The organism is Candidatus Binatia bacterium (assembly GCA_023150935.1).
Lineage (GTDB): Bacteria > Desulfobacterota > Binatia > HRBIN30 > HRBIN30 > JAKLJW01.
This window is the reverse complement of sequence record JAKLJW010000008.1, coordinates 57672-115342: the sequence shown is the minus strand read 5'-3', so window position 1 is coordinate 115342 and position 57671 is coordinate 57672. Positions and strand designations below refer to the sequence as shown.

The following is a 57671-nucleotide window of genomic DNA, read 5'->3' as shown; positions in this document are numbered from 1 at the left end:
GTACGAAGTCGGGCAGGGTGCTGCCTTGCGCCCTGGCGACCGCGTAGCCGTCGAGCCGCTGGTGGTGTGCCGGGAGTGCGTCTACTGCCGCACCGGCGATTATCAGCTCTGCCGCCATTTTCAGATCCTCGGTGCCATGGTCGACGGCGGGTTTGCCGAGTTCGTGCGCGTACCGGCATATGCCGCCTTTCCGCTGCCCGCCGGAGTCGATTGCGAGGTCGGGGCGTTGACCGAACCGCTGGCGGTTACCGTGCACGCTGTGCGTCTGGCGCCGGTCCGCTTCGGGCACCGCGTCCTGATTCTCGGGGGCGGCACCATCGGGCTGCTCGCCGTGGCCGCCGCGCGGGCGGCGGGGGCGGCCGAGGTGTGGGCGACCGTGCGTCATTCGCACCAGGCCGGTGCCGCCGTGGCGATGGGTGCCAGCCGGGTGTTTACCGATCCGGCCGACGCCACCGCACTGGCGGCTGCGACCACCGAGCACCCCGTCGACGTGGTCATCGAGACGGTCGGCGGCGCCGCCGACACCATCAACGAAGCCGTGCAGCACGTGCGACCGGGCGGTACCGTGGCGGTGCTCGGGGTGTTCTCGACTATGCCGTCGCTGAACGCGTTGTTCCTCCTCATGAAGGAGGTGCGCATCGTCGGCTCGCTCACTTACGGGCGTCCGGACCCGCGTGCCGACTTCGAAATTGCCCTGCACCTGCTCGGTGCCGAGCCCGAGCGTTACCGGAAACTGATCACGCATCGCGTGCCGCTGAGGGACATCGCCCGCGGCTTCGCCCTCGCCGGCGACAAACGCGCCGGGTCGATCAAGGTCTCGGTAACGCCGGATTGACCGGGCCGGAATTGTTTTCACCGTCAGCTTCGGGAATAAGAACACCCGGCCCGCGTCGTCAGAGTTGCGGCGGGCCCCGGCCCGGCCGGAAAGACAAGTTAGCGGAGGGCAACACATGAGCGTCAAGGACATCTACGAGATCGGGGAACGCCCGCCGGTCGGCCAGATACCGAAACAGATGTATGCCCAGGTCGTGCGGCCGGAGCGTTTCGGAGAGCCCGCAAGGTCGATCCAGGTCGAGAAGATCGACGTTCCGAGCATCAAGCCGGACGAGGCGTTGGTCTTCGTGATGGCGGCAGGCGTGAACTTCAACAACGTATGGGCGGCGCTCGGTACGCCCGTGAACGTCATCGCGGCCCGCAACAAGTCGGGCTACGACCCGACGCCGTTCCACATCGGCGGCAGCGACGCATCGGGGATTGTCTACGCGGTCGGCAAGGACGTGAAGAACATCAAGGTCGGCGACCATGTTGTCGTCCATTGTGGGACCTGGGACGCCGACTGCCCGGCGGTGAAGAACGGCACCGATCCGATGTTCGACCCCTCCTATAAGATCTGGGCGTACGAGACGAGTTGGGGTAGTTTCGCGCAGTTCGCCAGGGTACAGGCGCATCAGTGCATGCCGAAGGCCAGGCACCTTACGTGGGAGGAGGCCGCTGCGCCCACGCTGGTCGGGGCCACGGCCTACCGCATGCTGATGGCGTGGCCGCCCCACACGGTGCAGCCGAACGACGTGGTCCTCATCTGGGGCGCCTCGGGCGGCCTCGGCTGCATGGCAACGCAGATCGTTAAGGCCCAGGGAGGCATCCCCGTCGGGGTGGTGGGCGACGACCGCAAGATCGACTTCTGCATGAAGCTGGGGGCCAAGGGCGTCATCAACCGCAAGAAGTTCGACCACTGGGGTATGATGCCGCACTGGAAGGACACCGAGGCTTACAACAAGTGGACCGCCGGATGTCGCGCCTTCGGAAAGGCCATCTGGGACATTCTGGGCGAGAAACGCAGTCCGCGCATCGTCTTTGAACACCCCGGCGAAGACACGGTTCCGACGTCGATCTTCGTCTGCGACACCGGCGGGATGGTGGTTATCTGCGCCGGCACCTCCGGTTACAACGCGGTGGTCGACCTGCGTTATCTCTGGATGCGCCAGAAGCGCTTTCAGGGATCGCACTTCGCCAACGACGATCAGGCCTATGCGTTCAATGACCTGGTGCTGGCGGGCAAGATCGATCCGTGCCTCGCTGAAACGGTTCCCTTCGACAAGATACCGCAGTGCCACCAGCGCATGTACGAGAACAAAGCGCCGGAGGGGAAGATGGTCTGTCTCGTCGGTGCCCCGCGGACCGGCCTGAAGGACTTGGAGTAGGAATCGTAGTTCGCGCTCCCACAGGAGCGCCCCTTTTGCTATGTCTCGCGGCCATGCCGGTAACACCTGCGGGACTGCGATGGAACGAGGAAGTCGACATCGGCGTCGTGGGCGCGGGGGCCTGCGGGCTGGCCGCCGCCCATGCCGCCTCCGGCAACAGGCTGCGGGTGACGGTCTGGGAGCGCGCCAGGGAGCCCGGCGGCACCACGGCACTCGGCGGCGGCTGTCTGGCGGCGGCGGGCTCCCGCCTCCAGCGTGAGGCCGGGATTACGGATAGTGCCGACGACTTCTACGCCGACATCATGGCGCGCAACGGCCGGCGCAGCGACCCGGCGTTGACGCGACGGCTGTGCGAGCTGTCTGGAGAGCTGGTGGACTGGCTGACGGACGGCGTCGGACTCGATCTGACCTTGCTCCGGCTGGCGGGCGATCCGGGACATCGGCGCCCGCGCTTGCACGCGCCCGGCGACCGCAACGGGCAGGCGATGGTGGAGGCGATGGCGGGGCAGGCCATCCGTCGCGGGGCCAGGCTGCGGCTCGTGACCCCGGTGCTGCACCTCTGGACCGACGTCGACGGCGGCGTTCTCGGCGTCCAGATCAAGTCGCCGAAGCGCAGCGCGACGAACGTCCGCTGCCACAAACTCTTGCTGGCCACCGACGGGTTCGGGGCCAACTCGACGCTGGTTGCGCAACACGTTGCCGAGGCCGCCTCGTTAACGTACGCGGGGGCCGCCACGAGCACGGGCGATGCCGTCCTCTGGGGTGGCGACGCCGGCGCGGCGCAGCGTGACATGGGTGCTTACTACGCGCATCCGTACGCCACGGTCGGAGCCAACCTACCGGTGCCGTGGGATGTGTTCGGCGCCGGCGCAATCCTGGTGAATCAGCTCGGCGAGCGCTTCATGAACGAGATGTCGGCCCCGGCCTCGGCGGTACCGGCGATCTGCTCCCAGCCGGGTCGAATCGCGTACGTGATCTTTGGGTCCGCCACTCTCAAGGAAGCCTGCGGTGCCGACGCTTACTTCGCCCATCGCATCGCTCCGCGGGCGGTGCGGCGCGCCGAGGACGCGGCCGGGCTTGCCGCGCAGTTCCAAATCGGCGCCGAGGCTCTGGTGAAAACGGTTGCCGCATACAACGACGCCTGCCGGGCGGGTAACGACTCGTTCGGGCGGACGCAATTAGGTTCCGGGCTCGAACCGCCGCTGCACGGTATCCGCGTGAGCCCCGCCCTGTTCGCGACGCAGGGGGGGCTGGTCGTCGACACCGACGCGCGCGTACTCAGACCCGACGGCACGCCGGTGCCCAACCTCTACGCCGGCGGCAGCGCAGGCGGCGGGTTGGCGGGACCCGGCGGGGACGGATACCTGCTCGGCACCGGTCTGTTGTGTGCCTTCGGACTGGGTCGGCTTGCCGGGATGCACGCCGCCACAGCCGTTTGTGCGGACCGTGCCGCGGCGACCGCGGTGACGCCTTCCGACGTGCCGGACGCGTAGCGGTTTGCCGAAGCTGTCAGGAAGGCACGGAGCGCGCAGCCCGCGCCCGGGCGTAGAAGAGGCTGGGCAGTGTCCTCGATCGGGTTCCTTTGCGCCGCGATCCGGCGGTGTCGCGAACGATCCGATGCGAGGCGAGAGGCGGTTGTCGCTTTGCCTTGCAAGGTCGTGAAGTGATCCCGATGCGGTACAAGGCGTTGCGCCCACTGCTCTTTCGGCTCGACCCGGAACGCGCCCACCGCGGCGCTCTGGCCGCGGTGGGGCTGCTCGAGGCATTGTTTTCAACCCTTCGCTGGGCGCCCCGGCCATGGTCGCATCCGCTGCTGGCGCAGCGGTTGTGGGGGGTCGACTTTGCCAACCCGGTGGGTCTGGCGGCAGGTTTCGACAAAAACGCGGCGGCACCGCACGTCTGGCCGTTGTTCGGGTTCGGGTTCGCCGAATTGGGGACGGTGACCGCGCTGGCGCAGTCGGGCAATCCTCCGCCGCGGCTCTTCCGTTTGACTGCCGACGCCGCCCTGATCAATCGGCTGGGGTTCAACAGTGCGGGGGCGGCGGCAGTGTCCGCTCGGCTTGCGACGCTGACGGCAAGGCTTGCGCCGGTGGTTCCGCTGGGCATCAATCTGGGCAAGTCGCGCGTGACTCCGCTGGAGGCGGCGGCCGGCGACTACGTCGAGGGCGTGCGACAGCTCGCCGGATTCGCCAGCTATCTGGCGCTCAACGTCAGCTCTCCGAATACGCCGGGTCTCCGCGATCTGCAGGAGGAGGCGAGGCTCCGGCCTTTGCTGGAGGCCGTGCAGGCAGCGAATGCGGCGGCGGTAAGGCCGCCGCGACCGGTACTTCTCAAAGTCGCCCCCGATCTTTCCGACGATGCTCTCGGCGCGATCGTCGCACTGGCGCGGTCAGCCGGAGTGGCCGGATTCGTCGCGACGAACACCACGGTGGCGCGTCCCGGGTTGCGGACCCGGATCGACGAGGCGGGAGGGTTGAGCGGGGAGCCGTTGCGCGACCGGGCCACGGCCGTCGTGCGTGTGCTGCGCCGGCACGCGGGGCCCGACCTGCCGATCGTCGGCGTTGGCGGCGTCGCCTCGGGTGCCGACGCTTATGCGAAGATCCGCGCCGGCGCATCGCTGGTGCAGGTTTATACGGGCATGATCTACGAGGGACCGTGGCTGGCCCGCCGCATCGCCGTCGATCTCGCGGCGTTGCTCGAGCGAGACGGTTTGCGACTGCCGGAGGCGGTGGGGCGGGACGCCTGAGCGGCCGTCGCTGAGTACTCGTATGGGTGAAGCGTCTCTCCTGCGCAACCTGGTCGTGCTGTTGGCGGCCGGACTGCCGATCGTCGCGCTGTTTCACCGACTGCGGTTTCCGTCGATCGTGGGCTTCCTGCTGGCGGGCGTGGTCATCGGTCCGAACGGGGTCGGGATCATCCAGCACAGTGACGATGTCACCAGTTTGGCAGAGATGGGCGTGGCGTTGTTGTTGTTTGTTGCCGGGCTCGAGTTGTCGTTCGACGAGCTGGTCCGTATGCGGCGCGTCCTGGTATGGTCGGGGGTGCTGCAAGTCGTCGTGACGACGGCGTTGGCTGCGGGCATCGGCATTCTCGCCGGGGCACGGCCCGCGGTGGCGGTCTTCGGGGGCTTCGTTGTCACGCACTCCAGCACCGCCATTATCATGAAGGTCCTCGGAGAGCGCGGCGAACTGAACGCCCCGCACGGGAGGTTGGTTTCCGGCATTGCGTTGATTCAGGATCTTGCGCTCGTGCCGATGGTCTTGATCACCCGGGTGCTGGCGGATCCGGAGGCCGGTTCGTTCGCGACGGTGGCCTTTGTGCTGGCCAAGGCAACGGTTGCGGTGGCGGCGACGATCCTGCTTGCAGTGGTCATCGTGCCGTGGGTGTTTCGGCAGGTCGTGGCGCTGCAGAGCCGGGAGTTGTTCGCGGGCACGGTGGTGCTGTGCGCCCTTGGCACCGCATGGGTGGCGGACGCACTGGGGTTGTCGGTCGCACTTGGTGCGCTTGCCGCCGGACTGGTGCTGTCGGAGTCGGAGTACAGTCATCAGGCGTTGGCGGAGATCCTGCCGTTTCGCGACGCCCTGAACAGCGTCTTCTTCATTTCGGTCGGTATGCTCGTGCAGATGGCGACGTTGCGCGAGCACTGGCCCGCGTTACTCGGCGCGGCAACCGGCATCGTCGTGTTCAAAGCGATCGTGGCCTTCGCCGTCGCGCTGCCTTTTGCGCGCTCGGTGCGGGTCGCGGTTGCTGCAGCGCTGACTCTCGCCGAGGTCGGCGAGGTCGCTTTCGTCCTGTTGCAATTCGCTCGTCCGATGGACCTCGTGTCGCCGACCGAGTACGAGATGCTGGTAACGGTCGTGGCGCTCACGATGGTGGCGGCCCCGTTCCTTATCGGCGGCGCGCCGGCGGTGGCGAACGCTCTGGGCGCGCTGCTGCGCGCCCCGGCGTTCGGAAAGCCGGTGCCGGAGAGTCGGCGTGGGCACGTGGTTATCGTCGGCTACGGACTCAACGGCGAGAACCTCGCGCGGGTGCTGCGGGAGACGGGCATCCGTTTTGCGGTCCTCGAGCTTAATCCGGACCGGGTCCAGGCGGCGCGGCGGGGAGGGGGCAGCGTCGTATTCGGGGATGCGTCGCGTTTGGAGGTGCTGCACCAGGCGGGTGTCGAGCACGCCAGTGTCGTCGTTGTGGCGGTGTCCGATCCGGCTGCGACGCGCCGCATCGTGGCGCTGAGTCGCCAATCGAATCCGGGTGCGCCGATTATCGTACGCACGCGCTATCAGAACGAGATCGACGAGCTGCGGCGCCTCGGCGCCACCGAGGTCATTCCGGAGGAGTTCGAGACCTCGGTCGAGATCTTTGCCCATGTCCTGCGCTGCTTGCACGTCCCGCGCAATGTCATTGCGCTGCAGGTCGATCTCATTCGACGCGAGGGATACCGCATGCTGCGCGGCCTGCAATTGCCGCGGCAAACCCTGGATCAGCTCCACGAGATCCTCGCTGCGACGACGACGGAGACTTTTCTGGTCACGGCCGGCTCTCCGGGGATCGGGCAGACCATTGGCGGGCTGGGTTTGCGCCACGCCACCGGCGTAACGATCATTGCAGTCGTTCGTGACGGTACGCCGATCGCCAATCCGCCGGCGGAGTTGGAAGTGCGGCAGGGCGACATTGTGGTCATGTTGGGGAATCACGAACAGATCGACCGGGCTATCTCGTGTCTGAGCCCGCGGGAGCAAGGACCGGATTCGGCATGACCGGGGTGCTCTTTACCCTGGCTATTGTAGCGGCAGTGGCAGTGTTGGGGTGGCGGCGCCTGCGGGTGTGGCGTGCCGAGCGGCAGCGTCCGGGCGCGTCGCTCGAGCGGGCGCTGGTGGTCGGCGGCTTCGACGAAATCGATGGCGCGATTGCGGCGCAGCGCTGCCGATGCGGCGGCCATTACTCGATGACCGGGGAGACGTCGCGTGCGATCGGGTTGCGGAGGTTCCGGATCAGCCGCCTCGTGTGTAAAGAATGCGATCGCGAGATCCTGATGTACTTCGATGTCACGCTCGTTTTCCACTGACAGGGCGTCAGGCCCGGGGGCTCGATTGTGCTCGACAGCGCCACCTCGACCTGCTAACAGGCTGACAGGTTCCCTCGTTGCCCCGTATACTCTTTCTCGCCGCGGCAGATGGTCATCGCGTCATGACGCTCGCGACAGCGGGAGCAGCGTCGCAGCGATGGTCACCACGGGTCCAGGCACCCCCCGGCGTTCTGGGTGCCCCTGAAGAATGGGGGGGAGTCGCCCCCGGGAAGTACAGCGGACTCGACCGCAGTGGCCGTCCGTCACAAGGAGAAGGGTTAGACAATGGGTAAGAGATTGTACGTCGGGAACCTCGCGTTCGAGGTCACCACCAAGGACCTCGAGGAGCTGTTCGCCCAGGCCGGCGCTGTCGAGTCTGCAGCCGTGATCATGGACCGTAGCACGGGCCAGTCGCGGGGGTTCGGCTTCGTCGAAATGTCGACGGCCGGCGAGGCGCAGCGCGCCGTTCAGGAGTTCGACGGCAAGGAGCTTAAGGGTCGGGCGATGCGCGTCAACGAGGCTCGCGAGCAGACCGGCCGCGGCGGCGGCGGTGGCGGCGGCGGCGGTGGCGGTTACGGTGGCGGTGGCGGCGAGCGCGGCCGAGGCGGTTGGAACCGTCGCTGAGTAAAGCAATCGGTGCCCGGGGTCCCCGGTGGGCGGGGCCCCGGGCCATGAATCGCACACGCCCATGACGGCGCGCGTTGTCGACGTGACCGCCTTGCCCGGTCTGGCCGGGGAAGAGCTAGGTGCGTCTGGCTGGCATAGTGTCTCGCAGGACGAGATCGATCGGTTCGCCGACGCCACGCACGATCGGCAGTGGATCCACGTCGACCCCGAGCGGGCGGCGCGCGAATCCCCGTTCAGGTGCACGATCGCGCACGGCTACTACACGCTATCGCTGGCCCCGTACCTGATTCCGCAGATTCTTTCCGTCACGGGAACCCGTCTGGTGGTGAACTACGGGCTCAACAGTGTCCGGTTCACCAGCCCGGTGCGTGTCGGCCGGCGGCTCAGGCTGCGTGCCACCATGCAGGCGGTGGTGCCGATAAAGGGCGGGATGGAGGCGACGCTGGCTTTGGCGTTCGAGGTCGAGGGCGAGTTACGACCCGCTTGCCTGGCCGAGGCCGTATACCGCTACTACGTTTGACGGGGGAGGCGCGTGCGCTCCACCGAGACAATCGTGCTGGAGTACGGATCGCTAATGAGCGGTTATGGGCTCCAGAGCCGCGGCCCGCTGCGCGCCGCATCGGCCGGCAGGGTCGCGTTTTCCAATGGTGAACGCGGCCTGGGCAGGCTCGCGAACGCCGGCGATCACTTTGCGATGGTGCTCGATCGAGTACGCGACGACGTTCCGCTCGGCGCCCGCTTGCTGGCTGCGGACGCTGCGCCCACCGGCGAAGCGGAAGGTCTGGCGATCGGGGTGGCGCCGATGGCGCTGGCCCGCTTCGCCGACCATGCCGGCTACAGCGGAGGGGCGTTGCAGCGATTGCGCGAAGAAGCGACCGCCGAGGGTATGGCACTGGCCGACTACCTTTGGGCCGCGTTCGAGCGCGCCGGCCTGGATGTGAGGGACTTTCGCACCGGGCTCTATCGCCGGATCGGGTACACCTCCCCGCACGCCGTGCCGCACCCCATACGTCTGTCGGACGGACGTTGTGTCCTGACGTTCCTGGCACCGGGATTCGAGGGGACCGGCAGCGACCGCATTGTCGCCGTGCGCGTCCGGAGCGGGCAAACCGGCCTGTTGAGCCCGACCGACGCCTGGCGGCGGCAGCCGAGCCGGGCCCAGCTTGCCTACCTGGTTTCATGTCTCCTCGGCGGCGTCCACGGTATCGCCGTGCGCGACCTTCTGGCCTCGTTGGCGGACGATCCCGGGCTCGCCGGCGCGGTGCGGGGCGCCATTGTGACCGAGCAGCGTCAGGAGCTTGCACGTTTTCTGGCGGCGACCAACCTGCCCGCGTCCACGTACTTCTCGGCCTTCGGCCCGGCGTCCCACGCCCTCGACCGGAGCGGGCTGGATGGATTTCTGCGGGGTTGCATGGGCTCTGCCGACCAGTAAGAGGGAGAGATCGATTCCCGGCAGCCCACGGGCTGCCAATCCCAGGGGACCACGATGGGACCACGATGAGTGAGCAGACCTTTCGCGTTTACGTGAAGAAGGACTACCTGAAGTTCAACGCCGCCCATTTCATCGCGTACAAGGGCTTCCGCGAGGCGCTGCACGGGCACAACTACCGCGTCTCGGTGGAGGTCGAGGGCGTTCTGGGCCAACAGGGTTATGTGTTGGACTTCGGCGTCGTCAAGAAGGTTGCGAAGCGCGTGTGTATGCGACTGGACGAGCGGACGATAGTTCCGGCGTTGTCGGACTGCTTGACGATTCGCACCGAGGGGCGGCAGGTGGTGCTCAATTACGAGGACGACGAGTTCCGCATTCCCTTGAGCGACGCGATTTTGCTGCCGATAGTTCACAGTTCGGCGGAAGAGCTTGCGCGCTACCTGGTGGGGGAGGTTCGTGCCGAGCTTGCGGCGGAAGGCGCGCAGGGTATTACGGTCATGGAAGTCGGAGTCGAAGAGACGCCCGGTCAGACCGCCTTTTGCCGGGCTGTTCCATGAGAGGCGCGCCCCGCCGGCAGCGCCGATACTGGCTTGCCGTCGTCGTGGTCGCCGGCGCACTGGCCGGATGCGAGGCGCCGCTGCCCGAGCCCGAGTCGGCGGGGGCGCGGCTCTACGCCGACCGCTGCCGCGGGTGCCACCGCCTCTACGCGCCCGGTAGTATGACGGCGGAGATGTGGCGGGTGCAGGTGGAGCGCATGCACGGCGACATGGTGCGCCGCGGTGTCGAGCCGCTGTCGCCGGCCGAGACGACGCTGCTGCTCGATTACCTGCGCCGGCACAGCCAATGATCGGGGCGGAGATGCGAAGGGAGAGCGCCATGTTGCGAGTGGACATGGAGGTTGGGTCTCCGACGGAGGTCCGGGCCGACCTCCTAGCGTTGGCCGTCGGACCCGACGAGACGGCGTCGCTTGCCGAGATCGATCGGCGGCTGCGCGGCCGTCTCGGAGCCGCGCTGCGCGCGCGGCGTTTTGGCGGCAAGGAGGGCGAGGCGGTCGTCTGTGAAGCGGCCGACGAGCTGGAAGTTCGCTACGTGCTTGTTGTCGGCTGTGGCGGCGCTAGCGAGCCATCGGTCTGGTACAAGTTCGCGCAAGCGGCGCTCACGCGGGCTCCCGAGCTTGGTGCGACGCGAATCGCCGTCTCTGTACCGGCCGCGCGCCGGCGCGCCGAGGTCGTCGAGGCGATTGCCGAGGGATTCATCCTAGGGGCCTACACGTTCGATCATCTGAAGAGCGCACCCGCGTCGACGGCCGGGGTCCGGCAGGTTGCCGTTCTAGTGCCCGCGCGCGAGCCGGAACTGGAAACCGCGGTCGCGGCAGCGCGCGCCGGCGCGCGCGCAACTTCGTATGCGCGCGACCTGGTGAATCTTCCCGCCGCGATCGCGACGCCGACCTACCTCGCCAGAGAGGCCCGCCGCATCGCCCGCGACCAGCGCCTGCGGGTTCGCGTGTTAACCGGACCGGGTCTCCGCCGGGCACGCATGGGGGCCATTCTCGGCGTCTCTCAGGGCAGCGACCAGCCGCCCTGCTTCATCGAGCTCGTGTATACGCCCCGCCGGCGCCGGCCGGGTGGGCCGTGCGTGGCTCTCGCCGGCAAGGGCATCACCTTCGACAGCGGCGGTCTGTCGCTCAAACCCGCCGAGTCCATGCAGGTACAGAAGCGCGACATGGCAGGTGCCGCCGCGGTCCTCGGTGCCATGAGCGTGGTGCGTACCCTCGGAGTTGCCGTGGAAGTGCGCGGCTACGTGGCCGCCGCCGAGAACATGCCGGGGAGCGGCGCCCTCAAGCCGGGCGACGTTGTGCGCGCTGCCAACGGCAAGAGCATCGAGGTGCTCAACACCGACGCGGAAGGTCGACTCGTGCTTGCCGATGCACTGTCTTATGCCAGCGCGCGCAAGCCGGACGTGCTCATCGATCTGGCCACGCTCACCGCCGCCGTGCGCACCGCTCTCGGGAGTCGGTGCGCGGCGATCATGGCCACCGACGCCGATCTTGCCCGCGATCTCATCGCCGCCGGCCGTGCCTGCGGGGAGAACCTCTGGGAGCTGCCCTTGATTGCCGACTACCGCGGCGAGCTTGACAGTCTGGTAGCCGACCTCAAGAACATTGGCGATGGTGCCGGTGCGGGTACGATCATCGGCGGGCTCTTTCTGCGCGAGTTCGTCACCGCGCCGGCCTGGGCGCACATCGATTTCTCGAGCACGGTCGTTACGGACAAGCCGTTGCCCGCGCATCCGCGCGGCGCGACCGGTTTCGGCGTGCGTACGCTGTTACGGTACTTGCGCCGGCTGTGACGCGCGGACGGCGGGGGACCGCTCGAGAGGTTGGGCTTGCGTCTGCCGGCGGGTGGCTGGCCGGAGCTGAAACGGCCTCGCAGGACCGAATCGGGCGGCGATCGACCTGGGCCTGTCGATCGCCCGCGTTTGCCGACCTGTACGCGTCCCGGCCGATCGATCGGCGAGCCGTCGCTTGCGTTTACCGCGGCAAGTGGCGAGGCTGGTTGCATGACGGTCGAGTTCGTTCCGGCGGCGCACGTGCGTGCGGTTACATCCGCGATCGCCGCGGCCCGCCAGCGTGCGCTCGACGACTGCGGCGTGCCGCCGCGAGTTCCGGAGGCGGCGTACTGGGAGGAAACCTTCGAGGCCAACGCCGCGGCCGTTCTCGCTGCGATCCCCGACGTCGAGTTGCCGTTCGACCGGTGCGTTCGGTATCGGTTCTTCGGGCAGCGCGGTCGCGATCTGCTGGTGCGCCCGTTCGTTGCGCGCACGACGACGGACGTCAACCGCATTCGCCAGGTGCTCGACTGGCATCCGCCGCCCGACGCGCTCGCCTCGGGCGGCGCCGGAGGTCCGACGCAGGACGTGGAACTCCTGTACCGGCACTTCTCCTTTCCCGACACCGCCGTCGGGGCGTTCGACTACTGGCTCGCCATGCAGGAGCTGTGGGCCAGTGTCCGCTGGGTGCACTCGTACGTTGTCGCTTCCGCCGAGGAGTGGAGTCGGATCGTTACCCGCGAGGGCTGGGAGGTGCTCCACACCGTGCAGGCTTTCGAACCCGCAGTGGTGCGTGCCGACGGCAGCTTCCGGCTGGCGGTGCTGGTTGAAAGTCCGCTGCAGCGATTTCAGATAGCGCTCAATCAGATCGAGATCGGTCCCGAGCATGCCTTGTGCTACGGCGAACCGGTGCTGGTGGCTTCCGGGCCGCGCGGTTACGTCGTCTGACTGTCCCGGCGTGGCGCTTGTCGTGGCCGCGAGCCTCCCATAGACTCGCTTCATGGGATCGACTTTCGGGCGGTTGTTCCGCTTGACTACCTTCGGTGAGTCCCACGGCGGTGCCGTCGGGGTAGTCGTGGACGGCTGTCCGCCGCGGTTGCCGGTGACTGCCGAGGAGATCCAGTACGACCTCGACCGGCGCCGTCCGGGGCAGAGTCGGATCACCACGCCGCGCAGCGAGCCCGATCGGGCGGAGGTCCTATCTGGTCTGTACGAGGGGATGACGCTCGGAACGCCGATTGCGATCCTGGTGCGGAACACCGACGCGCGTCCGAGTGCGTACGCGGATTTCAAGGACGTCTACCGTCCTTCGCACGCGGATTACACGTACGAGGCGAAGTACGGCATCCGCGATTGGCGGGGCGGCGGGCGGGCATCCGCGCGCGAGACGGTCGGCCGGGTGGCGGCCGGCGCCGTCGCGCGTAAGCTGCTGCGGGTGGCCGCGCAGGTGGAGGTACTGGCCTATGTCACGCGGGTCCACGGGGTCGAGGCGCAAATCGATCCGGCAAGTGTGACGGCGGCCGCGGTGGAAGCGAACCTCGTCCGCTGCCCGGACGCGGCGTCGGCGTCGGCGATGATCGAGCGCATCGAAGCGGCGCGTCGTGCCGGCGACTCCCTCGGCGGTATTGTCGAGTGCGTGTGCCGCGGCGTTCCGGCCGGGCTCGGCGAGCCCGTGTTCGACCGGCTGGAGGCCGATCTTGCCAAAGCGATGCTGTCGTTGCCGGCGACGAAGGGGTTCGAGATCGGCAGCGGCTTTGCGGGTACGGCCATGACCGGGCGCGAGCACAACGATCCGTTTGCCGCCGATGCCGACGGGAAGATTCGCACCACAAGCAACCGCTCCGGAGGTGTGCAGGGGGGTATCAGCAACGGCGAGGACGTCGTCTTTCGAGTTGCGTTCAAGCCGACGGCGACGATTTCGCAGGCGCAGCAGACGGTGGATCGAAGCGGGCAGGCGGTCGCGCTCGAAGCGCGCGGCCGACACGACCCTTGCGTGCTGCCGCGGGCGGTTCCGGTCGTCGAAGCGATGGCCTGCCTGGTCCTCGCCGACCATTACCTGCGCCAGCGCGCGCAGTGCGGGGGGTAGACGCCGGGGCGACGCTTACCGCGGTGCGGTGCAGCGTTGCGGCGGCGGTGTGTGCACTCCGAGGTCCGGAGTGCCGGTATCGCAGTCGTTGGTTGCGGTCACGGTGCGGTCGGCGAGGAACTCGCCGAGGGTTACGTCTTCTCCTTCGAGGACGTCGCGGAGCCGGTCGACCGTTCGGATGTCGACGAACACGCCGCCACCTGTATCGATCTTAGGCATGATGCCCGCGCCAAGTGCGGGGCTGGTGAGTTGCAGGGCGAAGTTGTTCTGCAAGGAATTGACGAATTGCGCGTCGACGTGGATGTCCTGATTGCGGCGGATAGAAGTCGGATTGTAGACGTCGGGAAGCACCAGGTTGAAGCCGCCGGTGTAAGTGGTGTCGCGGCCAAAGATCTTGAGGCTCGCGTCGCCGCCGTTGGCCTGAATAATGTTGTTGCGGATGTAAGTGCCGTTCGATGCCTGGTCCGAATTGCCGACCCTTATGCCATGGCTTTCATTCAGGGCAATGGTGTTGTTCACGAGCAGGTTGCCGTTAGAGCCCAGCGTCAGGGCTATTCCCACGCCTTCGATGCGGGCGGATGTCCGGTTGCGGTACACAAGGTTGTTGAAGACCAGGGAGTTGGCCGTCCCCTGCAATCGAATACCCGAACCGGAGGTGCCGGATACGGTGCAGTTCTGCACGATGAAATCGAGTCCGCCCTTGACGACCACGCCGCCGTCGGTTGCGTTGATCACAGTGAACCCGTCGATGGTAGGGCGCAGGGTCTTACCCCCCTGGCGCAGCGGCCCGGTATTGGACAGGCTGAAGCCCGGGCCGGCGCCGCCCGCGTCGACGGTTACGGGGCCAGCGTCTCCCGTGATCTGCCCCCGTACGTCGGCCACGAAGGCAATGCCGTCGGGGACCTCGCCTGGTCGGTCGGTGGTGATGTTACCGGGATAGGTGCCGGCGCCGACCACGATGGTGTAGCCTTTACGCGCCAGTTGGGCCGCGCGATTGATGGTGCGCAGCGCCGTGGCGGGGTCGGCGCCCGTGTTGGCGTCATCCCCCGACTGTCGCACGTACAGCGGATTGGGCGGCGGCGGTTCCGCCGGAGATCCGCTGCTGCCGCCGCACGCGAAAAGCGCGCTTGCCATTACGCCGGCAAGAACCGCAATCGGCCAATGCCTCTGGGATTTCACCATCCTTATCCGTTATCAATGCGATCTCCATTTCTCCAGCGGAAAAAGCGGATCCGGATCGGCGTGGAGGACGGCGTCTCGTTGAACCCGGTGTGTACCGGCTGCGCGGAAGTGGCTAGGATGCCGCTGTGCTTGCCGAGAAGCCTTCCGAACTGCACCCGATCGTGCAGGATGAATTGACCGTACTCGACGCGGTCGTACAGGTACTCAATGAAGCGCCGGCCCCGTCGGGGCCGTCCGAAGCGACGATCCGTGCCGAACTGGCGCGTTTGCAGGAAATGCTGCGCGAGGGGGAAAAGGCGGAGGACCAGCCGGCGTTGCTGGAACAATACCACCGTCAGCTTTCCCTGCTCGAGCACCTCCGCAACACACGCAACGTCGCGCAGGTCGACCCGCAGTCGCCTTACTTTGCCCACCTGCGTTTGCGCGAGGGGGCGACCGAGCGCGACGTACTGCTCGGCAAGGCGACGCGGGTGCAGCGCGGTGTCCGCATCGTCGACTGGCGCAACGCGCCCATCTCGAAAGTCTTCTACCGCTATCGGCAAGGGGAAGAGTACGAGGAGGAGATCGGCGGCCGCTCGATGGCCGGCGAGGTGGTCGCGCGGCGCACGGTGACGATACGGGACCGGAAGCTCCGCCGGGTCGACGCTCCCGAGGGGACCTTCTGCGCCGATGCGCAGGCTCCCGGGGGCTGGCATCGAGTCGATGCGCAGGCGCCGCAGCTTGCCGGCGGGGAAGGCGCGGCTCTGCGTGCTTATGGCCTGGGTGCCGGCGACCATCGCCGCCTCGGCACCGACATCGAGGGCACCCGGCGCCGTGCCGACAAACACCTCCCCGACATTGCCGGCCTCATCGATCCGACCCAGTTCGAGCTGATCACGCGCCCGTCGGCGGGTTTCGTGGTCATCCGCGGTACGGCCGGATCGGGCAAAACTACCGTCGCTCTGCACCGCATCGCGTACCTCGCCTATGGGGACCCCGGCATCGATTCCGCGCAGACTCTGGTCGTCGTCTTCTCCGCCGCGCTGCGCGACTACGTCGGACACGTATTGCCTGCCCTCGGCATCGAGACCGTACAGGTGCGGACCTATCGTGACTGGGCTGCCGAGCACGCCCGGCGCCTGTTTCCGAAGCTGCCGCGTTCGACCCGCGAGGACGCCCCGGCGATCGTGCAGCGCCTCAAGCTGCATCCCGCGCTGCTGGTGGCCCTGCGGCGCCAGGTCGATAGAGTGGCCGGGGAACGCGGCGCGCCGCAGGCGGTCGACGACTGGGCGAGCTCACTTTGCCAGCTCGACTTTCTCGAATCGGTCTTCGCGGAGGTTGCCCCCGGAGCGTTCACCGCGGACGAACTTCGCCGCGCGGTGAGTTGGAATCGCGATCGCCACGCCGAGCTGACGGCATGGTTGGACGGCGACAACAGCGTCAGCCCGGAGCTCGATCCCGAAGACGACCCGTTGCTCCTGCGGGCGTGGCAACTGCGGGTCGGCCCGCTGCCGATTCGTCCCAACCGGCCCCTGCGGTACCGCCATGTGGCGATCGACGAGGTTCAGGATTTCTCCCCGGTCGAGGTGCAGGTGCTGCTCGATTGCCTCGACGAGCGGCGCAGCATCACGCTCGCCGGCGATACGCAGCAGCACGTGGTGGCGGCCAGTGGCTTCACGTCGTGGAGCGACTTCTTCCGTCACCTCGGCCTCGACGGCACCGAAGTCAGCACCCTCGACATCAGCTATCGTTGCTCGCGGCAGATAGCCCATTTTGCGGCCGGCGTTCTCGGGCCGCTACGTGAAGACCCGACGCCGCCGCGAACCACGCGCGACGGCCCGCCGGTGGAGCTCTTCCGATTCACCGATCACGGTGCGTGCGTGGCTTTCGTCGCCGACGCTCTCAAGGAACTACTGGCCAAGGAACCGCTGGCCTCCGTCGCGGTTCTCACGGCCTCGCGCGAGCTGAGCAATCTCTACTATCGGGGACTGGCGACCGGTGAAGTTCCGCGGCTTCGACAGGTAGTCTACCAGGACTTCACCTTTGCGCCGGGTGTCGAGGTCACCGAGATCGAGCAGGTAAAGGGGCTCGAGTTCGACTACGTGATCGTCGTCGAGGCGAGCACGACGAGCTTCCCCGGTTCGCCGCCGGCACGGCGCCTGCTGCACGTTGCCGCGACCCGTGCGGTGCATCAGCTCTGGCTGACCAGCGTCGGCACGCCGGCGGTCATGGTGCGCGAGCAACTCGACCTGCGGGGCAGCGGCTGAACGCGCAGCGCCGGCGTGCGCGACCGGTGGACCGGCTCCGACCGGTCAGCTATCCTCGATATGGTGGAAAACGTCGTTGCCGTCATCCTTGGAGGTGGCAGGGGGACTCGGCTCTACCCGTTGACGCAAGAGCGGAGCAAGCCGGCCGTTCCGGTCGCGGGCAAGTACCGACTGGTCGACATTCCGATCAGCAACTGCATCAACTCCGGCCTGCGTAACATCTTTGTTCTGTCGCAGTTCCAGTCGGCGTCTCTGAATCGGCACGTCTCGCGCACCTACCGCTTCGACCCGTTCTCGACCGGCTTCGTGGAGATCCTCGCCGCCGAGCAGACGGAAACCAGCATGGACTGGTACCAGGGCACGGCGGACGCGGTCCGCAAGCACCTGCACCGGTTCCTGCGCAAGGCTGTCGACGGTGTCCTCGTGCTTTCCGGCGACCAGCTCTACGTGATGGATTTCCGCAAGATTATCGAGGCGCACAGTGCGAGCCGTGCCGACATCACGATCGCCGCCACTCCGGTCGGGGAACACGATGCCAGCGAGTTCGGCATCTTCCTGATCGACGGTTTCGGCACCGTATCGGATTTCGTCGAGAAGCCCCGCGACCGTTCGATGCTGGCGCGTCTCGCGCTGAGCGATCAGACCCTCGCCGCCCGCGGCATTCCCGGCGAGCGCCGGTTCCTCGCGTCGATGGGCATTTACGTGTTCCGACCCGAGGTGCTCGTCAAGACGCTCGAAGAGCCGAACCAGCTCGACTTCGGCAAGGAAGTCATTCCTCGCGCCATACACTCCCATCGGGTCCACGCCTACTTCTTTTCGGATTACTGGGAGGACATCGGCAACATCCGCTCGTTCTTTCACGCCAACCTCGCGATGGCGTCCTCGCATCCGCCGATCGACCTCAACAACGAGAAGGCACCGATCTACACCCGGCCACGGTTCTTGCCGCCGACGCGCGTGAAACACGTTCGCATGACCGAGAGTCTGATCAGCGACGGCTGCCGAATCGAAGATGCCGAACTCGACCACTGCATGATCGGTATCCGCAGCAACGTGTATCCCGGCGTGCAGATGTCCCACGTCATCATGATGGGTGCCGACTTCTTCGAGGACGGCGACGTCGCCGGTCGCGGCGAGACGATCCCGCTCGGCGTCGGCGCGGGCAGCCGCATCGAAAGGGCAATCATCGACAAGAACGCCCGCATCGGCGAGCACGTCGTGATCTGCAACCGCCAGCGGATCGACCACCTCGACGGCCCCGGGTACTTCATTCGCGATGGCATCGTGTTCGTGCCGAAAAACGCCGTCATCCCCTCCGGGACGGTCATCTGACGGGCATGACAGGGGTCTTGGTACCAGCCCGAACCGTCCGCTCAAATGCGACAGATCTACAGAGGCAGAGTCGTTGATCTTCGGCTCGAAGACGTCACGCTGCCGAACGACGCGAGAATCACCCTCGAGATCGTGCGTCATCCGGGCGCCGCGGCGGTCGTGGCCCTCGACGCGGCCGGGCACGTTACCCTCCTGCATCAGTTCCGTCACGCCGCCGGCGGCTTCATCTGGGAAATTCCGGCCGGCAAGCTCGACGACGGCGAACCGCCGCTCGACTGTGCCGCACGGGAGCTGCGCGAAGAGGCCGGGCTCGTCGCGGCGGATCTGGTGCTCCTGGGCAGCATCGTCACGGCACCGGGATTCTGCGACGAGCGTATCCACCTTTTTCTGGCCCGGGACTTGAGCCCCGCCGAACAAGAACTCGAGGCGGACGAGGTGCTTTCGGTGAGCGCGGTGCCTTTTGCCGTGGCGCTGAAGATGATTCGCAGCGGCGACATCGTCGACGCCAAGACCATTGCCGGCCTTCATCACGCTGCCGCCTACCTCGGCCACCAACTCTGACCACTGGACCACTGACCACTCCCGACCCTTGTCCGTGGGCCGCGTTCGGTGTTCAGTGCTCGCATGCAAACCGACCGCTACGACCGGTTCGTTGCCGCGCTCCGGCGCCACGCGGATCTCGCCGCCGCCCTGCAACTGCTCGAGTGGGATCAGGAGACCTTCATGCCCGCCGGCGTTGCCGAAGAAAGGGCGCGGCAGATCGGTACGGTTGCCGCGCTCCTCCACGAGCAGCAAACGGACCGTGCCTTCCTCGACCTGGTCGACGAACTGGCGGCGCGCCTGCCCGAGTTCGACGCGGCCGCCGCCGTCGACGTGCGCGAGACCAAGTGGCGAAGCGACCGCAACCGGGCTGTGGACGCGGCGCTGGTGCGCGAACGCTCGACCCTGCGCGCCGCCGCACGCAACGTCTGGGTGGGCGCCCGCAGCGACGACGACTTCGCCCGCCTCGCCCCTTACCTCGAACGCATCTTCGCGGTGGAGCGGCGCGTCGCCGCCGCGATCGACCCTCACCGCGACCCTTACGACGTCCTCATCGAGGAGTACGAACCGGGCATGTCGACCCCGGTGCTGGATCGCCTGTTCGCGGAGCTGCGCGACGGGTTGGTGCCTCTGGTCGCGCGCCTGCAATCCCGACGGGCGCCGCGGCCGGTAGCCGCCGGCGCGTTGCGGGGACACTTCGCCGTCGACCGACAGCGTGCCTGCAATCGTCGCATCGCCGCCGCGATCGGTTTCGACTTCACGCGCGGACGCCTCGACGAGGCTGCCCATCCGTTCTCGATCGGCATCGGGGGAGATGTCCGTTTGACGACTCGTTACGACCCGAGCGACTTGCGCTATGCGCTCTTCTCGACGTTGCACGAGGCCGGCCACGGGCTTTACGAGCAGGGACTCGATCAGGCCGCGTGGGGCACGCCGCGAGGCACCGCCTGCTCCCTCGGTATCCACGAATCGCAGTCGCGTTTGTGGGAGAACCAGGTTGGGCGCTCGGTGGGGTTCTGGCATTGCTGCCTGCCCATCCTGCGCGAGGCGTTCCCGGAACTCGACGACACGCCGCTCGATGCGGCGGTGCTGGCGGCCAACGAAGCGCGGCCGTCGTTGATCCGAACCGAGTCGGACGAAATCACCTACAACCTGCACATCGTCTTGCGCTTCGAGCTCGAACGCGCCCTGCTGGCCGGCGACCTCGCGGTTGCCGACCTTTCGGCGGCATGGCGGGAGCGCATGTCGCGTTATCTCGGAGTCGCTCCGGCCACGGATCGCGAGGGGGTGCTGCAGGACGTCCACTGGGCCTGCGGGGCGATCGGATACTTCCCGACCTACACGCTGGGGAACGTCTATGCGGCGCAATTGTGGAACGCGGCGGCGGCGGCGCTGGGACCGCTCGACGCGCTCATTGCCGCCGGCGACTTCGCCACGCTTCTCGGGTGGCTGCGCACCCACGTGCACCGATGCGGGCAAACCCATCGCGCTCCCGCCCTGATCGAGGTGGCGACCGGGCAGCCCTCGACCTGCCGCCCGTTACTGGAGCACCTTGCGGGTAAGGTGGCGTTTCTGGAGGCGGCATGAGAGAGACGTTGCCGCCTCTTGCGGGCGGGTGCCGAGGCCCCGGGGGAACGCGCGAACCGCTGCGGTTACGGAGTGCCCGCCAGGGCAGCCGACCATGCCGAACAGTCCCGGCTCTCCACCTCGCGTTCGCCGCGTCGAATCTGGTAGAGCCGGCACTCGTTGAGTTCCAGACAGCTCAGCTTGTTCCAGTACACGAGGCCCGTGTCGAGGCCGATCTTATAGGGCAGATCGACGAGCACCTCGCGTTGCGGGGTGTGTCCGAAAACGATCGTGTAGGGAAACGGATGCGGGTGGAAAAGGAAGGCCTCGCGGACCCACAGCAGCTCTTCCTCGCTCTGGCTCTCCAGCGGGCGCCGCGGGTCGACTCCCGCATGCGTGCAGAGGAAGCGTCCGTGCCGGTACTGCAAGGCGAGGGACTGCAGGAAATCGAGGTGATCCGGCGGTACGGCGGTCCGGGCGCGAGCGGGCGACGGACGACTGACGCCGTAACTGCGCAACGTCGCATCGCCGCCGTTCTGGATGAACACGTCCCCATGATGGCCGCGACCGCCAAGATATCCGAGGAACATGTCCTCGTGGTTGCCCTTGAGGAAAACGCAGCGGATTCCCTCGGTGCGCAGTCGCAGTAAGCGGTCGATCACGCCCCGCGAATCGGGTCCGCGGTCGACGTAATCGCCGAGGAAGACGAGGGAGTCGCTGGAGCCGAGGTCGAGTCCATCTAGCATGCGGTTGACCTCGTCGAGGCAGCCGTGGATGTCGCCGACTACGAATGTGCGGCCGCCGCTCATCCGTCGGTCTTGCCTCCTCCTCCGCCGCGCAGCAGTTTCCGCAGGCTGGCCTCGTCTCCGATCAACTCGAGGGCTGCCGAGTAGGGGTCCACTTCGCCGCGTCTCACCCGCTGCAGCAGCGGATGAAAGGTGCCGTCGTCGAGGCCGGTTTCCACGCGCCGGCCGATCTCGTCGCGCACGACCGCCAGGAACTCCTCTTGCCGGGCGGCGGCGCTCGGTCCGGTGGCCTGGCTGCGGTGGCGGAAGTCGCGGTGCCGGAACACGGTGTCGACCAGCTCGGGCACGCCGCGCCCGCTGGTGGCTTCGGTCAGCAGCACCGGTACGGTCCACGCGCTCGCTCCGCGCAACTGCAGCATCGTTTCCAGCTCCGTCTTGATGCGCAGCGATCCCTCCCGGTCGGCCTTGTTGACGACGAACACGTCGGCGACTTCGAGGAGTCCGGCTTTCATGGTTTGGATAGTGTCGCCTGCTTCCGGCACGAGGACCACCACCGTCGTATCGGCCACGCGCATGACGTCCAGTTCCGTCTGTCCCACCCCGACGGTTTCGATGAGGATGCAGTCCTTCCCGAAGGCATCGAGCAACTGTGCGACGTTGCGCGTTGCACGGGCGAGGCCACCGTGTGCGCCGCGCGTACTCAAGCTACGGATAAACACCGCGGCGTCGACGAAATGGCTCTGCATGCGGATGCGGTCGCCGAGCACGGCGCCGCCCGAGAACGGGCTCGACGGATCGACGGCGACGATGCCGACGCTCAGTCCGCGCTGGCGGAGAATTCCGATCGTGCGGTCGACCAGGGTGGACTTCCCGGCGCCGGGCGGCCCGGTGATGCCGATGGTGTAGGCGCGCCCGACGCGGTGTTGCACCATGCGCAGGATGTTGACGCTGTCGGCGTGGCGGTTCTCTACCAGGGTCATCAACTTGGCGAGCGCGTACCGATCGCCATTCAACATGCGCTGGACGAGTTTTTCGGCGAGCATGACGACTGCCGGGTGACGCGGAGGCTATAACCGACGCCTTCCGACGGCGCAACCGAGCGGCAATTGCCGCGTGGCTGCCCGCGTGCTAGCGGCGTGTACGTGGACGTCTTGCGCCAGCCTCTGGTGCCGATCGGGCTTGTCCTGATGGTTCTCGGCGCCGGCAACTGGTACGCCGGCTGGGAGAAGATCGCAGAGCACGAGCGGCTGCTGGCGGCCAGCCGGCGCGTCGTGCACCGCGCGACGTTCGACGATTTTCCGAATCTGACGGAGCGGACGAACGCCAGCCTGCTGCGCAGCTTTCATGGCGGCAGCGACAGGGCGGAGCTCGCCGGGGTAAAGCTGGATTTCTACCGGGTCGTGTACACGGGCGGCCGCCTGCTGTTCCTGCTGGGGGCCCTCGGAGCGGGTGCCGGCGCGATCCGCGCGGTCCGCCGCGGCCGGCAGTCAGGCATTATCGAGATTCTGCGCAACGAATGACGAGCGACCGGGCCCCCGGCCTCCGAGCGGCCTCCGGCTTGGATTCGGCTGTGAGAGGTACGATCACTCCACGCGGGTCTGAGGCTCGACTATTCGCACGCTGGCGGGTGCGCCGCGAGTTGCGCCGACGGCCTCGAAGTGGAGCACGAGGGCATCTCCGGCCGGGCGGGGTGTGCCGCTGGCGAAGGCGATGCGCAGGCGACCCGGGACGCCGCTGTTGGTGGCGAGCGCGGTGGGCGTGCCGCCGCGCGGACGGTGTGCGTCGCGGAAGCGGAGGGTGGCCGGGTCGTACTCGACGGTGAGGTCGAGGGCGCGGAAAGAATCGGTGCCGTTAACGTTCACGGGGACGCGTACTTGTCGGCCCCGGCGCTGTGGGCGGCCGAGTTCGACGGCGCCGGTGGATCTCACTCGTGCCGCCGCCATGACTGCCGCGCCGCCGCCCGTCGGTTGCCAGTTGCCGGTGACGTCGCCGTAAGTGAGAGCCTCGAAATTCTGGCCGTCGGCGGAGGCGGTGAGCGGGGTGAATTCGATGCACCCTACGGTGCAGCCTGCCGGTGCCGGCGCCGTGCAATTCTGATTGGGGGCGCCTTCCGGTTGCGGAATGAAAACCCACTCCGACCCGCAGCGGTCGGCGACGGGGAACTCGAGCAGCGTGCCGACGACGTGCACGAGAATCAGGCTGGCGTCGTAGGCCGAGACCGTACCGTTGCCGGAAACGTCGGCCGCCAGCGCCTGTGCGGTCGACAGGGAGTTCGAGCCGACCACGTTCTGCAGGACCAGGGCCGCGTCGAGGGCACTGACGGCCCCGCCCACGTCGCCGATCTTGCTCGGTTCCATACGCCAGTCGGCCGACGAGATGCCATCGAACACATAGCCGCCGCCGGTGTCGGTGTTCGTCCACGCGGGGGTCGGCCCGACCAGCAGGACGGTGGTTCCCGTTACCGGTTGCCCGCTGTGATGGTAGTGCACCTGACCCGCAAGACTGAAGAGAGCGCCGAGCGTAGGTGTCGGTTCCGGCGTGGCGGTGTCTGTCGGCCGTGACGTGGGCGACGACGTGGTTGTCGCGGTGGCGACGGGGGTATTCGTTGGGTTGGCGGTTGGAGTGACGGTCGGGGTTCGGGTCGGCGTCGATGTCGACGATGGGGTGAAGGTGGCGGTATGAGTCGGCGTACCGGTCAGCGACGCGCTGGGTGTCGGGGTGCGGGTGGGGGTGAAGGTATTGGTGCGGGTTGGCGTGGGGGTCCATGAGGGAGTGAGGGTTGTGGTGCGGGTCGGGGTCGAGGTTCGGGTATAGGTCGAGGTAGGGGTGTAGGTGGCGGTGCGGGTTGGTGTGGGGGTCCATGAGGCGGTGAAGGTGGGGGTCCGGGTCGGGGTGAAGGTCGAAGTGCCGGTATGGGTTCTGGTCGGGGTCGGGATGACAGTGGGTGTGAAGGCAACGGTTGGGGTATGCGTGAACGTTCTGGTCGGAGTGCGGGTGGGGGTAGCCGGGATCGGCGTGGCGGTGGGCGTCGGCGTATATGTGCGGGTCGGGGTGTTAGATGCTCCGACTGTTGGCGTCGGTGCGGCGCCCCCGCCGAGGCTGACTACGCGGATGCTCGCGGATTCCTTTTGCGAGATATACAGGTGGCCACCGCTGTCCACGACAACCCCGGCGGGGGCGTACAGAGTGGCCTCGGTGGCCGGTCCGCCGTCGCCGAGGAACCCACCGGTGCCGTTCCCGGCAATCGTTGTGATGATGTTCGTGACCGCGTCGACCTTGCGGACGCGGAGGTTGCCCTCGTCACCGATGTAGATGTTTCCGGCCAGGTCGAGACTGACAGACGAGGGCCATCGCAGCCAGGCACTGGTTGCAGGACCGCCGTCGCCGGCGAAACCCTCGTAGAGGCCAGCCACGGTCACGATGGTGCCGTTGGTTTTTACGGCCCGAATGCGGGAGTTGCCGCGGTCGGCTATGTACAGGGTCCCGTCACCCCCGACTGTGACGTCTGTTGGGGACGCGAGTAGTGCGGAGGTCGCCAGCCCGCCGTCACCGCCGAGCCCGTAGGTACCGTTTCCGGCGACGGTTGTAATAATGCGGCTCGGCGCGATCTTTCGGATTCGGTTGTTTCCGGTGTCGGCCACGTACACCGAACCTGCGCTGTCGACGGCAATACCGCGGAGGTACTTGAAGCTGGCTTGCAGCGCGTCGCCACCATCGCCGCCGTACGCGTAGTTGCCGTTCCCGGCGAAGGTTGAAATAACGCCGTCGGTGCCGATGCGACGGATCCGGGAGTTGTTGCTGTCTCCGATCCAGACAACGCCGTTGGTGTCGACGGCAACGTCCGTGGGTTTCCAGAGTGACGCGCTCACGGCGGGGCCGCCGTCACCGGAGAACGTACCGGCACCGCTACCGGCCACGGTGCTGATGTACCCAGTAGCGCCGTCGATCCGGCGTACCTGGTTGTTGCGGTCGTCGGCGATGTACACATCTCCGGTGCCTTTGATCGCGAGTCCGGCGGGATCGATGATGGCGTCGACGGCAGGCTTGCCGTCACCGTTATGGGTCAGTCCGACCACGGAGGTAATGCGGGCCGCCGTGTCGACCATGCGTACGCGGTTGTCATACGACCAAGCCGCGCTGGTGGTCGTCCTGCTGCCTACATAGAACCGCCCGGCTTTATCTGCGGCGAGGCTTCCCGGGGAGAAGAGACTGGCCGACAGCGCGGGCCCGCCATCGCCAGCAGTCGCGTTCGTGCCGTTGCCGGCGACGGTGGTGATGATCCCAGTGTCGGTGTCCACCTTGCGCACTCGGTAGTTGCCGGCGTCGAGGATAAGGAGGTCGCCCGCGGCATCGACCGCAACGCGAAAAGGCTGGTTCAGGCGTGCGCGCGTGGCCGCACCCCCGTCGCCGCCGAATCCCATGAATCCATCACCCGCGACAGTGGTGATGACGCCGGACTCCACCTTGCGCACCACCGCGTTGTAGAAATCGGCGATGTACAGTTCGCCCCGAAGTCCCACCGCGACGTCGGACGGACTCGACATGGCAGCCTGGGTGGCGGGTCCGCCGTCGCCCGAGTAGCCGTTGCTACCGTTGCCGGCGACGGTTGTAATGATACCTGCCGCATCGACTCGCCGAATCCGTCGATTGCTAAAGTCGGCGATGTACAGGTTGCCGTTACGATCCAAGGCCAGACCGTATGGATTGGTAATGGCGGCCTGGGTGGCGGGTCCGCCATCGCCTGAAAAGCCGTAGGTGCCGTTTCCAACGACGGTTGCAATGATGCCGTTACGGATGCGGCGGACGCGGCGGCTGCTGATCTCGGCTTCGTAAATCGTCCCGTCGGTATCGCATGTGACGTCGACGGGATCCGCCAGGGTAGCATCTATTGACGATCCGCCGTCCCCGCCGAAGCTGGCGACGCCGTTGCCGGCGATCGTGCTAATGGCGCCCGTGACGCCATCGACGAGTCGGATGCGGCGTCCCTTGAAGTCTGCAATGAGGAGGTTAGTCGAGCCGCCGCCACTGGCGCACACTTCTACGCCATATGGATCGATGACTGCCTGCGTGGCCGGTCCACCGTCGCCGTTTCGTCCGCCGGCGAACAAACCGATGAGGCCGACGCCCGGGAAGGCGGCCAATGCCGGGACACCGAACGCGAGGGCCCCTGACAGGGCGGCGGCAAGCGTTCGAAACCGCTGACGATTACCGTTCAATTGCGCTGTGGGGGATTGTCGCACGCGACTGCCTCTGTCCGCCTCCTCTTCGCCGTCACACCACCACCCACCACCCGAGGGTTCCTGCGGCGGATTTGGTTCAGTAATCGTGCCAGTGCCGGGAACCTCGCTCAGGCTAGCGTGTTTTTCGGGGTTATTCCAACCGCAGATTCAATTAGGCCGCACGGTAGTGGCGGATTAGTGACAAGTGTCGGTTTTCCGAGCGTTCCGCGCCGGCGTTAACCCTGGGCGGCCCGGGTATTCCCGTCCCGCCCACTGGCTAGTGGATTCAAGCACGAGGCAGCGGGCGGGACGCCTGCGTTCCCAGGGAGGCGTATCAAGGCTCCGTCTGCGACTCCGAGGCCTTGGTCCTGTCAAGAGACGGGTGCTGCGTTGAGGGTTGGGTGGTTTACGTGTACACGAAAATGTACGCTGGCCGGCTAGACTACACGAAGGCTAGAAAGAAGTTGCTGAGATGCCGGGAGAATTACGAAAGGGCCTGGTCCGCACTTCAATCCAGGTTTACCGGCACGACGTGTGACCAGCCGCGGTACGTCGATAATGGCAATGGCACGATCACGGACAACCTGACCGGCTTGGCGTGGGAGAAGAAGAGCGATGACGGCGGGATCCAAGACAAGGATGCCGGGCACTCATGGAGCACGGGCGCACCGTACAACGGCGACGGAACGGCATTTGCGACGTTCCTGACCTTTGGACTGAACAGCGCCGGGTTTGCGGGCGCGAACGACTGGCGACTGCCTACTCTTTCGGAGTTGCAAACAATCCTGTTACCGGAACCGTACCCGTGCGCCACGAGTCCGTGCGTTCCGGCGGTCTTCGACACCGATTGCGCTCCGGGTTGTACGGTGACGACCTGTAGTTGCACGCAATCTGGACCTTCCGCCTTGTACTGGTCGGCGACCGGCAGCGGTGGCGATGCGAGCGCGGCAAGGTACGTATCCTTTTACGACGGCGATGTGGGTTTCGGTCCGAAGGCTGGCGGCTTCCACGTTCGGGCCGTGCGCGGTGGCTGGTGATCCGTGCCGCCTTCGCTTCGATCGCGTGTCGTGGTCCGGGCACCCCGTCGCGTGTGGCTGCTGCGGAGGTGGCGACTCGGCGGGAATCGCGCGGGGCGGCGCAAGGTAGTGCGCTGGCGTCGTGTCCTGCGCCTTCGCGCCCATCGCGACAGTGTTCCGGCGGCCGGCTGGGCCTGCCCTGGCGACTGCCGTCTGGATACGGGCCTGCCCGGGCCGGGCTCCGGGCGTTTTGGCCCGTACTTGTTGGCCGTTCGCCCGTGACTTTGGCTTGACAACCCCGAAGAAGCGGAGTACACACCGCCAAGGTTTATCGGGCCGTATGTGCCTCGGATGAGGAGGTTCGTCAATCCCGAGCCGTGGCTGCCATGGGGGCAAAGGTGCGTGGAACGACAGTTGTGTGTTGGCGGGGTGGCAACCGAATCAGCGCGATGAGGAGGAGAATCGTATGAGTCGACATGGTGGTTTCCGCGGGGCCGCAGGACACGTGACGCGCGTTGTGAGTGGCTGTTTGGCGATTTTGGCCGGTGCGCTACTAGCGTCCTCGGCGAATGCTGCCCCGACGGGAGTCGGGGGGGCGGACATTCCGAGCTTTCCCGGAGGCAACGTCGTGCAGGTGGGGCAGTCTGGTGTTCCCGGTCGTATGACGATCATCAACCTCTCGGACGGCATTCAGGCGACGGGCGACGTGCAATTGAGCAACATCAAGTACACGCCTTCCTGTGCTACGACGACGCCGACTGGCATCTGCCCGTTTGCGGATGTCGATAAAGGCGTGTTTACAGTTAGCGCGACCGCCTCGGGAACCACCGGTGCGTGCGCGGGCGTGACCTTTACTGTGAGCCAGTCTGACGCCACCACCGGTGAGCTGGTGTTCACACCGCCGGCTCCGATCATACTGAGTCAGCCGGGGGGCGCGAATGACCGCTGCGTCATCGATTTCACCTTCGGCGTAAACAAGCTGCCAAAGGCCAGCTCGTTGCCGGCCGGGCAGACGCGTGTGCTTTCTCGCGTGGACATGCTGCACATCAACACCCAGGTGCAGGGTGGGGCACAGGGTTCAGACCTGCTGACGGTGTTGGAGCCGCCGACCCCGACCCCGACCGTAACGCCAACGCATACCAGCACACCGACGGCGACTGATACTCCGACGACCACGCCGACGCCCACGTCGACGCCGACGCGTACGGCTACGGTGAGCCCGACACCCACGTCGCCACCGGTGCCGGTCGTCCCGTCACCGACGTCGCCTGCCGGCCTTCTGATGGTGACCGGACTGGCCGTGGCCATCTTCTGGATGTTGCGACGAGCTGCACAGGGAGCCAGGGGCGCCTGAGGGCGACTCTCAAGGGTTTATTGGGAGAATCGGTTGATTGAGGGGGAGCCAGGCGGCTCCCCCTCGTTCTCGTCTCCTTGACGCAGATGGGGATGACTCGGAGCAAGCGGCAGTACGAAGCGGCTAAGGGGGGACGGTCTCTAATGGGGATGCGAGGAGGAGAGCGAATGAATCGAGCGAAAGGGACGTCTGCATCGGCGACTCGTCACCCTGAGGCCCGGCGCGAGCGGGTGGCTTGGGTGAGGCTTCGAGTTGGGTTGGCGGCTGCGGTCGTTATTTGTGGCGTTGTTCCCGTAGCGCTGGCCGAACCGACGGGGGTCGGGGGCGCTGACGTGCCGAGCGGACAAACCGCGGTCGTTGTCGGCAATGTCAATGTGCCGCGCCGCGTGACGATCACAAACCTTTCCGATGGCCTGCAGTCGACCGGTAACGTCCGACTGAGTAACATTAAGTACACCCCGTCGTGTGCGACTACGACACCGGGTGGCGTTTGCCCCGCCCCGGATATTGATCTCAACGTGTTTTCAGTGAACGCCGTGGGCGTCGGTAGCGTGGGCTGCGCCGGGGTAAACTTTGCTATCTCTGTTTCAGACGCTGTTACCGGTGAGGTCGTCTTAACGCCACCAGCGCCTATAGACTTGGGTCCCCCGGGTAGCGCCAATGCATCCTGCATTATCGACTTCACGGTCGATGTCCTCAAGATGCCGAAAGTGAGCGCGCTGCCAGCCGGACAGACGCGGACGCTGGCCCGCGTGGACATGCTCCATATCGACACAGATGTCCAGGGGGGTGCGCAGGGCTCGGACATCATGACCGTGCAGGAGCCGACCCCGACACCGACCAACACCCCGACGCTGACCCCAACTGAAACCCCGACCAGTACGCCGACGGATACACCGACGAATACGCCAACGGCGACCGCTACCAGCACCCCGACCAACACCCCGACCGCGACGCCGACGAACACCCCGACCAACACGCCGACCCAGACACCGACGAACACACCGACCAACACGCCGACGATAACGCCGACGCAAACGCCGACGAATACGCCGACGGTAACCGCTACGCAGACGCCGACGAATACCCCGACGAATACGCCGACAATTACGCCGACGAACACGCCAACCGTCACGCCCTCGCCGACGTCGCCGCCGATCCCGGTGGTGCCGTCGCCTACTTCACCCGCAGGCCTGGTGATGGTCTCCGGCCTCGTTCTCGCCATCCTCTGGATGCTGCGGCGAGGCGTATCGGCGCCGAGGGCGTAACCGCGAGACACCGAAACGACGCAAAGAGGGAGCCATGGCTCCCTCTTTGCGTTTACCCGATGACGGGTGACGTTAGGGTTTCACGAAATAGAGGGACGAGGGCGATGGCCCGGCGAGTGCTAGGTATAGCGGGCGCGAACCGGTCGGCGTATCCCTGCGAGCTTTGCCTTGACTTTGGGCGCTAGCGTGGCAGAACGACCGTGCGCAGACATTATCCGGGAGGAACGATGGTGAAATCAGCCCGAATCCACGGCAGGTGTTGGCTGGCGGTCGTTGTGACGGCCGTGGTTACCACTCTGGTCGCCGGCGCTGCCCAGGCGGCTAATACCGTTAGCGTCGGCAGCGGGAGCATTACCGGCTGCGGGACGACCGGGATAGCCGTTACGGTAGACGACGCCACCGGCGCGCTGGCTCTTCAGTTCGATGTGAATTTCGACAAGAACGTCGTTACCGCATCCAGCGCAACCGTCGGCGCCTTCGTGTCCGACTGCACGTTTACACCCAACATCAACAACACCATCGGAAAGGTGTCCATAGCCATTGCGTGCACCGTGGCGCGCAGCGGTGGCGGGACGCTTGCCAACATCACGTTCCAGGGCGTGAGCAACAGCGTATCGTCGACGCTCAGCCTTTCGGGATGCGAGATCGACGAGGTCGCCTGCACCGGCACCAACAACGGCTCGATCAGCGTCAGCGATTGTCCCACGCCAACGCCAACGGAGGCTCCCACCGATACACCCACCGCCGTACCCACCGATACACCCACGGAGACACCGACGGCTCTGCCGACGCTTACGCCGACCGATACTCCGCTGCCGACCGAGACTCCGACTGACACGCCAACTCCTGCACCAAGCAATACGCCCACCGACACACCGACGCGGACGCCGACGTCGCCGCCGACCGACACGCCGACACAGACACCGACCGTGCCGCCAACCAACAGTCCGACGATTACCCCGACCGCTCCACCGACGAATACCCCGACGATCACGGCGACCCCGACGGATACCCCACCGCCGTCCAACACCCCGACCCAGACCGCGACGCGGACGCCCAGCAGTAGCCCGACGCTTACGCCGACGCGTACCCAGACCCCGACGCCGACCGCGGTCCCGCCATCCATTACCGGCGGCGCGACTGCCGGCTCGACGGCAGTTACCGGGCGCGCGATTCCGAATGCTACCCCAGGCAACAACTGCATCACGATCTACGATTGCGGTAACGATGCCGTGTGCTCCACCTCGGATACACCCATCGGTACCGGGAGCGTCGACGCACTCGGCAACTTCCTGGTGAACGTCGCGCCGCCGCTGCAGACGGGGCAACGTATCTTCCCGTTCGACACCTGCAATCAGCTCGCTGGCCTGCCGATCACCGTAGGTGCCGTGACGCCGGTCCCGACGCTGTCGCTGTCTATGGTCGGTGTGCTCGCCGGTCTGCTCGGCGCCATGGCCTTCAGGAGGATGCGCCGGTAAGAACGCCTCCGTATTTCGCCCGAACTGCGGTTAACGGTACGGGCGGCGTCCATCAGGGCGCCGCCCGTCGTTTATGGGCGCCCGAAGGTAAGGCGCAGCGCGGCCATAAGCTCGCGCAGGGTCGCCGCAGGAAGTACGGCGTCGCAAGCCGTTTCGTAGGCTCGCATGACGCTGTCGCCTGTGTTCCAGCGCGCCGGCGCTTCCGGATTCAACCAGACGATTCGACGCACCAGATAACGCATCCGCGCCAGCAGGTCTGCGCGCGGCGGCCGGCGGTTGTTGCGCGCATCGCCGAGCACCACGAGCACCGTGCTGCGGGTGAACAGGCGTGCATAGCCGGCCCAGAGATCGTCGAGAACACGCCCGAAGTCGGATCGCGCGTAGAGGTCGAGGGGCTCGTGCGGGACCAGGTGGCCGTCCACCTGCGAGACCTCGACGGGAGTGTCGACGTAAGCGAAGACGTGTACCCGACGAAAGAAACTGCCCGCCGGAATCAACAGAGAAACGAAGAACCGACTCGCGGTAATCACAGAGTAGGAGTGGTCGCAAAGGGCGATAAGATCCGGCCGTCCCGGGCGACGAAAACGGAAAGCCGGATCGATCATCGCACCCCCCGTCGCGATCGATTGCCGGATGGTCCGGCGCAGATCGAGCCGCCCCCTCGGGGCCATGCGCAGTCGACGACGCAGGTGGGCGCGAAAGCGGCGCGCAAGCTCCTCGACCAGAGCATCGCACTCTTCGACCTCGATCGGGTCCATCTCCGCGAACGGGCGGTTCTGTGCGGCTTTAGCCCGAGCCAGACGGTGGGCCGCGTCCGCGTCGGCAGACTTGCGCTCATCCCGTTGGCGACGTTCCGATGTCGCGGTCGGCTTTCCGACGATTCGGGGCGCCGGCTTCATTCCCGGTAGGGGAGTGCCGGTGCCGGTTTCATCGGACCGAGCCGTGCCCAGTCCTTCGCCGGTCTGAGTCCCGTACTCGGTCCGCTTCCCGGGCCGTCGTGGGACCGCAAAGAAACGGTCGAAGGTATCGTCGAACTGATGGCGTTCGGCGTGATCCTTCACCAGAGTAGCGGCGAGAGCCTCCCGGAGCGTGGCCCTGTCGATCCCGACTTGAGCTGCGGCGGCTACTGCGTCGAGAGTCTCGGCGACCGATGGCGCCACCCCCGCAGCGCGCAACGCGTCGATGAACTGCAGCAACCTGGTTCGCACCGGGATGCCTATGGCTTGTTTGCCGCCGAGAGTAGCGTGCCCAGTTTGCCCTCGGCGCGGCGCAAATCATCTTCATGCTTGAGCACAAGGTTGAGCGTCTGGCGAACCGCTGCGCTGTCGAGCTCCCGAATACCCAGCGCCCGCAAGGCGCGCGCCCAGTCGAGCGTTTCGGCAATGCTCGGGGCCTTGCGCAGGTCCAGCTTGCGCAAGGCGTTGACGAAGCGGGCGACCTGTTCCCGCAGCTTTGCGTCCAGTTCGGGAACCTTGAGGGCGACGATCCGGCCTTCGATCTCCGCGCCGGGGAACTCGAGGTAAAGGTACAGGCAGCGGCGCTTGAGCGCCTCGGATAGTTCGCGGGCCCGGTTCGAGGTGAGCACGACGGCCGGCCGCACTCGGGCGGCGATCGTACCGAGCTCCGGGATGCTCACCTGAAAATCGCCGAGAATCTCGAGGAGAAACGCCTCGAATTCCTCGTCGGCCTTGTCAATCTCGTCGATCAGCAGCACCACCTTGCGCGCTGCCGTCAGCGCCTTCAGCAGGGGGCGTTCGAGGAGATACTCATGGGAGAAGATGTGCTGCGTGACTTCGGTCCAGTGCAGGTGCTGGGCACGATCGGCCTGAATGCGAAGTAGCTGCTTCTGGTAGTTCCATTCGTAGAGGGCCCTGGCTTCGTCGAGACCTTCGTAGCACTGCAAGCGCACCAGGTCGGTATCGAGAGTGGTGGCGAGGACCTTGGCGATCTCTGTCTTGCCCGCCCCCGCGGGTCCCTCTATCAACAGGGGCTTTTCGAGAACCAGGGCCAGATAGAGGACGGTCTCGACGCGCGCAGTGGTCAGGTAGCGAGCGCGTTCCAGGCCCGCGCGAACCGCCTCCGGGGTGATCGACGCGGCGCTCATCGTGTGCCACGCCCCCCGGGTGTCTTCCGGGCGGCGTGGATGCAATGAGTCGACGGGATGGGAAACAGAATCAGGCCTGGGCGCGTGCGGCCGGTTGCGCCACCGCGGCTTCGGGATGCAGGCTGACGCCCGCTTCGGCCAGCACGCGGCGCAGGTGCTGAACGCTGATGTTTCGCACGATGCCTTTGCGCACCAGCGACGCGCGCAGGGTCCGCAACGACCACCGCGACACGTTGGCACCAACCTCGCTCGGCGGGGTCTGTGCGTGTTCGACGATGGCCACACGCACATCCGGTGTGAACACTACCGGACGCGCCGGACGGCGCACGGTCTGCAAGCCCAGGATACCGTGGCGCTCGAAGCGCTGCAGCCAGCGCCGCACGCAACTGCGTCCGATGTCCAGGGCTGCCGCTACTTCCGCCTCGCTGAGTCCACGCGAACGTGCGAGCACGACCCGCGCCCGGCGGCCAACTTCCGGCCGCCCCGCATTGGCCAACTGCTCCAGTCCGCGCCGCACTTCCTCGGTCAACGGCCCAACCGGATTGCCGCCCCGCCGCCAGTATTCCGGGGGCAACGGCAAGCCGATCAGCAAGTGCCGCAGACCCTCCACGCTGATGTCCTTGACGATGCCCCGTCGGGTGACGTGGCGTCGCAGCCGCCGGAGCGACCAGCGGTTAAACGACTCGCCGACGTCGTCTGGCGACGCCATCGCAAGGCGGGCTACAGCATCGCGAATCGTCTCGTTGAAGCGGCGCTTGCGGACGCGGCCCCGCGAGGCGTGAACCAACCCCTGCATCCCGTTGCGCTCGAAGCGCGATAACCACCGTCGCACCGTCGCACGGTCCACGTCGAGAACGCGCGCTATCTCCGTTAGCGAGCGCCCCTCGTGCCGTGCCAGAACGATACGCGCGTGCCGCGCCAGGCTTGGTGAGCCTTCACTCGCGACCCAGTGCAACTCCGCCAGCACGGCCTCAGGCAGGCTCCCGGACTCCTCGGCCGCTTCTTCGACGGAGGGGCCGCTCTTGCCCACGGCCTGAACCTCGGAAGGTGCCGACATGAATCCTGCCGGGCCTAGCGAGTCCTCATTGGACGACCGACGCGAGTTTACAACCAGTGCCATGACCTTCCCCTGCCTGGCGCGCGAATCGGTTCCGATCCGGCGGTGTCAGCCCGACTTACCCCAGGCTCGAACACTGCGGTTCTCGACCGACACTCACGCCTCGTCCCAGAATAGCTCCACGTACTGCTCGGGCGATAACCCGCCATACGCGTGCGATTCGTCCCGGCTCAGTTCGTCTTGCCGCAGCACCGCCCCGCATACACTGCAACGCTGCGTGGGTCGTACGGCCTCACTCTTCCTCGTGCTCTGTCGTGCCATGACAACCTCCCTGTCCACCTGCCCCTGCAGGGATGATGCCAACATTTAGTCCACAAGAAAATCGACCGATCCACCCTGATCTGATCGACCCGGTGCCGTTATTTTTGGACACTTGTCCGAGAAATTGTAAACTTTGCGCCACCCGTGCCGGGCGGTGGCAGGAGGGCGGTGAATGGGTGCGACTATTGATTTTGCTCTATCCACTTGTCCACCAGGTTGGCGGTGCGCTCGGCCGCACGGTTGGCGGCCTCGCTGGCTTCCGCTGCTCGTTCGGCGGCTTGCGCAGCGCGTTCCGCCGCCGCTTCGACCCGGGCGACGAGCGCTTCCCCAGGTTCCATCGTGGCCACTGCCGGTGGGGCAGGCTCCTGCCGGGCGGCGAGCACTACCTCGATTTCGCGGCGTTTTTCCGGCGGTATGACGCCTTGATACTTCATGACGCCAAAAGTCGGCAGGGCCTCTGAAAGAAACACGTGACCGAAGTCGGTCTGGCGATTTCGCCGCATGTAGTACAACCGCACCTCGTAGGACTCCCACGGCCATTGTGGTTCTATTTCCTGGACTTCAGCGTAATCCGGGTAGCCGTATTCGACGAGGTAGGTCTTCATTTCGCTGATTTTCTGAGCTTCTTTCTCGACCGCAGCCATGCTTATCGAGTGGGGGGCGCCAACCTCGGTGATGTAAGGTCGCCGGGCCGGTACCTCGATGCGGACGTCTTCGGCGGGGGATACGCCCGGCAAACCGACGGCCAGGGCGGTTGCAACGAACATCACCGCGCGTCGAGCTGTCATTACATCTTCTCCCTTGTCTGCCCCGGCGCGAGGGTAGGTTAGCCCGGGAGGGCCGTCAAGCGCGATTTTTTTGGGGAACAGCACCGTCCGGCGATCCCAGGCAAGTGCCGTCGCGCCGGAAGGTGCCGATTCACCGGGACAGGTCGAGGCCGACGTAGGTCATTGCCTCGTACGTCGCGCCCCCGGACACCACCCTGACGGTTGTGCGTCGGTAAAGCCTGCCCTCGTCTTCGTATTCATCCAGGGCCTGCAATGAAACGGTGTCTATACCGTGCAGCAGTTGCCCGTGAACCGAACCCCCTGAAGCCGGGAAAATACGCGGGTAGCCGCCGGCCAGGCATTCCCTGCCATAACCTTCGAGAACTGCCGGTGTGGAGACGAACCGCCGGCCGGTCAGGCGCTCCACGAGCGCCTCGTCGCGCAGTGTGCCGTAAACGAAGAGCCGATCGGGTAAGGGCACTTAACTCTCAACAGCCCATGAGCCGGAGGAAGTCCTCCAGACGCTCGAAGCGCAGAAACATGTTCCGGCGCTTCTCCTCGCCGATCGTCGAGGTCGGTCGGTCGGCGTAGTTGTGCCCGGGAAACAGCAGTGTATCGTCCGGCAGACGTTTCAATTTGTTTACAAGGCTGTCGTACATTTGTTCCGGGTCGCTTCCCGGAAGGTCCACCCGCCCACACCCGCCGATAAACAGGGTGTCGCCCGAGACGATGTGTCCGTCGACGAGAAAACACTGCGAACCCGGGGTGTGGCCGGGGGTGTGCAGCATACGAACCGAGAGCCCCCCCAGCGTCAGCTCGAAGTTCGCGTCCGTGCGCACAATGTCCGAAGCCGACAATCCGGTAAGTTGAGCAGCCTGATCTGCCTCGGACTTGTGCAAATAGACCTTGATCGGGAGGTTGCGTGCCAGCAGCTCAGCCGAGCCCTGGATGTGCGTCCCGTAGAATTTACCGCCGAGGTGGTCCGGGTGGAAATGCGTCACCAGGGCGGCTTTGAGATGGAGGTCGTCCTGCTCTACGACGTCGAGCAACTGGTCGATTTCCCAGGCTGGGTCGACGACGGCGGCCTCCCGGGTGTCGGGGTCGGCGATGATGTAGACGAAGTTCTGCATCGGTCCCAGTTGGAGCTGCTTCAGATAGATGCCAGCCATTTTACCCGTCCTTGGCCGCGCGCCGGCCGTGGGCGCGCAGTCCCCGTTCCCAGAGATATTCCTGCTCGCCGTTCTGTTTGCCGATCCAGCGGGACAAGACGAAGAACAGGTCGCTCAAACGGTTCAGGTACCGCAGGGGCCAGGGACCAAGGTCCTCCGCACGTCCCAACCTCAGAACCAGCCTTTCCGCCCGCCGGCATACGGTACGGCAAAGATGAAGGTGCGCCGACACCCGCCCCCCTCCGGGCAGAACGAACGAATGCAATGGTTCCAGGTCGCGCTGGCAGTCGTCCATCAACCGTTCGAGGGCAGCGACCTCCTCGGCACCGACGCGGAACATCCCCTCGTAGGCGGCCTCCGGCGGGGTCGCCAGTTCACTGCCCAGATCGAAAAGCTCGTTCTGAATACACTGCAATACGGATTCGAGGTGGTCTCGCGCCGGGCCCGGAGCGCCCTCGTGGTTGGCGACCCGCGCCATGCCAACCGTCGCGTTGAGTTCGTCCAGCGTCCCGTACGCCTCGATGCGCAGGTCGTCCTTGGGAACACGCTTGCCGCCGACGAGTGCCGTGTCGCCATCGTCGCCGCCTCGCGTGTAAACCCGGGTAATGCGAATTGCCATGCCCACCACCTTACAGAAGTGCCGTGGGGATCTCGACCTCCTTGGCGCGCAAGTATTCGCCCAGGCTCTTGGCCTGCGGGTCGCCTCGTGTCGAGGCAGCCACGCCGTCGCCCAGCAAACCGACGATGACGAAGTTGAGGCTACAGAGGTTCGGCAGCGCGTGGCGCTCGACGGGCAGCGCCGCCGCCTCCGGAAGGAGGGCACGCAACCGCTCCACGGTGAGGTAAGTTTCCAGCCACGCGTAAGCTCCCGGCGTCCGCGTCCACAACCCGATATTGGCGTTGCCGCCCTTGTCGCCGGAGCGCGCTCCGCAGATCGCTCCAAGCGGCCGGCGCGCGGTCGGTCCGCCCGGCGCCGGCGGGAGGTCAACCGGATCGATGCCCGCCTCCGCTTGCGCGCCGGCGGATTTCGGCGCCGGGGCGACCGGGTGGCGCGCGCCGGCGAAAACCACCGCCTGCTCGACGGTTTCCGCGGGCACCAGCGCCGGCCAGTACACGCCGAAGGGCACGGCATCCCCCGGCGGCGAAGTTACGAAGAACCCCGGATAATTCGCCAGGGCCATTTCGACCACCTTGTTGCTGAAGGCGCGCCCGACGCGGTTGGCATCGGGGTCCTTCACCACGATGTGCAGGTAGGCGAAAGCATCCTCGTTGGAGCTCGGATCCGGTCGTTCGGACCGCACCAGCCGCACGCTGGTTTCGGCGAACCGATCCCGCCCGCCGACGAGATCCCACAGGGTCTCTTCCGCCAGCTTCGCCTTTTCGGCGATGTCGAGACCGGCCAGCACGAACGTCATCCCGTTCTTGTACCCGCCCAGGTAGTTGATGCACACCTTCGTCGTCGCCGGCGCCGGCTCCCCTTCGATCCCGCTCACTCGGACGCGGTTGGGTCCCTCCTGCTCGAGGCGGATCGAGTCGAAGCGCGCGGTGGCGTCCGGGTTCAAGTAGCGCGGGCCCTGAATCTCGTACAGCAACTGAGCGGTTACGGTTCCCACCGACACCAGACCGCCGGTCCCGGGATGCTTGGTGATGACGAAACTGCCGTCGGCGTGCATCTCGGCGATCGGAAAGCCGATGTGCCGGATGTCGGGGACATCCTTGAAGAACGAGTAGTTGCCGCCCGTGCACTGGGCCCCGCATTCGATGATGTGACCGGCAACGATAGCCGCGGCGAGCCGGTCCCAATCGGTCCGCTGCCACCCGAACTTCCACGCTGCCGGCCCGACCACGAGGGCCGCATCGGTGACCCGCGGGCAAATGACCACGTCGGCACCGCGGTCAAGCGCATCGACGATGCCCCAACCTCCGAGGTAAGCGTTCGCGGTCACCACCTGGGCCTGCAAGTCCGCCAACGGTATCCCCTTGTCGAGATGGCGCAGCTCGACCCCCCGGGCTTGCAGAGTTGGCAGCCGCTCCAGCAGGTCGTCGCCCTCGATGTATGCCACTTTCGCTGGCACCCCGAGGCGGGTTGCGAGCGTCTCGAGCTCGGCAGCCAGACCGGCAGGGTTAAGGCCCCCGGCGTTGACGACGACCTTGATCTTGCGATCGACGCACGTACCGAGCACGTCCTCCATCTGGCGGAGGAAAGTGCGGGCGAAACCCGCCCGCGGGTTCTTCATGCGATCCTTGAACAGGATCATCATCGTGAGCTCGGCGAGATAGTCGCCGGTGAGCACGTCGATGGGTCCGTCGTTCACCATCTCGCGCGCCGCGCTGAGGCGATCGCCGTAAAATCCGCTGCAGTTTGCGATACGCAACACGTCGGTGCTCATGTCTCTCCCTCGACAGTGGACTGGACCGCGGCGACGTCGCTTACGGCGCCCAGCGGGGTTTGCGCTTCTCCGCAAAGGCCAGCATGCCCTCGGCCGCCTCCTCGGACGCGAATAGCTGGGCGATCTTTTCGGACGTGTACCGGAAGGCGGCATCTATCGACATGCCCGGGACGCGCCGAATCAGTTGCTTGGCCTCGCCGACCGCCGTGGGCCCGCCGAGGCGGATCATTCCCGCAACGTCCTCGACGGCCGCATCGAGCGCGTCGGCGGGGACACTGCGATGCAACAGGCCCACCTCAACCGCTCGCGCGGCGGCGAACCGCTCCCCGGTGAGAAACAACCACATCGAATTCTGGATGCCGATCTTCGGCAGCACCACAACCGAGATCATCGCCGGGATCACGCCGACGCGAACCTCGCTGAAGCTGAACATCGCCGTGTCCGCCGCAATGGCGATGTCGCACGCCGCAACCAGACCGACACCGCCACCGAAGGCGTGCCCATTGACCCGCGCCACCACCGGCTTCGGCGCGTTCCAAATCGTGGTCAGCGCCGTTACGAACGGATTCTGCTCGCCGTCGCCTCCGGCTCTCATGCCGCCACTCTTCAGGTCGGCGCCGGCGCAGAACGCCGGGCCGTTGCCGGTGAGCACGATCAGCCGCACCGCCGGGTCGTCCAGCGCCTGCCGCAGACCGTCTCCCAGCGCGAGCACCAGGGCGTCGCTGAGTGCGTTGCGCGCGTCGGGGCGGTTGAGCGTGATCCATGCGGCGCCGCCGCGGACATCGTAGAGAATGGGTTCCGCCATCGCGATCCTTCCTTCCTGGGCTCGGCTACCACCGGCCGTCAAGACCGGGGTCGGGATCAACTCGCCGCCGCCGTACCGCTGCCGACGACGACCAGGATGTCTCCGGCTTCGACCTGCTGCCCCGGCGCCACCATGACTTCCTGCACCGTCCCCGTCTCCGGAGCGGTTACCTCGTGCTCCATCTTCATCGCTTCGAGGACAACCAGAACCGCGCCCTTCTCAACCACCGCCCCGGGCTCGACGCGCACCACGAGAATGCGGCCGGGCATGGGAGCGCGGCACCCGCCGTGGACCTCCTCGCGTTCGGCCACCGGGAACCTTGCCAGCTCGTGCAGTGTACTCGAACCCAGTGCGCTCGACACATAGTGCGTAAGCTCGCGGCTGACCACCCGATAGCGGCGGTGCAGCCCGTCGACCTCCATGGCAATGCCGTCGTCGTCCGTCGAGTGGACGATGACCTGGTGCTCCGTTCCGTCCACCCGCGCTTCCACGGCTCCGTGCGCACGGAGGCGATACTCCACGGCAGCGACGTCGGGGCCCGCGGTGAAGCGAACCTCCTGCATCTGACTCGGGTTGTTGCGCCAGCCCGAAGGGATCGTCGCCAGCACCGGCGCCCGGGCCCGGCGGCGCGCCTGCAGCCACAGTGCGGCGGCAAGGGCGTGCGAGCGGTCCATGGCCAGGTCTTCCGCCGTACGCTCACCGCCGGTGCCGAGATGATCGCCGATGAAATGCGTGCTCAGATTGCCCGCGAGGAACTCGGGATGCTCGAGGGATCGAATCAGGAACGGAATATTGGTTTGCACGCCGTGTACGCGGGTGCGGCGCAGAGCCCAGACCAGACGGCGTGCGGCCTCGGTCCGGCTCGGAGCGCAAGCGATGACCTTGGCCAGCATCGGATCGTAGTGGATCGTCACCTGCGAGCCGGTGGCCACGCCGCTTTCGTAGCGCACACCGGCAATCGCCGCTTCTTCCCAGCAGGCAATGGTGCCCGTGGACGGCAGGAAGTCGTTGGCGGGGTCTTCGGCGTAGACGCGGCACTCGATCGCGTGTCCGGCAAAGGACAGATCCTCCTGCCGGAACGGCAGGGGCGCGCCTTCCGCGATCTCGATTTGCAGGCGCACGAGATCGAGTCCGGTAATCTCCTCCGTCACCGGGTGTTCGACCTGAAGCCGCGTGTTCATTTCGAGAAAGTAGAAGTTGCGGTCGCGGTCGAGGATGAATTCCACCGTGCCGGCGTTCCGATAACGAATGGCGCGGCCCGCCGCGACGGCCGCCGCTCCCATGCGGGCGCGCAGGGTCGAGTCGAGCGCGGGCGACGGCGCCTCCTCGATGATCTTCTGGTAACGTCGCTGGATCGAGCACTCGCGCTCGAAACAATGGACGATGTTGCCGTGCGCGTCGCCCAGCACCTGGATCTCGACGTGCCTCGGCGCCTCGAAGTAACGTTCCACCAGCAGCGTGTCGTCCCCGAACGCATGCGTCGCCTCGCGCCGCGCCGCGGCCAGGGCCGCTTCGAGCCGATCGCTCTCGTGGACGACGCGCATGCCCTTACCGCCGCCGCCCGCCGATGCCTTGACGAGTACCGGAAAGCCGATCGCCGACGCTGTGGCGGCGATGTCGGCATCGCTCAGGCCGGCGGCGCTAAATCCCGGAATCGTCGGCACGCCGGCGGCGACCATCAGTTCCTTCGAGGCGATCTTGCTCCCCATCTGACGGATCGCCTCGGGCGTTGGCCCGATGAAGATCAGGCCCGCGTCGAGGCACGCTTGCGCGAAGTTGGCGTTCTCCGCCAGGAAGCCGTAACCGGGGTGGATGGCATCGGCGCCCACCCGACGGGCGGCGTCGACGATCTTGTCGATGGCCAGAAACGACGAACCGGTCACCGGTGCGCCGATGTCGACCGCGGCGTCCGCCGTGCGGACGAAAGGCGAGTGCCGATCGGGGGCCGCGAAAACCGCCGCCGTCTCGATGCCCATGGCGCGGCACGTGCGCATGATGCGCAAGGCGATTTCGCCCCGATTGGCGACCAGCACGCGGCGAATGCGACGCATCGGATTCACATGCGGAAGACGCCGAAGGCGTCGCTGCCGCGGACGACGTTGTTGAACGTGGCGCTCAACGCGATCGCCAGCACGGTGCGCGTCTCGCGCGGGTCGATGACGCCGTCGTCCCAGAGCCGCGCCGTAGCGTAGAAAGCGTTCGACTCGGAATCGATTTGCTGGATGACCATCTGGCGGACCGCGCGGTCTTCCTCCTCGTTATAAGTCGCGCCGGTACGTTCGGCGGCCTGGCGTCGTACGATCGACAGCACGCCGGCGAGTTGTTCGGGACCCATCACGGCGATGCGGTGGTTGGGCCACGTGAACAGAAAACGCGGATCGTAGGCGCGCCCGCACATGCCGTAGTTCCCGGCCCCGTACGAGCTTCCGATCATCATCGTCAGCATCGGTACCGCGGAATTGGAGACCGCGTTGATCAGCTTCGCGCCGTCCTTGATGATGCCCCCCTGCTCGTACTGGGTTCCCACCATGAACCCGGTGATGTTCTGCAGGAACAGCAGCGGTACGTCGATGCGGTTGCAGAGCTGGATGAACTGGGCACCCTTTTCCGACGAGTCGGAGAACAGGATGCCGTTGTTCGCCAGGACTCCGATCGGATACCCGTGCAGGTATCCCCAGCCGGTGACCAGCGTGGTTCCATAGGTGGGTTTGAATTCCTCGAACCGGGACCCGTCAAGCAGGCGGGCGACGATCTCCCTCACCTCGAAGGGCTTGCGAACGTCGACCGAGGCGATGCCGAGTAACTCGTCGGGATCGTAGTGCGGCTCCTCGGGGCTGACCGTCTTTGCATGGCCGAGCTTGCGCCAATTGAGGTGCGCGACAATTTCCCGACCCAGGCGGATGGCGTCCAACTCGTCTTCGGCGAGGTAATCCGAGACGCCGGATACGCGGCTGTGCATCTCCGCGCCGCCGAGCGACTCCTCGTCGGTGTCCTCGTTGGTGGCCATCTTGACCAGCGGCGGACCGGCGAGAAACACCTTGGCGCCGCCCTTGACCATGACCACGTAGTCGGACATGCCGGGGACGTAGGCGCCGCCGGCGGTCGAACTGCCGAATACCAGGCAAATGGTCGGGATGCGTTCCGCCGAACGCCGGGTCAGCTCCTTGAACATGGCGCCGCCGGGCACGAATATCTTCGCCTGGTGCGGCAGATCGGCGCCGGCCGATTCGGTCAGGTTGATCAGCGGCAGGCGGTTGTGAGCCGCGATTTGCATGGCGCGAAAGGTCTTGTCGAGGGTAATCGGATTGGTGGCCCCACCCTTCACGGTCGGATCGTTCGCGTTGATGACGCATTCGACCCCGCTGACCACACCGATTCCCGTAACGACGCCCGCGCCGAGGGAGTACTCCGTGCCCCACGCCGCCAGCGGCGACAGCTCGAGAAACGGCGCGTCACGATCGAGCAGCAACTCGATACGTTCGCGTGGCAGAAGCTTGCCGCGGGCGCGGTGGCGCGCGACATACTTGTCGCCCCCACCGGCGCGGGCCAGGGCGAGCTGCGCCTCAAGGAAGCGGATCTGCTCCGCCATCGCCGCGTAGTTGGCCCGGTAGCTTTCGGAACGCGTGTCGACGCGGGTAGGCAGGACGTGCATGGCGCCGGTGGTTTCGTGGAAGGGCAGGGCAGCGCGCTAGATCTGCAGCATCTTGGCGACGACCTGTTTCATGACTTCGTCGGCGCCGCCGCCGATCATGGCGAGACGGGCGTCCACGAAAGCCCGGGCGACGGCGTTGTCCCGGATGTACCCGGCGCCGCCCCAGAGCTGAACGCAGGTGTTGGCGACGTCGAACTGCACATTGGTGCAGAAGATCTTCGCCATCGAGATGTCCAGAGTCGCGTCCTCGCCGCGCACCATCTGGCGGATGCAGCGGTACGCCAACTCCTGCGCGGCCGTGATCTGAATCAGCATGTCGACGAACTTGTGTTGGTTGACCTGCATCTTCGACAGCGGCTTGCCGAACGCCACCCTGTCCTGGCAGTACTTCAGCGTGAGGTTCCATAGCTGCCGGGCCGCGACGTGCGCCGTCACCACCGGTACCATACGCTCGTCCTGGAACTGCATCATTTGCTGCTGAAAGCCCCGCTGTGCGTCGCCGATGGTGTTGGAAACCGGCACGCGCACGTCGTCGAAGAACAGCAGGCCGGTATCCGAACCGCGATTGCCGATCTTGTCGAGCAGTTGAAAAGAGAAACCCGGCGTGTCGGTCGGGACGATGATCTGCGAGTAGCCGCCGTAGCCGGCTTCCGGATCCGTCACCGCCAGCAGGCACAGCCAGTCGGCCGTTGCCGCATTGGTAATGTACATCTTCGAGCCGTTGATGACCCAGTGGTCGCCGTCGCGGACCGCCCGCGTCTTGATGCGGGCGACGTCCGAGCCCGCGCCCGGCTCGGTGACCGCGATGGCGGCAACGTGCTCGCCGCGGATGGCCGGTATCAGGTACTTGCGCTTCAGCTCCTCGCTGCCGAAGCGCGCCAGGGCCGGCGTCGCCATGTCGGTCTGCACGCTGATGCCCATGCACACACCGGCGTTGTCGCCCAGTGCGAGCTCCTCCAGGAAAATCGCCTGGTACGAGTAGTCGAGCCCGAGGCCGCCGTAATTCGGATCGTAGCGGATGCCCAGGAAGCCGAGTTCGCCCATCTTGCGATAGAGCGACTTGTCGATGCGACCCATGTCGTCGAACTCCCGCGCCCGGGGAACAAGCTCCGTCTGCACGAACTTGCGCACCGTCTCGCGAAAGGCATTGTGTTCCGAGGTGCCGTAAACGTCTTCGCCGGGTGTGTACATGGGAAACCTCCGAGGACTGAGCAGCGTCCCTATGTACAACAAGGCGAGGTTACGTCAAACCCATCCCCCCGCGGGTTCGCCATGTCTCGAAGTCGCTGACGGAGCCTCGATACGCCAGAAGAAGGCGGCTACTCGGCCCAAACGGAATCCAGGTTCCGTAATGCCTGAAAACCGTTCGCCCCGAGTAACGGCCCGCGCCTTGCGGGCCGTGTATCGCGGGGCGCACCGCCCTTGGTGAACGATTTCGAGTGGCTCTGCCGGGTTCGCACGAGACGCGCGCCCGTGACCGGCCTCTCGGACTAACCGGCGTGGCGGCTAACCTGCGGCGCGCCGGTCGCTTCGACTCTCCCCGTCAACGCGGTCCCCGTGGGGCACGAAGACCATCATTCCCACGACTAAGATTACTACCTGGACCGCCACCACCGCCAAGGCCTCGAATCCCATCATCTCCACCTTACCTCCTCCCTCGATCGGCCAACCCAACCCTTCAGTCCATCACCCGGCGAACCCCCGTCTACTCGATGACGCCATCGGCTCACGCCCGGCGATCGCAGTTATCGCCAGCGGCCGGAGCCGACACGACTGGCGCCGGGACCAGGTCAACGGCCGCCCGGATCGGCGGCGTGATCTGCATGGTCATGGCCCAGCCGTGCCTGCACATCATCTCCTCGGCGCTTACCACTGCAAAGATGACGCCATATCACCCGCCCACCGATGGCAGATGTCTTCCCGCCGGAGAAACCGCTCGGTACCGGCGGACGGCTTCCGGGTCCAGCCGTAAAATACCGCCGCTGCGTCAGTTTTTTGCGGCTGCCGGCGGGGCGGGGGGAATCGCAGGTGTCCGCAACCCGAGGCTTTTCATCTTCTTCTGGAGGGCTACGCGACTGATTCCAAGGACCCTGGCGGCCCGGGAGACGTTGCCGCTGTGCATCTGGCGATCGCGGCTCAGATGTTCCTTTTCGAAGGCCCGTCGGGCCTGCCGCAGCGGCCCGACCGGCCGGACCGAACCACCGAGCAGCCTTCGGCGTCGAGCAGCTCCTTGGTCTGATCGACGACTCGTGCCAGCAACTGCTTCAGGTCCATCAGCGAGTGCAGCGACCGGCTGACGTCGTACAGAAGCTGCATCTGCTCAGGTGCGACGTCGGTCATGACGGCGGCAGCAAGGGGCGTCTACTCGCTTGCGGTCGGGGCACCGCAGCCGGCCAGCGCAACCGCATAGATCGCAAGGTCGCTCTGCGTAAACAGCACGAAGCGGGTCAGAGAGATCGACGGGCACGAGGGCAGCGTGTCGACCACGGTGCACACGGCGATCGCCGCCGCGGCGTCGATCGGGAATCGGTAGGCTCCCGTGCCGATGGACGGAAACGCCACACTGCCCAGGCCGTGCGCCGCGGCGACTTCCAGGCTGCGGCGGTAGGCGCTCGCCAACAACTCCGCCTCCCGCTGACGACCGTTGCGGTACACGGGGCCGACGGCGTGGATCACGTGCCGCGCCGCAAGCTGCCCCCCGGTGGTGATCTTCGCGTCGCCGGTCTCGCACCCGCCCAGACGCCGGCACTCCGCCAGGATGGCCGGCCCGCCAGCGCGATGGATGGCACCGTCGACGCCGCCCCCGCCGAGCAACGACCGGTTCGCCGCATTGACGATCGCGTCGGTGTCCTGGCGCGTGATGTCGCCGCACACCAGATCGATGTATGCAGCGCCAACCGCCAGCCTGTACGTCGGAGCCGTCACGGTGGAACGGTTTGTACACCATCGCGGCACGGCGGTACACGCGGGGGGCGGCCTGTCCTTAACGCCCGGGCTCGCCAGCCGGCGCCGCGACGGCGCGCGGCGCTCCGATGCCGATGCCGCGCCCCGATCGGAACCGTCCACGGCATTTTCGAGCACTCGCGATGCGCAGGCCGAAGCGACACTCGCGCGCGTCGACTCCGGAGCCCGCAGAACCGCACCGAGTGGACACATTTTCTGTCCAGTGCTAGACGGAGGCATGAAGCAAATCGGCGCCGCGAAGTTCAAACAAGAGTGTCTGGCGATTCTCGACCGGCTGACGCCGGAGGGGATCGTGATCACCAAGCACGGACGGGCCATCGCCAGGCTGGTTCCGGCGGACACCGACTCGGCGGCGCTGATCGGCAGTCTCCGGGGGAAGCTCGCGATCAAGGGAGACATCCTCTCGACCGGGACTCGCTGGGATGCTCAATCTTGACACGCACATCCTGCTGCACGCCCTCGTAGGCGAGTTGACGCCGAAGGAAGCGAAGCTCCTCAAGGGCGACTCCTGGAGCATTTCTGCCATCGTGCTGTGGGAAGTCGCCAAGCTTGCGCAGCTCGGTCGCGTCGAGGTCGACCTGGACGATGTCGAGCTGAGCCGCGTACTGTCGCGCGTTCACACCTGGCCCATCACGCTCGACATCTGCCGCGCCGTGCGCGAACTCGATTTCCGCAGCGATCCGGCGGATGAGCTGATCGCTGCCACCAGCCTTGTGCACCGCGTCCCGCTGGTGACGCGAGACCGGGCGATTCGGAAATCGCGGCGGGTTCCGCTGGCACGGTAGGAGACCCTCGGCTCCGCCCCCGAGGCCTCGAAGTCGCCGACGGAGCCTTGATACGCCTCCCTGGGAACGCGGGCGTCCCGCCCGCTCCCTGGCAGGCGCTCGAATTCACTTCATGCTGTCTTACGATCTCCGAGTTTGCGCGCACGGCGCGAAGAAATCGGATGGGGAGGGCGAGGCTCCGGCCGAGGCGCGACGGTCTGACGACGGCTCGGCCGCAGCCTCGCCCTCCCCAAAGGCATGGCTGAACAGGCCGTGGGTTGCGGGCGCCAGCCCGCGCTATGCTCGTCGAAGCATGAGCGTCAACTTTTTCAACAGGCTGCTAGACCGCACGGTAGTATGCGAGGCGCCCGAAAAGCATCGCGCGGTGGCCGACCTCGGCGGCTTGCGCGAAGCCCGCCTCTCGCATCAGCACGGCGAGGCGGCCGCCGAAGTTGTCGTGCAGGTGGTCGGCGTGATGGAGCCAGCGAGCGAGGAGGCCATCGGCACGCTCCTGCCCGCCGCCGAAATCGAGGACGTGCAGCTCGCCGCCGGTTACGAGCGCGCGCCGGGCCTCGGCGAGCGTCTTTCGCTTCTCGTCCGACGTGAGGTGATGGAGCACGAGCGACGAGACGACCCGCTCGAAGGAGGCGTCGGGATACGGTAGCTCGTCGCCGAACCCGCGGTCGAAGCGCACCGAAAACCCTTCGCGTGCGGCCCTACGCTCGGCGCGGGCGAGCGCCTTCGCGTCCGGGTCAAGGCCCGTGACCTTCGCGCCCGGGCGCGCCCTCGCGATCGCGAGCGAGAGGCTTCCGGTCCCGCATCCGATGTCGAGAACGCGGTCGCCGGGAGCGATCGCGGCCTGCTCGACCAGCGCGAGCCGCGCCCGCTCGATTCCGACCAGCCGCAGCAGCGGATCGTACAGCGGAAGCAGCCAGTCGAGCCCCGCCGCGGGGATGAAACGCCTCGATCGCTCTGCCATCGTTCGGACCCTCCCTGGACTCGTTGCCGGCGCGGACACCTTAGTAGTGATGGGCACAATTACGGCGACGTATTCCGTACGACGCTTTCCGTTCGCCCCGAGTAGCCCCGTTTTCTCAGGGGCGTATCGAGGGGCAGCCTGGCGGGCGGCTTTGCGGCCCCGCCCCTCGATACGCCGCCGGAAAGATGGTGCTACTCGGGGCGAACGGAATACGCTGCCGAATTAATGAACCGGAGTACTTAGTCACTGGCTCCGATCGTACGGCCGTCGGCCGGATGTCCGGTGCTCTCGTTACTCCCCGCGCCGCTTGCGCGCGCGGTCTCGTTCAAGCACGATCGGCCGCCGCGATTTGAGCGAGCGTCCGCGTCGACAAGCTCTCCACGAACCGCCGCGTGGCATCCGCCCGTCCGTGGATCTTGGCCTGGGTTTGCACCGCCGTCGCGATTCGCGCGGCGAACCGCTGGTCCCAACGGTGCAACTCGGCCTCGAAGTCCATGGGGCGGTTTGCGAATGCCCGTGCCAGCGCTGCGGGGCTCGAAAGCGCCTCGTAGGCGTCCCGAACCCGGCGGAAGCCGGCCGGGTCGGTATGCGGCGGATGCCGCTGCAAGGCCGCGAAGTAGGCGCGCTTGACCTGCGCGAGGTCGAGAGTCGGCACCAGGTCCAGGGCCGCAAACGGATCGCCCGGGCCGGTTTCCTGCTTCATCGACGGCTCCCTCTTCGTTCCTCGTCCCCGGCTTCGAAGAGGTCGAGCTGGGCCTTGCGACCGCGAGTCGAACGCGACCGCGCTTTACTGCGCGGCCCGGCCCCGGTTTTCCGGCGCTTCCCGGGCTTACCGGCGACGACCACCCGCGCCACCGGCAACGCTGCGTCGACAACGGGCCCATAAGGTCCTCGCGACCCTGCCGCATTCAGAAGCGCCTTAGCGATCCTCGCCAAAAACGGCCGGGGCGCACCGGTCCGCATCGCCTTGAGGAACGCCCCGGCCAGCGCCGCCGGATCGCGCTCGTATCGCTCCAGAAGTCGTCTTTCGATCGCCGCCGCGGCGAGAACACAGGCGTCGCCATCCGCCGCGCGGATCTCGTCGAGCATCGCCTCCGCATCGGCTCGCCGTTCCAGGTAGCGGTCGAGAGCTGTCTCCTGGGTGGCCCGATCCGGCCCGACTTCCAGTGCGTACTCCAGGTGCCGAATGTCGTAGGGCAGGATACGCTCGCCGAAGCGCTTCCAGAACGCCAGCGCCTTCCCGGATAACGGCCCTTCCGTCCGCTCCCCGAGCAGGTCGAGGAGCGGGCCTCCGGCGCTTTCGAACATGGCCCGCACCTCGTCCAACGAGAGCGCGATTCCTGTCTTCTCGCGCAGGATCCGCGCCTCCTCGGCGAGCCGCTCTTTGCCGAGCGTCTTTGGCCGCAGGCGCTCGATCAGGCATCCGGCCGCTTGCGCCAGGTGGGGCCGGAGGGCCGGACCCCCCGCCTCCCACGTGCACTCCAGCACCTGCTCCACGATCGGCGGCGGCAGGGCGTGCACAGCGATAAAAAGGCACCGCGGCCAATCTTCCGGCGCCATCTGCAGCAATCCTCCGCCGAGGTCCGCCCCGTCCGCGAGCAGCGTCGATACGGCATTTCCCAACCATCCCGGAACCTTCGGCTCGTCGCCCGCTCCCTCCCATACGCGCATGGCGTGCCAGAACAGGTGAGGGTCCGGATGCCTTTCGAGTAACCGCTGCCCCAGAGCGAGCATCTCGCGCGCGAGGCGCTCCTCGTCCGGGGTCACAACGTTCTCTCGGTGCAGGTCCACTTTCGGCAGGTCGCAGAATGCCGTTACCGCCAGGCTGGCAAGATCGGAATAACCCAGCGCCGCTTTAGCCATCCGGCAGGCGGTCAGCGCCCCACCGACCGTACCGTTGCCGCCGCGCAGGGAAACCCGCACCGCCAATGCCATCGCTTCGCGCAGCTCTTCAGGGCGATTCAGATCCTCGCACGCGGCGGCAATGAACCGCGCCGCCTGTTCCCAGCCTGCATCGGCGGCCCGCGCCCGCACCAGCAGCGTACGAACCGACAATTGCGCAGCCAGCAGCCGTATCGGACGGGCGAGAGCCGGTGTCCTCGCCGCCCAACTGCCGGTCATGGTCGTGAAACGGTTCCAGCCGAGGCTAGCCCACGCCGCCAGCACTCTCTCCTCGACCTCGTCGGGCGTGACGGGAGCCTCGGGCTCGCCTGCGGGCGCTACCGGCACCTGCCCACGGTCGTACCCCAGGCGCGGGTCCGCGGCCTCAGCCACCGTAAGTGCCGGAGGAACCCATCGATCGAGGCCCTCGGGAGCCGGAGTGCCGGCGGCGGCGACATATCCCCGGAGGGCATCGACAAGGGCCGCCGGCAACCGACCGGCGAGGCCGTCGACGAGCGCTGTCGCCCGAGCCCATGCGCCGGTGCGCGCGCTGCCCCAGAAAAATGCCCAGCGCAGTTCGCCACTCTCGTCGTCGAGCCACCCCCCGCAGCGCTCGATTCGAGCCGCCCAGAATCCGAGCCGGTCCCAGCGGTGCGCCCGGAAGTCGGCCGCTACCGCCGCCGTCACGAGATCTCCCACCGCTCGCGAGTGCGCAGACCGCTCGTCCGGAGGCAGATCGAGCAGCGCTGCCAGCGCCGGTTCTGCCTCCCCCCGCCGCAAGGCGCGCGTCAGTGCCTCGCCGGCACGCTTGCGCCGTTTTTCCTCATGCCGACCCATCAGACGCCATCGCCCTCCTCATCGATACCGTCGGCCTCGGCCTCGTCTTCGAGGAACAGCAAGAGATCGATCAACGCGTCCTCGGCAGCCTGACGCCTCTCGCCCTGTGCCACGCGCCATGCTGCCAGCGCCGCTTCGAGCGCCGGCTTGTCCTCGCCCGCAATGCGATCGAGCAGGGCGCCCACCCGGCGTTCGAGCGCGTCGACCGAGCTGACGGGAACGCCGGTGTCGGCAACGGACAAAGCCACAGTCTTGGCGTTGTCCGTACCGGACTGGGCAATGCTCACGCGCACGACTCCATTGAGATCGTATGCGAACTCTACCCGCACCGGGCAGCCCGCGGGCGCCGGCTGCAGCGGGAAGCGGAACGACCCGATGTGGTTGTTCTGCGAGGCCCGGGGCGCCTCGCCCTGGTAAACGTCGACCGTCACCCCGGGCTGATCGTCGAAAAGGGTGTAGAACTCCTCGGCGCGCACTGCGGGAAGCACGGTGTTGCGGTGCAGGATGGGGGCGTACGTGTCGGGCTTCTCCCTGAAATCGTCGGCTTCGCTCAGAACGCACATGCCGAGCGAATGCGCCGTGACATCGACGAGTATCCGCTCGAGGGCGATTCCGCGCAGCAACCCGGCCTGGACCGACGCGCCAAGCGCTACGGCGAGGTCGGGATCGACCTCCTCGTGTACGGGCGCATCGGGAAAGGCCTCGCGGAGCAACCGGCGCACCATGGGAAGACGTGTGGAACCGCCCACCAGCAGAATCCGCGCGAGCTGCTGTCCGCCCGTGAGCCGCGCCTCGGCAAGCGCCTGCCGGCACAGATCGATCGTGGACCCCAACAGCGGCGCGATGGCTTCTTCGAGCTGACGGCGCGTGACCTGCAGGCGCAGGTGGACCGGCTTGCCCTTGTCGTCGGCAAGCAGGAACTCCTCGGCAACGTCGACCTCCGTTTCGGCCGACAGGCGGATCTTCGTGGCCTCGGCCACGCGCGCAAGCCGTACGCGAGCATGCGCGTCGCCGAGTGGATCTACGTGCGCCTCGGCTTTGAGACGATCGGCAAAAAAACGGACCAGTGCCGTGTCGAAGTCGTCACCGCCCAGGTGAGTGTTGCCGGCCGTGGCGCGGACCTCGCGCACCCCCTCGAAGACCTCCAGCACCGACACATCGAAGGTGCCGCCGCCGAGATCGTAGACCATGACGATCTCCGGCTGGGCCGTGGTCTGCCGAACCTGATCGTAGACCAGCGATGCGCCGGTCGGCTCGTTCAAGAGGCGCAGGACGTTCAAACCCGCCAGCTCGCCCGCCTTGAGGGTCGCACGCCGCTGGGCGTCATCGAAGTAGGCGGGCACGGTAATGACAACATCGCGAACGGTTTCCCCGGTGGCCGCCTCGGCGCCGCGCTTCAGTGCCGCGAGGATCTCGGCGGAAGCTTCCTCGGGACCGACCTCGCGTCCGGCCACCGTCCAGCGGTGTCCGGTCCCCATCTTGCGCTTGACAGAGCGCAGGGTGTGTTCGGGCCATTGCAGCTCGAGATTGCGAGCCTCGCGCCCGACCGTCACGCCGCCGTCGCGGTACAGCACCACCGAAGGCAGCAGCGGATAGCCGTCCACGGACAACGCTACCGGGCGGCCGTCGACGATGCGCGAGATGGAGGAATTGGTCGTTCCGAGATCTATACCGAAGGCACTCATGTTGTGGCTTCCTCCCTCTCGCGTTCCAGAACGATCTCGCCCTCGCGAACCAGCCGCTCGCCGTCGAGGATTGCCGCACGTATCACGCGCGGCCTCGCGCCGCCGTCCTCGCGGCCCACGACGCGAAAGCGCAGCGGATCCACCGGACCGTCCACTTGCGCCACTCGTTGCAGGCCGGCTTCGAAAAGAAACCGCTCCAGTCGCTCGCGAATGCCGGCGAGCCCCGCCGCGTGACCGGGCGAAGCACTCAGCCGTGCGGCTTCGTCGAGGAGGTCGGCAGCGTCGAAGAGCAGCTCGAAGGGCGGGCGAGACGCCGGCACGCCATTGCTGCGAAACGTACTTAGCTGGGCCCGCAGATCGGCGAAGCCGCCCTCGAGCTTCGACTCCACCTGGTCCAAACGTAGCCCCAGCCGGGCAACCGCGCGGGCCGACCGCTGCGCGGCCTCGAGCGTCGTGGCTATCTCCTGCCGCACCTCCGGGATGCTCTCTGCGGGTACCTGCCGGCGAAGAATTTTGCGAACCCACGCGCGCATCGGGTACGATGGCTAGCATGCAGCGGCCGGTGTTTTCCACTAGCCCCTGCGCATACCGCCGGGCTTACGGCCCCCGGTTCCTTGCCCTCGGCGACACGCATTCGGTATGCTCCGCGTCCCGGTGCAATGAACTTGCGACGTCGGCGCAATGAATCGAGAAGGTGCAACGTCCGGCGACTCGGGCGGCTGTCCGGCGCCTGGTTCGGCCTTCTTGAGGGCAACGCGAGCGGTTTGCATACACAGCGCAATTCGCAGGGCCGGTGTGACATCGGTGGTTGACCGCAGTCGCCGCACCGGCCGGATACCGGAAACGAGATGAGCGCGGAGCGACCGGCGATCGCCGGCGGAACGCCCGTTCGCACGACGTTCTTGCCGCTGTCGCGCCCGGTGCTGGGCGCGGCCGAGGAGGCCGCCGTCATCGACGTACTGCGCTCGGGTTGGCTGGGAACCGGCCCGCGCACGGCGGAGTTCGAGAACCGCTTCGCCGCGACCATCGGGGCCGAGCGCGCCGTTGCGGTGGCGTCGTGCACTGCCGGGTTGCACTTGACTCTGCGGGCTTTCGCGCTCGGACCCGGTGACGATGTCATCACGTCACCGATGACCTTCGCCGCAACCGCGAACGCAATCCTGCACGCCGGAGCGCGGCCGGTGCTTGCCGATGTCCTCCCCGACCGCCTGACGCTCGACCCCGTTGCCGTCGCGGCGGCCTGGACAGCGCGCACGCGTGCCGTAGTTGCGGTGCACTATGCCGGGTGGCCGTGCACGATGCCTCCGTTGCTGGCGTTGGCCCGGGCGCAAGGCGCGTTCGCGATCGAAGATGCGGCACACGCGCTTGGCGCCACTCTCGACGGGCGCGCCGTCGGAACGCTTGGCGACGCCGCGGTCTTCAGCTTCTATCCGACGAAGAGCATCACCACCGGCGAGGGCGGCATGATCGCCACCGAGCGCGCCGCCCTGGTCGCGCGGCTGCGGCGGGAACGCCTGCACGGTATCGACCTCGATGCGAGCCAACGCCGGGGGACGAACTTCGCCCACTGGGAAGCCGTCTCGCTCGGTTGGAAGTACAACCTGACGGACTTGCAGGCGGCGATCGGTCTTGCCCAGCTCGAGCGTTTGCCGGTACTGCTGGCGCGCCGCCGGGCGCTCGATGCGCGATACCGGGAACGCCTGGCACTGGTCCCCGCCGTTCGACCGGTCGTCGGCCCCGGCGGCGCCGAGACCGCCGCGCACCTGTTCCCGGTATTGCTCGATCTCGAGCGACTGCGCATCGATCGGGACGAAGTGCTGCGCGGATTACTGGCCGAAAATATCGGCGTCGGCGTGCACTTCCGTGCTCTGCCCCTGCACCGGCATTTCCGCGCGGTGCTGGGTACGCCGCCGGAGGCAGTGCCCGTGGCGGCCGATGCGTCGCGACGGTTGCTGTCGTTGCCGCTGCATCCGGCCATGACCGACGCCGACCAGGACGACGTCATCGAGGCGCTTCTGCGTCTGGTCCAACACTTCAGCGCCTGATGCACCGATCGATGCACACGCCGACGGGAAACCCGCCGCCGCAACGCCTTGCGGTCCGGGCCGGCCCCTGGCTGGTACTGGCGCTGCTTGCGGCGTACTGCCTGCCGTTGTTCGTCCCGCCGCCGGGCCAACCGATCGTTCCCATCGCCCCGGGTGCGACGCTGCTGGACCGGCTCTTCCCGGGCGTGCCCGGGTGGTGGGTCGTCGGGCGGCTCGGCTGCCTCGCGGCCGCCGGCTTGCTGCTGCTCGGGCTGGTTCCGCCATCGGCAAACCCACTGTGCGACGAGCGTCTGCGGATGGTGACGCCCGCCGATCGTGCGGCGACCTGGCGCGTACGGGTGGCCCTCGCGGTCGCCGGCCTGCTGGCAGTCGCGGGTCTGTGGGCGGACAGGTTCGGCCGTGCGGGACAGCTCCTTTACGTGGCGGGTCTTGCGGTGCCACCCCTCGTGCTGGTCACCCGGCCGCGGCCGCGCCGCCTGCGGACGGCCGGCAGTGTGGCCGTCGCCGCGTTGGTGGCTGTCGGTTGGCTCGCCGTGCGCGGGCCGTCGATGTGGCGGTCGCCGGACGCCGCCGACCTCGCCGACACCTGGGTGGGGATCCGGTTCCTCTCTCAGGTAACGCAGCCCGATTACAACCTCCTCACCGATCGAGTAATGACGGGCGCCGGGGCGTATCACTTCATCTTGCAAGGGGCGCCGCTGTTACGCACGGTGGGGATCGATCTCGCCGGCCGCGTCGCTCAGGCGGCCCACCTGATCTGGTTCCCGGTGTGCGGGTTGCTCGTCGGATGGATCGCGGGCCGTCTTTTCGGCCTCGGCGCCGCCGCCGTCGCGGCCGCGGCATTGTTGTTCTCGCCTTACGTGCTGGCTCTGGTCCTGACGCCGCTGCCCTTCTTCTTCTTCCCGCTGGTCGTCGCCGGGCTGATCGGCCTCTTCGCGGCGGTCCGCCTGCGGCAGTCCGCAGCGGCTTTGGTCGGCCTTGGCGGGCTCGCCGGCATCGGGGTGACCCTGCACACGGCAAACCTGGTTGCGCTCGCAGTGATGGTTGCCGGGCTGATGTGTTGCCGTGCGTGGCCGCGCCCGCAGCGGCTCCAGGTCGTGCTCACCGCGATACTCCTGTTCTTTGCCGGCGCAGTCACGGGCCGCACCGACTTCGGCAACCTGCGGTCGGTAGCTGCCACGTACTCGCAAGGCCGGGCCCAGTGGGCCGGGCACGAAACGGCGGCCTTCGGCCAGATCTCGCCGCGACGGTCCGAGTACGTGGTGGAAGCCGCCAGCCCCCGACCGTGGGACATCGTACTTGCCGCCGCGCTGTCCCCCGTAGCGGTGGCTCGCACCCCGCTGCGGAAGATCGGCGACGCGCTTTTCGATCCCGTCGGCACGGCCCTCGCCGTGGTCGGTGCCGTCATGGCCCTCGGCGCTCTCACCCGCGGGTGGCCGGCACGCCTGCTCCTGGGCACGTTGGTTCTGGGCGCCGGGCCCGCGGTTCTGTCGAGTCAGGATCGGATCTCCGTGATACGACTGGTGGCGATGACCGTGCCGATGGCGTTGCTGGCGGGGGTCGGATGGACGACGTTGCAACGCTGGCTCCGTCTTCAGGGGTGGACCGCGACGGTCGCCGCCGCCCTCGCCGCCCTGGGAGTCGCGGCTGGCGGGAGCTTCGTTTTCGACCGCGTCGTCCCCCACACCTTACCGGCGTCGTGGGTGAGTGTTTCTCTACGGGCATTGGGGGCGGCCGCCGTACCGGGTGGCGTGCTCTTCCTCGACCATCCGAATCCGCGCGGCTTTCCGTACTGGTACCTGAACGAGTTTGCCGCGGACCTCGTGCGGCACCCGGTGTCGGTGCGGCCGTTCGACGGAAGTCCGCCGCGGCAGGCGGGAGCGAATGGGGGCGAGGCCGAACTGATTGTCTGGAACCCGGCCCTCGAAGAAGACGCGCTCGTCCGGCAAGCGATATGTCGCGAGTGGCCGGCGGCCGCAGTGTACGTGCTCACGGACCGGGCGGGGTTCTCACGCGCGTTCGTGGCGCGTCCCACCGGTCCCGGGTGGGTTCCGGCGCTGCCCGATCGGGAATGGGTCGAGGTGGGATGCCGCGCGCGGCTCGAGACGGAAGCGACCTGGGCGGGGGCAGTGCTGGCCGAGGCGCGAGAGCTCGAAACGCGCGGGGAGCCCGACGCAGCCCGGAAGGAGTTGCGCACGGCGGTGCGGCGGAACTTCGCGCAAACGGCGCTCTTCGAGGCAACGGCGCGAGCCCTGCTCGACGGCCGGGCGCCGGGACTGACCGAGGAGGCGGTGCACTGGGCGGAGCGGGCCTGCCAGACCACCCGGTTCGCGGATCCGGGCACACTCGCCACTCTGGCGGCGGCGTACGCGGCGGACCGTCGCTGGAGCGCCGCGGCCGAGGCTGCGCAGCGCGGCAAGGCAGCCGCACTTGCGCGGGGAGATGCGGCGCTCGCCGAGGTACTGGGTGAAACCGCCGCGCGCTATCTGGCCGCAGCGGAATCGGCACGCGATGACTCTTGAGACAACCCCTGCCATCTCGGTCGTCGTCGCGGTTTACGACGACGTCCAT

50 protein-coding genes and 4 pseudogenes (2 of these 54 cut by a window edge) are annotated in these 57671 nt (G+C 66.9%); 28 read left to right on the top strand and 26 right to left on the bottom strand.

Annotated elements, in window-relative coordinates:
- The 14 genes from L6Q96_07530 to aroC form a co-directional block, all read left to right on the top strand.
- On the top strand, positions 1 to 835 hold the 3' portion of the coding sequence (locus L6Q96_07530) for an alcohol dehydrogenase catalytic domain-containing protein (GenBank protein ID MCK6554419.1). Its footprint begins 188 nt before the window's first position; 835 of the gene's 1023 nt are visible here — the last part of the coding sequence; its start codon lies beyond the left edge, outside the window; the stop codon is at positions 833 to 835.
- A 115-nt stretch (positions 836 to 950) separates the two neighbouring features.
- On the top strand, positions 951 to 2201 hold the full coding sequence (ccrA, locus tag L6Q96_07525; protein MCK6554418.1) for a crotonyl-CoA carboxylase/reductase: 1251 nt from the start codon (positions 951 to 953) through the stop codon (positions 2199 to 2201).
- Between the two features lie 53 nt (positions 2202 to 2254).
- On the top strand, positions 2255 to 3694 hold the full coding sequence (locus tag L6Q96_07520; GenBank protein ID MCK6554417.1) for an FAD-dependent oxidoreductase: 1440 nt from the start codon (positions 2255 to 2257) through the stop codon (positions 3692 to 3694).
- Between the two features lie 179 nt (positions 3695 to 3873).
- Entirely contained in the window at positions 3874 to 4947 is a 1074-nt protein-coding gene (locus tag L6Q96_07515; protein ID MCK6554416.1) for a quinone-dependent dihydroorotate dehydrogenase, read from the top strand.
- A gap of 22 nt (positions 4948 to 4969) precedes the next feature.
- Entirely contained in the window at positions 4970 to 6955 is a 1986-nt protein-coding gene (locus tag L6Q96_07510) for a cation:proton antiporter (GenBank protein ID MCK6554415.1), read from the top strand.
- Positions 6952 to 7263, top strand: a complete 312-nt coding sequence (locus L6Q96_07505; protein ID MCK6554414.1) for a hypothetical protein — start codon at positions 6952 to 6954, stop codon at positions 7261 to 7263. The genes L6Q96_07510 and L6Q96_07505 overlap by 4 nt, the downstream gene beginning before the upstream one ends.
- A gap of 285 nt (positions 7264 to 7548) precedes the next feature.
- Entirely contained in the window at positions 7549 to 7887 is a 339-nt protein-coding gene (locus tag L6Q96_07500; GenBank protein MCK6554413.1) for an RNA-binding protein, read from the top strand.
- 64 nt (positions 7888 to 7951) lie between these two features.
- Positions 7952 to 8410, top strand: coding sequence for a MaoC family dehydratase (locus tag L6Q96_07495; protein MCK6554412.1), 459 nt, complete (start codon positions 7952 to 7954; stop codon positions 8408 to 8410).
- A 54-nt stretch (positions 8411 to 8464) separates the two neighbouring features.
- Complete coding sequence (locus L6Q96_07490) at positions 8465 to 9322, top strand: hypothetical protein (protein MCK6554411.1); 858 nt, start codon at positions 8465 to 8467, stop codon at positions 9320 to 9322.
- A 65-nt stretch (positions 9323 to 9387) separates the two neighbouring features.
- Positions 9388 to 9876 (top strand): 6-carboxytetrahydropterin synthase, encoded by a 489-nt coding sequence (locus tag L6Q96_07485; protein ID MCK6554410.1) that lies wholly within the window; start codon positions 9388 to 9390, stop codon positions 9874 to 9876.
- A complete protein-coding gene (locus L6Q96_07480) occupies positions 9873 to 10166 on the top strand; it encodes a hypothetical protein (protein MCK6554409.1) in 294 nt (97 codons plus the stop codon). Before L6Q96_07485 ends, L6Q96_07480 begins: the two co-directional genes overlap by 4 nt.
- A gap of 29 nt (positions 10167 to 10195) precedes the next feature.
- Positions 10196 to 11668 carry a leucyl aminopeptidase gene (locus L6Q96_07475; protein MCK6554408.1) on the top strand — a complete coding sequence of 491 codons (1473 nt, stop codon included), beginning with the start codon at positions 10196 to 10198 and terminating at the stop codon, positions 11666 to 11668.
- Positions 11669 to 11878: 210 nt separating this feature from the next.
- Positions 11879 to 12595 carry a hypothetical protein gene (locus L6Q96_07470; GenBank protein MCK6554407.1) on the top strand — a complete coding sequence of 239 codons (717 nt, stop codon included), beginning with the start codon at positions 11879 to 11881 and terminating at the stop codon, positions 12593 to 12595.
- Between the two features lie 52 nt (positions 12596 to 12647).
- Positions 12648 to 13733 carry a chorismate synthase gene (aroC, locus tag L6Q96_07465; GenBank protein MCK6554406.1) on the top strand — a complete coding sequence of 362 codons (1086 nt, stop codon included), beginning with the start codon at positions 12648 to 12650 and terminating at the stop codon, positions 13731 to 13733.
- 15 nt (positions 13734 to 13748) lie between these two features.
- Here aroC and L6Q96_07460 read toward each other — a convergent pair whose 3' ends face one another.
- Positions 13749 to 14915 carry a right-handed parallel beta-helix repeat-containing protein gene (locus L6Q96_07460; protein ID MCK6554405.1) on the bottom strand — a complete coding sequence of 389 codons (1167 nt, stop codon included), beginning with the start codon at positions 14913 to 14915 and terminating at the stop codon, positions 13749 to 13751.
- Between the two features lie 125 nt (positions 14916 to 15040).
- Between L6Q96_07460 and L6Q96_07455 the strand changes: the two genes are divergently transcribed.
- From L6Q96_07455 to L6Q96_07440, 4 genes are all read left to right on the top strand, one after another.
- Positions 15041 to 17161, top strand: a complete 2121-nt coding sequence (locus L6Q96_07455; protein MCK6554404.1) for an ATP-binding domain-containing protein — start codon at positions 15041 to 15043, stop codon at positions 17159 to 17161.
- A 60-nt stretch (positions 17162 to 17221) separates the two neighbouring features.
- On the top strand, positions 17222 to 18493 hold the full coding sequence (locus L6Q96_07450) for a glucose-1-phosphate adenylyltransferase (GenBank protein MCK6554403.1): 1272 nt from the start codon (positions 17222 to 17224) through the stop codon (positions 18491 to 18493).
- 45 nt (positions 18494 to 18538) lie between these two features.
- Positions 18539 to 19054 (top strand): NUDIX hydrolase, encoded by a 516-nt coding sequence (locus L6Q96_07445; GenBank protein MCK6554402.1) that lies wholly within the window; start codon positions 18539 to 18541, stop codon positions 19052 to 19054.
- 63 nt (positions 19055 to 19117) lie between these two features.
- On the top strand, positions 19118 to 20620 hold the full coding sequence (locus tag L6Q96_07440) for a carboxypeptidase M32 (GenBank protein MCK6554401.1): 1503 nt from the start codon (positions 19118 to 19120) through the stop codon (positions 20618 to 20620).
- Positions 20621 to 20685: 65 nt separating this feature from the next.
- Here the strand turns inward: L6Q96_07440 and L6Q96_07435 are convergent, their stop codons facing one another.
- Positions 20686 to 21408: a serine/threonine protein phosphatase gene (locus L6Q96_07435; protein ID MCK6554400.1), complete on the bottom strand. Its 723-nt coding sequence runs from the start codon at positions 21406 to 21408 to the stop codon at positions 20686 to 20688.
- A complete protein-coding gene (gene meaB, locus L6Q96_07430; protein MCK6554399.1) occupies positions 21405 to 22388 on the bottom strand; it encodes a methylmalonyl Co-A mutase-associated GTPase MeaB in 984 nt (327 codons plus the stop codon). Before meaB ends, L6Q96_07435 begins: the two co-directional genes overlap by 4 nt.
- Before the next feature lie 99 nt (positions 22389 to 22487).
- Here meaB and L6Q96_07425 point away from each other — a divergent pair, with 99 nt between their 5' ends.
- Positions 22488 to 22865, top strand: a complete 378-nt coding sequence (locus L6Q96_07425; protein MCK6554398.1) for a hypothetical protein — start codon at positions 22488 to 22490, stop codon at positions 22863 to 22865.
- Positions 22866 to 22928: 63 nt separating this feature from the next.
- On the opposite strand, the gene L6Q96_07420 is transcribed toward L6Q96_07425, so the two are convergent.
- The 3 genes and pseudogenes from L6Q96_07420 to L6Q96_07410 all read right to left on the bottom strand — a co-directional run bounded on the left by L6Q96_07420 (position 22929) and on the right by L6Q96_07410 (position 25451).
- Positions 22929 to 23702 (bottom strand): dockerin type I domain-containing protein, encoded by a 774-nt coding sequence (locus L6Q96_07420; GenBank protein ID MCK6554397.1) that lies wholly within the window; start codon positions 23700 to 23702, stop codon positions 22929 to 22931.
- Positions 23703 to 24110: 408 nt separating this feature from the next.
- Positions 24111 to 24244, bottom strand: a pseudogene (locus L6Q96_07415) (adhesin).
- Positions 24245 to 24824: 580 nt separating this feature from the next.
- A pseudogene (locus L6Q96_07410) lies at positions 24825 to 25451 on the bottom strand (hypothetical protein).
- Positions 25452 to 26974: 1523 nt separating this feature from the next.
- Between L6Q96_07410 and L6Q96_07405 the strand changes: the two are divergent.
- The 4 genes and pseudogenes from L6Q96_07405 to L6Q96_07390 all read left to right on the top strand — a co-directional run bounded on the left by L6Q96_07405 (position 26975) and on the right by L6Q96_07390 (position 31680).
- Positions 26975 to 27601 (top strand): DUF1566 domain-containing protein, encoded by a 627-nt coding sequence (locus L6Q96_07405; GenBank protein ID MCK6554396.1) that lies wholly within the window; start codon positions 26975 to 26977, stop codon positions 27599 to 27601.
- A 1084-nt stretch (positions 27602 to 28685) separates the two neighbouring features.
- A pseudogene (locus L6Q96_07400) lies at positions 28686 to 28934 on the top strand (hypothetical protein).
- Positions 28935 to 29758: 824 nt separating this feature from the next.
- Positions 29759 to 30202, top strand: a pseudogene (locus tag L6Q96_07395) (hypothetical protein).
- Positions 30203 to 30429: 227 nt separating this feature from the next.
- Positions 30430 to 31680, top strand: a complete 1251-nt coding sequence (locus L6Q96_07390) for an IPTL-CTERM sorting domain-containing protein (GenBank protein MCK6554395.1) — start codon at positions 30430 to 30432, stop codon at positions 31678 to 31680.
- A gap of 71 nt (positions 31681 to 31751) precedes the next feature.
- Here the strand turns inward: L6Q96_07390 and L6Q96_07385 are convergent, their stop codons facing one another.
- The 15 genes from L6Q96_07385 to L6Q96_07315 form a co-directional block, all read right to left on the bottom strand.
- Entirely contained in the window at positions 31752 to 32888 is a 1137-nt protein-coding gene (locus L6Q96_07385; GenBank protein ID MCK6554394.1) for a VWA domain-containing protein, read from the bottom strand.
- An 8-nt stretch (positions 32889 to 32896) separates the two neighbouring features.
- Positions 32897 to 33784 (bottom strand): MoxR family ATPase, encoded by an 888-nt coding sequence (locus L6Q96_07380; GenBank protein MCK6554393.1) that lies wholly within the window; start codon positions 33782 to 33784, stop codon positions 32897 to 32899.
- A gap of 70 nt (positions 33785 to 33854) precedes the next feature.
- The gene (locus tag L6Q96_07375; protein MCK6554392.1) at positions 33855 to 34841 is read right to left on the bottom strand and encodes a helix-turn-helix domain-containing protein; all 987 of its coding nucleotides are present in this window, start codon (positions 34839 to 34841) and stop codon (positions 33855 to 33857) included.
- A gap of 156 nt (positions 34842 to 34997) precedes the next feature.
- A complete protein-coding gene (locus L6Q96_07370; protein ID MCK6554391.1) occupies positions 34998 to 35162 on the bottom strand; it encodes a hypothetical protein in 165 nt (54 codons plus the stop codon).
- 182 nt (positions 35163 to 35344) lie between these two features.
- On the bottom strand, positions 35345 to 36034 hold the full coding sequence (locus L6Q96_07365) for a hypothetical protein (protein MCK6554390.1): 690 nt from the start codon (positions 36032 to 36034) through the stop codon (positions 35345 to 35347).
- A 46-nt stretch (positions 36035 to 36080) separates the two neighbouring features.
- Positions 36081 to 36410 (bottom strand): gamma-glutamylcyclotransferase, encoded by a 330-nt coding sequence (locus L6Q96_07360; protein ID MCK6554389.1) that lies wholly within the window; start codon positions 36408 to 36410, stop codon positions 36081 to 36083.
- A 7-nt stretch (positions 36411 to 36417) separates the two neighbouring features.
- On the bottom strand, positions 36418 to 37098 hold the full coding sequence (locus L6Q96_07355) for an MBL fold metallo-hydrolase (protein ID MCK6554388.1): 681 nt from the start codon (positions 37096 to 37098) through the stop codon (positions 36418 to 36420).
- A gap of 1 nt (position 37099) precedes the next feature.
- Positions 37100 to 37717 (bottom strand): cob(I)yrinic acid a,c-diamide adenosyltransferase, encoded by a 618-nt coding sequence (locus tag L6Q96_07350; protein MCK6554387.1) that lies wholly within the window; start codon positions 37715 to 37717, stop codon positions 37100 to 37102.
- Between the two features lie 10 nt (positions 37718 to 37727).
- Complete coding sequence (locus L6Q96_07345; GenBank protein MCK6554386.1) at positions 37728 to 39488, bottom strand: DUF1446 domain-containing protein; 1761 nt, start codon at positions 39486 to 39488, stop codon at positions 37728 to 37730.
- A gap of 40 nt (positions 39489 to 39528) precedes the next feature.
- Complete coding sequence (locus tag L6Q96_07340) at positions 39529 to 40293, bottom strand: enoyl-CoA hydratase-related protein (protein ID MCK6554385.1); 765 nt, start codon at positions 40291 to 40293, stop codon at positions 39529 to 39531.
- A 56-nt stretch (positions 40294 to 40349) separates the two neighbouring features.
- Positions 40350 to 42344, bottom strand: a complete 1995-nt coding sequence (locus tag L6Q96_07335; GenBank protein ID MCK6554384.1) for an ATP-grasp domain-containing protein — start codon at positions 42342 to 42344, stop codon at positions 40350 to 40352.
- Positions 42345 to 42349: 5 nt separating this feature from the next.
- Positions 42350 to 43945: an acyl-CoA carboxylase subunit beta gene (locus tag L6Q96_07330; protein MCK6554383.1), complete on the bottom strand. Its 1596-nt coding sequence runs from the start codon at positions 43943 to 43945 to the stop codon at positions 42350 to 42352.
- Positions 43946 to 43981: 36 nt separating this feature from the next.
- Positions 43982 to 45136, bottom strand: coding sequence for an acyl-CoA dehydrogenase family protein (locus L6Q96_07325; protein ID MCK6554382.1), 1155 nt, complete (start codon positions 45134 to 45136; stop codon positions 43982 to 43984).
- A gap of 945 nt (positions 45137 to 46081) precedes the next feature.
- Positions 46082 to 46285: a hypothetical protein gene (locus L6Q96_07320; protein ID MCK6554381.1), complete on the bottom strand. Its 204-nt coding sequence runs from the start codon at positions 46283 to 46285 to the stop codon at positions 46082 to 46084.
- Positions 46286 to 46306: 21 nt separating this feature from the next.
- Entirely contained in the window at positions 46307 to 46870 is a 564-nt protein-coding gene (locus tag L6Q96_07315) for an O-acetyl-ADP-ribose deacetylase (GenBank protein MCK6554380.1), read from the bottom strand.
- 256 nt (positions 46871 to 47126) lie between these two features.
- Between L6Q96_07315 and L6Q96_07310 the strand changes: the two genes are divergently transcribed.
- Positions 47127 to 47345: a type II toxin-antitoxin system prevent-host-death family antitoxin gene (locus tag L6Q96_07310; protein MCK6554379.1), complete on the top strand. Its 219-nt coding sequence runs from the start codon at positions 47127 to 47129 to the stop codon at positions 47343 to 47345.
- Positions 47332 to 47694, top strand: a complete 363-nt coding sequence (locus L6Q96_07305; GenBank protein MCK6554378.1) for a PIN domain-containing protein — start codon at positions 47332 to 47334, stop codon at positions 47692 to 47694. The genes L6Q96_07310 and L6Q96_07305 overlap by 14 nt, the downstream gene beginning before the upstream one ends.
- A gap of 319 nt (positions 47695 to 48013) precedes the next feature.
- Here L6Q96_07305 and L6Q96_07300 read toward each other — a convergent pair whose 3' ends face one another.
- The 5 genes from L6Q96_07300 to L6Q96_07280 all read right to left on the bottom strand — a co-directional run bounded on the left by L6Q96_07300 (position 48014) and on the right by L6Q96_07280 (position 53528).
- Complete coding sequence (locus tag L6Q96_07300) at positions 48014 to 48652, bottom strand: class I SAM-dependent methyltransferase (GenBank protein ID MCK6554377.1); 639 nt, start codon at positions 48650 to 48652, stop codon at positions 48014 to 48016.
- Positions 48653 to 48977: 325 nt separating this feature from the next.
- Positions 48978 to 49355, bottom strand: a complete 378-nt coding sequence (locus L6Q96_07295; GenBank protein MCK6554376.1) for a hypothetical protein — start codon at positions 49353 to 49355, stop codon at positions 48978 to 48980.
- Entirely contained in the window at positions 49352 to 51370 is a 2019-nt protein-coding gene (locus L6Q96_07290) for a DUF6109 family natural product biosynthesis protein (GenBank protein MCK6554375.1), read from the bottom strand. Before L6Q96_07290 ends, L6Q96_07295 begins: the two co-directional genes overlap by 4 nt.
- A complete protein-coding gene (locus L6Q96_07285; protein MCK6554374.1) occupies positions 51370 to 53055 on the bottom strand; it encodes an Hsp70 family protein in 1686 nt (561 codons plus the stop codon). Before L6Q96_07285 ends, L6Q96_07290 begins: the two co-directional genes overlap by 1 nt.
- Positions 53052 to 53528 carry a hypothetical protein gene (locus tag L6Q96_07280; GenBank protein MCK6554373.1) on the bottom strand — a complete coding sequence of 159 codons (477 nt, stop codon included), beginning with the start codon at positions 53526 to 53528 and terminating at the stop codon, positions 53052 to 53054. The genes L6Q96_07285 and L6Q96_07280 overlap by 4 nt, the downstream gene beginning before the upstream one ends.
- 375 nt (positions 53529 to 53903) lie before the next feature.
- Here L6Q96_07280 and L6Q96_07275 point away from each other — a divergent pair, with 375 nt between their 5' ends.
- The 3 genes in view from L6Q96_07275 to L6Q96_07265 are tightly spaced (at most 11 nt apart) and all read left to right on the top strand, a layout consistent with a single transcriptional unit that may run on beyond the window.
- Positions 53904 to 55100 carry a DegT/DnrJ/EryC1/StrS aminotransferase family protein gene (locus tag L6Q96_07275; GenBank protein MCK6554372.1) on the top strand — a complete coding sequence of 399 codons (1197 nt, stop codon included), beginning with the start codon at positions 53904 to 53906 and terminating at the stop codon, positions 55098 to 55100.
- Positions 55101 to 55111: 11 nt separating this feature from the next.
- The gene (locus L6Q96_07270; protein ID MCK6554371.1) at positions 55112 to 57622 is read left to right on the top strand and encodes a hypothetical protein; all 2511 of its coding nucleotides are present in this window, start codon (positions 55112 to 55114) and stop codon (positions 57620 to 57622) included.
- Positions 57612 to 57671, top strand: partial view of a glycosyltransferase family 2 protein gene (locus L6Q96_07265; GenBank protein MCK6554370.1) — the 5' end (the start) only. The gene runs 909 nt beyond the window's last position; 60 of the gene's 969 nt are visible here — the first part of the coding sequence; its start codon is at positions 57612 to 57614; the stop codon falls past the right edge of the window. Before L6Q96_07270 ends, L6Q96_07265 begins: the two co-directional genes overlap by 11 nt.

Bases quoted from the DNA above. Each gene is read 5' to 3' on its own strand.
- L6Q96_07320 (MCK6554381.1), bottom strand. From the start codon at position 46,285: ATGACCGACGTCGCACCTGAGCAGATGCAGCTTCTGTACGACGTCAGC.
- ccrA (MCK6554418.1), top strand. From the start codon at position 951: ATGAGCGTCAAGGACATCTACGAGATCGGGGAACGCCCGCCGGTCGGC.
- L6Q96_07475 (MCK6554408.1), top strand. From the start codon at position 10,196: ATGTTGCGAGTGGACATGGAGGTTGGGTCTCCGACGGAGGTCCGGGCC.
- L6Q96_07460 (MCK6554405.1), bottom strand. From the start codon at position 14,915: ATGGTGAAATCCCAGAGGCATTGGCCGATTGCGGTTCTTGCCGGCGTA.
- L6Q96_07435 (MCK6554400.1), bottom strand. From the start codon at position 21,408: ATGAGCGGCGGCCGCACATTCGTAGTCGGCGACATCCACGGCTGCCTC.
- L6Q96_07420 (MCK6554397.1), bottom strand. From the start codon at position 23,702: ATGGAACCGAGCAAGATCGGCGACGTGGGCGGGGCCGTCAGTGCCCTC.
- aroC (MCK6554406.1), top strand. From the start codon at position 12,648: ATGGGATCGACTTTCGGGCGGTTGTTCCGCTTGACTACCTTCGGTGAG.
- L6Q96_07345 (MCK6554386.1), bottom strand. From the start codon at position 39,488: ATGAGCACCGACGTGTTGCGTATCGCAAACTGCAGCGGATTTTACGGC.
- L6Q96_07295 (MCK6554376.1), bottom strand. From the start codon at position 49,355: ATGAAGCAGGAAACCGGCCCGGGCGATCCGTTTGCGGCCCTGGACCTG.
- L6Q96_07505 (MCK6554414.1), top strand. From the start codon at position 6,952: ATGACCGGGGTGCTCTTTACCCTGGCTATTGTAGCGGCAGTGGCAGTG.
- L6Q96_07495 (MCK6554412.1), top strand. From the start codon at position 7,952: ATGACGGCGCGCGTTGTCGACGTGACCGCCTTGCCCGGTCTGGCCGGG.
- L6Q96_07310 (MCK6554379.1), top strand. From the start codon at position 47,127: ATGAAGCAAATCGGCGCCGCGAAGTTCAAACAAGAGTGTCTGGCGATT.
- L6Q96_07335 (MCK6554384.1), bottom strand. From the start codon at position 42,344: ATGCGTCGCATTCGCCGCGTGCTGGTCGCCAATCGGGGCGAAATCGCC.
- L6Q96_07380 (MCK6554393.1), bottom strand. From the start codon at position 33,784: ATGAGCGCCGCGTCGATCACCCCGGAGGCGGTTCGCGCGGGCCTGGAA.
- L6Q96_07450 (MCK6554403.1), top strand. From the start codon at position 17,222: ATGGTGGAAAACGTCGTTGCCGTCATCCTTGGAGGTGGCAGGGGGACT.
- L6Q96_07370 (MCK6554391.1), bottom strand. From the start codon at position 35,162: ATGGCACGACAGAGCACGAGGAAGAGTGAGGCCGTACGACCCACGCAG.
- L6Q96_07290 (MCK6554375.1), bottom strand. From the start codon at position 51,370: ATGGGTCGGCATGAGGAAAAACGGCGCAAGCGTGCCGGCGAGGCACTG.
- L6Q96_07500 (MCK6554413.1), top strand. From the start codon at position 7,549: ATGGGTAAGAGATTGTACGTCGGGAACCTCGCGTTCGAGGTCACCACC.
- L6Q96_07390 (MCK6554395.1), top strand. From the start codon at position 30,430: ATGGTGAAATCAGCCCGAATCCACGGCAGGTGTTGGCTGGCGGTCGTT.
- L6Q96_07375 (MCK6554392.1), bottom strand. From the start codon at position 34,841: ATGTCGGCACCTTCCGAGGTTCAGGCCGTGGGCAAGAGCGGCCCCTCC.
- L6Q96_07330 (MCK6554383.1), bottom strand. From the start codon at position 43,945: ATGCACGTCCTGCCTACCCGCGTCGACACGCGTTCCGAAAGCTACCGG.
- L6Q96_07275 (MCK6554372.1), top strand. From the start codon at position 53,904: ATGAGCGCGGAGCGACCGGCGATCGCCGGCGGAACGCCCGTTCGCACG.
- meaB (MCK6554399.1), bottom strand. From the start codon at position 22,388: ATGCTCGCCGAAAAACTCGTCCAGCGCATGTTGAATGGCGATCGGTAC.
- L6Q96_07520 (MCK6554417.1), top strand. From the start codon at position 2,255: ATGCCGGTAACACCTGCGGGACTGCGATGGAACGAGGAAGTCGACATC.
- L6Q96_07485 (MCK6554410.1), top strand. From the start codon at position 9,388: ATGAGTGAGCAGACCTTTCGCGTTTACGTGAAGAAGGACTACCTGAAG.
- L6Q96_07325 (MCK6554382.1), bottom strand. From the start codon at position 45,136: ATGTACACACCCGGCGAAGACGTTTACGGCACCTCGGAACACAATGCC.
- L6Q96_07510 (MCK6554415.1), top strand. From the start codon at position 4,970: ATGGGTGAAGCGTCTCTCCTGCGCAACCTGGTCGTGCTGTTGGCGGCC.
- L6Q96_07300 (MCK6554377.1), bottom strand. From the start codon at position 48,652: ATGGCAGAGCGATCGAGGCGTTTCATCCCCGCGGCGGGGCTCGACTGG.
- L6Q96_07340 (MCK6554385.1), bottom strand. From the start codon at position 40,293: ATGGCGGAACCCATTCTCTACGATGTCCGCGGCGGCGCCGCATGGATC.
- L6Q96_07490 (MCK6554411.1), top strand. From the start codon at position 8,465: ATGAGCGGTTATGGGCTCCAGAGCCGCGGCCCGCTGCGCGCCGCATCG.
- L6Q96_07440 (MCK6554401.1), top strand. From the start codon at position 19,118: ATGCAAACCGACCGCTACGACCGGTTCGTTGCCGCGCTCCGGCGCCAC.
- L6Q96_07350 (MCK6554387.1), bottom strand. From the start codon at position 37,717: ATGGCAATTCGCATTACCCGGGTTTACACGCGAGGCGGCGACGATGGC.
- L6Q96_07470 (MCK6554407.1), top strand. From the start codon at position 11,879: ATGACGGTCGAGTTCGTTCCGGCGGCGCACGTGCGTGCGGTTACATCC.
- L6Q96_07305 (MCK6554378.1), top strand. From the start codon at position 47,332: ATGCTCAATCTTGACACGCACATCCTGCTGCACGCCCTCGTAGGCGAG.
- L6Q96_07285 (MCK6554374.1), bottom strand. From the start codon at position 53,055: ATGAGTGCCTTCGGTATAGATCTCGGAACGACCAATTCCTCCATCTCG.
- L6Q96_07480 (MCK6554409.1), top strand. From the start codon at position 9,873: ATGAGAGGCGCGCCCCGCCGGCAGCGCCGATACTGGCTTGCCGTCGTC.
- L6Q96_07515 (MCK6554416.1), top strand. From the start codon at position 3,874: ATGCGGTACAAGGCGTTGCGCCCACTGCTCTTTCGGCTCGACCCGGAA.
- L6Q96_07270 (MCK6554371.1), top strand. From the start codon at position 55,112: ATGCACACGCCGACGGGAAACCCGCCGCCGCAACGCCTTGCGGTCCGG.
- L6Q96_07445 (MCK6554402.1), top strand. From the start codon at position 18,539: ATGCGACAGATCTACAGAGGCAGAGTCGTTGATCTTCGGCTCGAAGAC.
- L6Q96_07355 (MCK6554388.1), bottom strand. From the start codon at position 37,098: ATGGCTGGCATCTATCTGAAGCAGCTCCAACTGGGACCGATGCAGAAC.